We start from the raw sequence: 57671 nt of genomic DNA on the forward strand, positions 1-57671 counted from the left end.
AACCAAAACCAAAACACAAGTGCTCCGATAAAGGCTTCCCGCAAGGCCAACGCCGCCTACGCTTCCCTTCCTTCAAAATCAAATTGTCAATGAACCATTCACTTGTCGCGAATGCGGCACAAAGGCCTCCGACCAAAGACGTCAAACTTGCTTCCTGTTGCCAGGTCCGAGCGACGAAGATGTCCGGTAGAACCGACAGCAAGGCACGCCGAGATGGCAGCGCCGCCGTCGATGGAGGGCGTTATACGCAGGGCCCGAACCGGAGTCAACTGACTTTGTCAAAAAAGATTCACAGAGAAAATCCGGCTCAAAATAGCGCAATTGAATCATCATTCTAAGGATGCGCCCCCAAGCACGCCCCCGGAATTCCGGCCGAACCGGATCGGCCATGCGCCCTTACAAGCCACGCACTTATGCTGCCTTTACTATAAAGACCTTGTCCAAAAGGATTTTTACCACAGAACCGACAAATTCTGGGGCTACCGACGCCCGATACCGGGACCGGCGCCCTGCCGGCGGTGCGGAAACAATTGACGTTTTTAATCAAACACTGCATTTAGCAGGATCTGATTATGTTTGGCGGACAGGATCCCCCGGCCCTTGTTGACGGGCTGACGGTTATGATCCACCCGCAGGCTGTATGAAGGACCGGACAGGAATTAATGCAATTTGGCCCTTTCCATAGCGCGCAGACCATCCGCATAGAGCTCGGCGACGAGCCGCCGCTGCGCGGCTATGAGGGCCGCAGCGGCCTGTCCGACCGGCGGCAGGTCTCCCTGCGCTGGCTGGCGGGAACCGTGCTGACCGGCGTAACGTCCCTTTTCCTGATGGGTGGCGCCCTGATGGCGGCGCTCGACGGCCAGTACAGCGTGGAGGCTGCCCCTTCCGCCGAAGCCTATCTGAACGGCTTTGCCCTGTCCGCAGGCGGCGGCAGCAAGGGTGACAGGGTCCTGCACGCCGCGGCCGAATATTCCAGCAAGCATGTGATCGACGTGAATGTCGTCGCCCGCGACGGCGACAGGGACCATATCCGCGTGCAGCCGCATGTTTTTGTCAGTGCCTCGCTGGCCACAAGAAAAGACCCCGAGCTCGCGGACCGCATCCCCCCCTTCAATCCGCTGAACATGTTCGCCGACAACCGCGAGGAAAACTTTCCGGCGGGACTGAGCGACACCGGTGCGCCCGTCCTGGCCGATTCCCTTTACGGCGCCAAGCTTGAAAGCGAGGTCAGCATCAGCCTGACACCTTTCCCTGTCTCGAGCGGCGCCATCGACCTGGAGAAAACACCATCGGAGACCGAGGTGGAACTGAGGGTTCGCGAAACCGCCCGGACCCTGTCCATCGACGCCGTTGAAATGGCGGCCAAGACCCTCGTCGATCCGGGACGTTTCGATTTCAACCTCGCCCTTCAGCCGGATCTGGAACGCTATGCGGTGCGTATCACGCCCGAGAATGTGTCCTTTGTCTCCAAGCGGGACGAAGACATCCGCTTCGCCGGCCTGGACGAAAACATCGTTCCGGTGACCGAGGGCCAGGATCTGGCCGACATCCTCATGGATTACGAGGCGACAGAAGACGAAGCCCGGACGATCGCGTCCGCCCTGAGGACCAATTTCGGCATATCGGACCTTGAGGACGGCCAAAGGCTCAGGATCGCCTTCGCGCCGTCGCCGGAAAATCTCGAACGCATGCGCCCCGAACGCATCAGCCTTTACGAAAACACAGAACATCAGGCGACGGTCGCCCGCTCCGACAGCGGCGACTATGTCAGGGCGAAGGAACCCAGCACCTTCCTGGCCGATGCTTTCGCGGAAGCCGACCGGGTTTCCTACGGCGGCCCGACACCGGCGATCTACGACAGCCTTTATCAGACGGCGCTCGAACAGGAGATGCCCGAGGAGATCATCGACGATCTGGTGCGCATGTTCTCCTTCGACGTGGATTTCAATGCGCGCGTCCAGCCCGGCGACTCCCTGGAACTGTTCTTCGCGGAAGGCGACGACAACAGCGGCCCGAAAATTCTGTACGCTTCGTTGAATACCGGTAACACGACACGGGAATTCTACCGTTACCGGACGCCCGATGACGGCGTCACCGACTTTTACGATGCCTCCGGCCAGAGCGCGAAAAAGTTCCTGGTCCGCAAGCCGCTCAACGGCGGCAAGTTCCGTTCCGGCTTCGGCATGCGCCGCCATCCGATCCACAAATATACCAAGATGCACCTGGGCGTGGACTGGTCCGCGCCGCGCGGGACGCCGATCATCGCCGCCGGCAACGGAGCCGTCCTCAAGGCGGGCTGGAGTTCCGGTTACGGGCGCCGCATCGAGCTGCGCCACACCAATGGATACACCACCACCTACAATCACATGAGCGGCTTCGGCAAGGGCATCCAGGAAGGCTCGCGCGTCACCCAGGGCCAGATCATCGGCTATGTGGGCTCGACCGGGCTCTCCACCGGCCCGCATCTTCACTACGAAGTGCTTGTGAACGGCCGCTACATGGACCCGATGCGTATCAAGCTGCCCAAGGGCCGCACCCTGGACGGGGAAATGCGTGCCTCCTTCGAGGCGGAGCGCTACCGGGTCGACACGCTTCTGGAGCGCGTCCGCAAACCCTCCCGCATCGCTTCGGTCAACTAGGGTCTGTCTCTTTAATATTGGCTCGGCGACGGCAGGATTTCCGGCGGTTCGGTCGTATGGAACGATTTCGCCGCTGTTGGCTGTACTCAAACCACAATTGGAAATTTAAGAGCTTACCGAGTGGGCCGGCATAAAGGTCCCGCGCAATCCTCCCCTCCTGCGGGTTTAATACCTTGACTTTGGGTTCGTACCCGAGAATATGGATTAAAGTTCCGGGAGAGAGGCGTCATGGCAGGGATAAGCATAAACGGAGTTTCCAAGAGCTTCGGCTCGGTAAAGGTCATCGACGACCTTTCGCTTGAAATCGGCTCCGGAGAACTGGTTGTCTTTCTCGGTCCGTCCGGCTCAGGAAAATCGACCCTGCTGCGGATGATTGCAGGCCTTGAATCCATCGACAAGGGCACGCTTCTGATTGACGGAACGCGCAGCGAACATCTTGCTCCAGGCCAGCGCGGCGTTGCCATGGTATTCCAGAACTACGCGCTTTATCCGCATATGACAGTGCGCCAGAATATGGCCTTCGGCCTGCGCAATATCGGCCTGGATTCCCGTATCATAGAAGAGCGCGTGCGGAATGCCGCCCAAATTCTCGAAATGAGCGAATTGCTCGACCGGCGGCCAGCGCAATTGTCAGGAGGACAGCGGCAGCGAGTTGCCATTGGCCGCGCCATCGTAAAGGAACCCAAAGCCTTTCTTTTCGACGAACCGCTTTCCAATCTTGACGCGGCATTGCGGGTCCGCACCCGCGTTGAATTGGCGGAACTGCATCAGCGCATGCGGGCAACAATGATCTATGTGACCCACGACCAGACGGAAGCCATGACCCTCGCTGACCGGATCGTTGTGCTGAACAATCGCAAAATCGAGCAGATCGGTACGCCGATGGAAGTTTATCTGCGGCCAAAATCCCGCTTCGTTGCGGGCTTTGTCGGCAGTCCTGGCATGAATTTCATGCGTGCCGAAGTCGACACATCCGGCGAGGCGGTTGCCCGTCTGGGCAATGGTGCAGAGCTGCCGCTTGATCTGGACGTCCCCGGTTCGGGCTCTTATGAACTTGGCATCCGGCCCGAGGGTGTTCGTGTGGTTTCATCCGGCGGCGGCACTCCAACGGCTCAGGCCAAGGCCGGCGTCGTGGAACGGTTGGGCGAGCGTACCCTTATTTATTGCACCCTGGACGACGGCACGGAATTGATCGCACAGGACGGCAGCCAGTCCGCCATCGCACCGGGCGACAAGCTCGACCTCGATTTCGACGCGTCGGCAATTCACCTCTTCGACCAGGTCGGCCAAGCCTACCACGCCCGATAAGCGTCAATCGAAATTACCCTGATTTTTGCGGGCCGTTTGTTTGGCAGAGGTCCCGCCGGCTTCATTGAATTTATCCTTTGATGCCGGCGGAGAGCGTTATGGCCTGTGTGACTTTGCGCTGAAAAACAAGATAGGCCAGCGCGACCGGCAATCCGGCCAGAACGGCGGCTGACAACTCGCGCGCGTAATAGACGCCAAAGGCATCGCTCACCTGGGTGATACCGACCGTGATTGTCATCATCTCGGTCTTGGTGACGGCAAGAAACGGCCACAGAAATGAATTCCAGGCCCAGATGAACGTGACGATGGAAAGGGCCGTGGTCACACCCCAGTTCATCGGAATGTAGATGCGGGTGAGAATGCGCCACTCCGAAGCGTTGTCCATCACGGCCGCTTCCCGGAAGTCTTTGGGCACATTATCGAAGAACTGCTTGTAAACGATGATGACGACAGGGTGAATCAGCTGGGGCAAAATGATCCCCGTCCAGCTGTTGAGCAGGCCCATGCCCGCAATCAGTTCAAAGTGATTGATGATCAGGGTCTGGATGGGCACCATGAAACTGGCAAGGATCAACCACCACAAGGCGCGGCGGAACGGAAATTCGAGCTGGGATATCGCGTAGCCGCAGAAAAGCGAGGACGCGACGGTCACAAACGTCACCCCGACCGCGGTTGCGACGGAGTTGAGATACCAGATGCCGATCTGTGTCTGGGTCAGGGCATGGACATAATGGGAAAAAGTAAGTGTTTGCGGCCATAACTCGACATAGGGCCGCACAACTTCGTCCTCGGGCTTGAGCGACGACACCACGCCCCAGTAGAGCGGGAAGGCCCAAAGGACCGCGGCAATCACCGTGATCAGGGTTATCGCCAATCCTGCCATGTTGATGCGATGAATACGTGTCGGGTTCATTTCCGGCGTCCCCCGGACAATCGCGTCAGCTGGAAGTTCAGCACCGACACGACAATGACGATCACGAACAGAACGACAGCCACCGCGGCGGCACGCCCGCCCTGGTTCGACTGGAACGCGCGCTGAAACACATAGTAGACAAGGACGAGATTGTCGTTCGGCCGTCCTCCTTGTGAAAACAGGTACACCTGGTCGAAAATCTTCAATTGCAGGATCAGCTGGATCGTCGATACCAGCGCAGTCACCGGCCACATCAGCGGCCAGGTGACCCGTGAGAATGTCGACCAGCTTCCCGAATTGTCGAGAGAAGCCGCTTCATAGATTTCTTCGGGAATGGCGCGCCGTCCGGCTAGGAAAAGCAAAATCGAAAATCCCGCTGTCCACCAGATCGTCACGAATCCAACGGCAGGCATGAACCATGCCGTCGACTTGAAAACGGGGATTCTGTCGGCACCCGCCCAGTCGAACAGGTGCATCGCGATGCCGAACTGAAAATTGAGTGTCCAGTCCCAGATCAGGTAAACGACCGAAACAGGCAGAATGTAGGGCAGAAAGAACAGGGCGAGCACCAGCGATTGCAACCGTCCCTTGAGACGGTTGATGCCAAGCGAAATCACCAGGGCAACCAGGGTGCCGGGAATGACGGTGAGGGCAACAAAATAGAAGGTGTTCCACAAGGCCGTGTGGAAACGGCGGTCCCGCGGAAGCCTTTCATAATTTTCCAGACCGACCCAGTCACCCGCTCCGATGAGCGGGGCATCGGTGAAGCTCAAAATGAACATCTTGATGGTAGGATAGATGAACACCAGGCCATAGATCGCCACAAAGGGCAAGATCAGCAGGACTGCCATAAACGCTTCGTCGCGCCTGTTTCTGAGCAAAGCTTGTTCCCCGGATCACCTTGTTGCGCTCATCGGAACCGGGCCATCCGCAAAGGAATGGCCCGGTCCACCGATCACAGGTCGTTGAGTTCGTACTTGATCTCTTCAACAGCTTTGGCAGGCTCCATTTCGCCGTTCAGCGTCGGCACGAAATAGCTCGACATAACATCGAAGATCGGGCCCGCAATGCCGGCCTTTGGCGATTTCGGGTCAAAGATCATGTTCGCTGTCAGGCTGGAATACGTGGCATTCGGCTCCATTGCCTTGTATTCGGCGGAGTTGGTCACGGGACCGTAGGCGGGGATGTGACCGGCTGTTGCCCAGAACAGCGAGTTCCTGGAAATCCAGCTCATCACCTCCAGCACGGCATCATGCCTAGCCTTGCTCATTTCCTTGCCCTTGTTGGCCGGAATGGCGAAGGTATGACTGTCCGCATAGGTTGACGGGTGATCGAAGATCACCGGCAATTCGACAGCACCCCACTCGAACAACTTACCCTTCGCGTGCGCGTCCGTCATCGTGGGGACTTCCCACACACCGTTGATCATCATTGCCGCTTCACCGGAAGTGAACAGGGCGACGGTTGCCGGATAGTCGGTATAGGTCGACTGCAGGCCTTCATTCGTCCAATCCTGCAGGACCGCAAGCGCGTTCTGAAGCTTTTCAGCGTTATCGCCGGCGAGGAATTCATCGCCGGACATCAGCACGCCGTCCTGCTGTCCCATCAGCGAATAGATCGTCCGGAACATGAAATTGCCGTCCGCGGTTACACTGCCGAGCGGGTACTTCACGCCGGCCGCTTTCAGCGCCTGCAATGTAGCGGTGAACCCGTCACGGGAATCCATGCCCTTGGGCACTCCGTTCTCCGTCAAAAGACCCGCTTTTCCAAGAATGTCCTTGTTGTAGTAGAGGACGACCGGATGGGTATCCAGCGGCACGGCATATTGCTTTCCGTCAATCGTTACCGCGTCCCAGGTCGCGTCGGCGTAATCGTTTTTGCCGAGCCCCATCTGCTGCCAGTCGGCCGAAGTGACTTCCGTCAGGATGCCCTGCTCCACCGCCAGCGGGATACGGCTGGCATGATAGGTCATGATATCGGGCGCCTCGCCTACCGCGGCGGATGTCTGCACTTTCGAGTAAAACGGAACGCCCCACTCCAGCGTCGTCGCATCGATCGTGATCTGGCCTTCATGCTCCTTGTTGAAGTCTTGGATCATCTGCTTCATGCGCACGCCGTCGCCGCCGCTGAGAAAATCCCACCAGACGACTGTTTCACTGGCGGCGGCTGAAGAAACAAGTGCTGTTGCCACGCATATGCCCGCGGCCAGGCCTTTCAGATTTAACATTTACTCTCCTCCCTTGGTGAAGCGGCCTCCCAGCCGCTCTAAAGCTGAACCGTGATCATCGAGTAGGAATATGCCGGCACGCTCACATGAATCGAATTTCCGGCGATCTTCGCCCCGGTTTGCGCTTCCGGTTTCACGTTGTCGGGATTAAGCCGGGTATTTGTTGCCTCCAGATCGTCGTGCTTGATCAGAGTGTGCTCAACGGACTTCGCACTGCCGAACCCCTCAAGTGAAAGACTGATATCCATCGGCTCCTCGCCGTTCCGGTTGACCGCGAAGAACGTCAGGGTGCCGGCGTCGCCATCGTGTACGCCGGCGATATCGAGATAGCTGACGTTGGCGGCCACGTCGGCGTTGTAGGATCCGCAGGCGACGTCGAGCTGCAAGGCCGTGCCGCGTCCGTAGCGGGATGCGAACTGGAAGGGATAGTAGATCGTTTGCTTCCAGGCCGGACCGCCGGGAGCCGTCATGATTGGCGCGATCACGTTCACGAGCTGGGCGATACAGGCGATGCGAACGAGATCCGACCGCCTGATGAACGTGTTGAGAATACACCCGACCTGAAGCACGTCTTCGAAATTGTAGATATCTTCCAGAAGCACCGGCGCATGCGGCCAGCCCCAGGTCTTCATGCGCTCGGCATCCTGCTTGCGCTCGTGATACCAGACGTTCCATTCGTCGAATGAAATCCTGACATCGTTCTTGGCGCGCTTTTTCCCCTTCACATAATCGATAACGCCGCCGACTGTGCCTATATAGCGGTCGAGCTTTTCGGGAAGCGCGAGATATTCCGCGGTGTTCTTTTCGTAATTCTCAAAATACATGTGAAGGGAAATGTAATCGACCTGCTCGTAGGTGTGCTCGAGAACCGTCGCCTCCCACTGCGGAAAGGTCGGCATGTTCGAATGGGAAGATCCGCACACCACCAACTCCAGCTTGTCATCGAAAGCACGGATTGCCTTGGCTGTCTCATTGGCCAGATGACCATATTCGTCCGCGCTTTTGTGACCAACCTGCCAGGGCCCGTCCATCTCGTTGCCAAGACACCAGAGTTTGACATCCCATGGTTCGGCCCGGCCGTTTTTGCGGCGTAGATCCGACCAGTAGCTGCCGCCGGAATGATTGACATATTCGACAAGGTTCCGCGCCGCATCGAGCCCGCGCGAGCCCAGATTGACCGCCAGCATCATCTCCGTATTGGCCGAATCCGCCCAATCGGCGAATTCATGAATACCGACATGGTTCGATTCCGATGTGTGCCAGGCGAGATCGAGGCGCGTGGGGCGCTCGTCCCGTGGCCCGATCCCGTCTTCCCAGTTATAGGCGGAAACGAAGTTGCCGCCCGGGTAGCGGCAGATAGGCGTATCGAGGTCACGCACGAGATCGATGACGTCCCGGCGCATGCCGTTTTCATCGGCGGACGGATGGTCCGGTTCGTAAATCCCGGTATAGACCGCGCGTCCCAGATGCTCCAGGAATGAGCCGTAAAGCCGCTTGTCGATATCCGAAATTGTATAGCGCGCATGCGCGGTGACGCGAGCTTCCACGCCATCCCTCCCTTTATAACGTCTTTTCCGGTTCATACCGGTTTATTCGCTACAGTAAGCGTCAGGAGGCCCGGGAGGTCAAGCCAATTTTCATGTCGGCTCAGGTAATGATGCGCAGAATGATGTCCTGATCGTAATTTCCAAAACCCCGGCCAAATATATTGATGCCGCCGGGGTGCTCCGCATCTTCCTTCACGCCGATGCGCAGCCGGATGGACCGGTGCTTGTCGACTTCAAGGTCGTCGAGCGTGATATCGGATATTTTCACACCATCGACAAAACTGCCCTCGCCATTGATGCGCCAGTTCTTGAGTTTGCCGTATTGGGATCCCCTGAGCTTCCACCAGCCGGGCGTGTAAACCCCGCGTTTGTCTCCGAAATCGCCGGGCGAGGTCCATGTGCCCACGTCAACCCCGTTAATTTGCAGGAATATATCGGACGGCCAGTTCGATGCCGTGCCGGGGACCTCGGAGCTCAGCTCCATGGAAAACTCGACACCGGTGGGTTTGGACCGGTTGAGCTTGGTATTGTTGGGAAACTGGTACTCGACATAGCCTCTGGTGAACCATAGAAGGCCCGTTTTCATCCGGTCCGGCTCCAGAAAAGTGTCCGGCACGTCGAGCAGTCCAATGACCCCGTCCACCGAACACAGACCGCATGGTCCCGTGATCTCGCACGCTGTATAGAGCCCGAGCGGCATCGCAACCTCGACCGCGTCATTACCCAGATCCGGGATATCGTCGCGAAAGCCGACCAGAATTTCCGTGAAAGCGGTGCGGCAGACCTTTTGACTGCCTTTGCGGGCCTTGCGGGTATCGGTGGTGACGAGCCCGGCGTCCTCGAGTATCTGCAGGTTTGAGGAAACCGTGGACTGCGGAAGTCCCAATTCTTCGGCGATCTGGTTGACGTTGCGCTCTTCCCCGCCGCGAAGGAGCTTGAGGATCGAAACGCGAACCTCGCTTGCAAGCCCCTTGATTATATCGGGACGCTCGGAAGGATCGACGACCAGTACTTTTGCGCTCATGCTGAAACCGTGTTTTGAGACTTGATTTTCGGTGTATATCAAAAACACTGATATGAATAAAGCCGGGCTGCCGTTTTCATTGAGTGCCGGCCGGCACCTCACGTTCCAAAACACCCGCCAACAACAGTCGCTTCGCAGCCGCGAAGGCCTCCCGGTCCCCGCCACCGGCCATCGCCTTTGCAGATCCTCCGCTCCCGAATTACACGGCGGATCACATTACCGGGCGAACCTGGATCAACAGACCTCCAGCCGATTCCGACTGGAGGTCCGTATCTGGCAATACCGCCCGTATCGGGCCGGGCATGGCCTCTTGCCCGGGTCTAATTCATCAACGGCAATCAGGCGCTTTGCGCTGCGACGACGATGATCTCAACCGTATAGTCGGGTGTTGCCAGTCTGGATTCGCCGCAGGCCCGCGCCGGTGGATTGGCCGGGTCTACCCACGCATCCCACACACTGTTCATCTCGGCGAAATCATCCATCGAGGCGAGCCAGATCGTCGCCTGAAGAAGCCGGGATTTGTCGCTGCCCGCTTCCGCCAGCAGATTGTCGATTTTTTCAAGGATCACCTTGGTCTGATCCTTGACGCTTTCGCCGGGATTACCGACCTGGCCGGCCAGCCAGACGAGCCCGCCGTGAATGACGGCCTGGCTCATGCGCGGGCCGGCGTTCAGCCTTTTGATATCGGACATGACTGATTTCCTTCTGTTTTTACAAATAATATGATCGCTCAGACGAGACGGGCCGGATTCAAAGCCTGGACAACAGGGGCCATCAAACCGGGATTCCTGCCCAGGCAAAGATCCGCTGTGAGTTGTGACAGCGCCGGAGCCGTCTGTACGCCATAGCCCCCCTGTCCCGCCAGCCAGAAAAAGCCGTCCGCATCGGAGGCGAAACCCACAACCGGTGTCCGGTCCGCAACGAAGTTGCGCAGGCCTGCCCAGTTCCGCTCCACACGGGTCACCGGCATGGTGACCGCCTGTTCGAAGCGATGAAGTCCCTCGGCAAGCACCATGTCATCCGCCCACACGTCATGGGGCGCGACCGGGTCCTCATCCGCTGGAGAGACCATCAGCTTGCCCGCGTCGGGCTTGGCGTACCAGCTTTCCGAAGCGCTTGCGACAAGCGGCCAACCGGTGACATCGACGCCTTCCGGCGGCGGTATGATGGCGGCTGAGCGGCGCATAGCGACGAGACCTACTTTTTTGACACCGGCCAGGGCCGCGATCTCGTCCGCCCAGGCTCCGGCGGCATTGATCAGAACCGGTGCCTCGAAAACGCCCCTTGGCGTTTCCACCCGCCACTGTCCTGAAATCCGGGTTATGCGCCGCGCCGGCGCGGACATGACGAATTGCGCGCCATGCCTTCTGGCAAGCCGTGCAGCGCCCTGCAAAAACCGGTCGACATCGATGTCCTTCGCATCGCGCTCGATGGCCGCAGCAGCGATTCTGTCTTTGCGCAACAGCGGAAAAAGGGAAACGGCCTCATCCGAAGTCAGCATTTCCATGCCCTCGGCGCCCTTCAGATAGTCCGCGAAGACACCAAGCTCTTCTTCGCTGGCTATCAGCATCTCGCCGCGCGGAGACAGAAGGCTGTGGTCCGATATACCTTCCGGGTTTTCCAGGACCGGTTCGGACATCGCGTTCAATGCCCTCAGGGTCCGATTGCCGTAGTTGCGGATATAAATAGCCGCCGAACGGCCTGTGGAATGCCGGCCGAGTGCGTCTTCCATTTCCAGAACAATGACCGAAGCGTCCGGGCCAAGGCGCGCTGCCGCTCCCGCACCCGCAATTCCGCCGCCGATAATAAGAAAATCGGAAGTTTCGGTCATGCGTCCTGAAATCCTGTCAGGAAACCGGTGAGGTTCTGGCCAAGTTCGTCAGACAGATAACCGCCTTCCTGGACAAGTAGCGTCGGCAGGGAGAGCCGGGCAATCGCGGCACCGATCCGGCTGAAGCCCGGCGTCGTGACGGCAAGACCCTTCAGGGGATCCTTTTCATAGGCATCCAGACCGAGCGCGACAATCAGGACATCGGCTCCGAAAGCACGGATATGATCAAGGGCGGTTTCCAGTGTCTTCAGATAGTCGTCGTCTCCCGTGCCGCGCACCAGTGGCAGGTTCAGATTGAATCCTCTGCCGGCACCCTCGCCGCGCTCGTGACCATGCCCCCAGAAGAAGGGATAGAACCGGACAGGGTCGGCATGAATGGAAACAGTCAGAACATCGCCGCGCTCATAGAAAATGCCTTGCGTGCCGTTGCCGTGGTGAACATCCACATCGAGAATGGCGGGCCGCTTTCCGGCCCTCATCAACCGTTCGGCGGCGATAGCGGCATTGTTCAAAAAACAGAACCCGCCGGCGAGATCGCCAAAGGCGTGATGCCCCGGCGGGCGCGACAGCACATAGGCGCCCCCTTCCCCGGCCGCGATCAGGTCCGCCCCCTGCACGGCACTCTGGGCAGACCAATAGGCCGCCTCCCATGTGCCCGAAGCGATCGGGCAGCTGGTATCGGCCTGGTGGAATCCGGCCTGTCCGACAGCGGAGCGCGGGTAACTCGCCGTGCGCCGGTCGGGATGGATATTCGGGATCACTTCGTCCGCCGCTCCTTCAATGCGTTGCCAGCGCTCATGAATTGTCTGCAGAAAAACCAGATATTCAGCCGAATGCAGAGCTGCGATCGGACCCATACCATGATCCTCCGGTGTCTCGAAACGGCAGCCGGCCGCCTCCGCGCCTTGTTTCAGGACCTCGATGCGCCGGGGCTGTTCGGGATTTGCCAGTCGTGTGCCGTTGGCCATGAAATGTTTTGGATCATGCAACCATTGACGTTCGTCAAACAAGGCTCTCATGAGCTGTTCCTCAGTTTGGTCAGCGCCGGACCACGAAGATCGAAAACCGTTTCACCGCCGCGGGGCTCAAAGCCCAGGCGCTCATAAAACCGGCTTGCATCCGGATTGTCGTGATAGACTGCGAGTTTCAGGAAGGTGACGGTCCAGTTCGCCGGAGCCTGTTCGAGCGCGGCAGCCAGAAGCCGCCTTCCAAGGCCGGAGCCACGGGTATTTTCCGCCACCCACAGGTCGGAGACATAAAGACCCGCGCCAGCGCGTGTGGTTGAAAAGAGCGGCGATGCCAGTAGTGCGCCCACCGTCTCTGTTTGCCTGGTTGCGATCAGGGCGAAAAAGGCAGGCGGTTCGCAAAATCCGTGACGCAGCAGATCGTCGCGGTCAGCGGCATGGGTGTCGCCCAGATCCTTCGACAACAGTTGCAGAGCGCCATGCAGCCTTTCGACGTCGTCACGCTCCGCCCGTTTGATTGTAATGCCGTTCATGTTCAAAAGGCCGTCCTGTCCCCGCCCTTGAGCCCGAGCATCTGCCGTGCCTCATCGGGAGACGCAACGCTGCGGCCGAGCTCTTCCGCAATCCTGCGGATCTTGCCGACCTGTTCAGCGTTCGAGCGGGCAAGCTCGCCTTTGGCGATATAAAGATTGTCCTCCAGGCCGACCCGGACATGACCACCCATGCTGGCCGCCATCGCCGCGAAGGGGATCTGCTGGCGGCCCGCCGCCAAAACGGAAAACAGATAGTCCTCACCAAACAGTTTGTCGGCGATCCGTCTCATGTGCTGGAGATTTTCAGGGTCCGCGCCGATCCCGCCGAGAACGCCGAAGACGAACTGAATGAAGAAAGGCGGCTTGACCAGACCCCGGTCGGCAAAGTGACGCAGCATGTAGAGATGACTGACATCGTAGCATTCGAACTCGAAGCGCGCGCCGCGCTCCTGCCCCATCCGCGCCAGCACATGGGCGATATCCTTGGGAGTGTTCTTGAAGACGAGGTCGTCCGAATTCAACAGAAACGGTTTTTCCCACGCATGCTGCCAGGTGTCGTAGCGGGCCGCCAGCGAATAGAGCGCGAAATTCATTGTGCCCATATTGAGCGAACACATTTCCGGTTCGGCCCGGAGCGGTCCTTCGAGACGCTCGTCCAGGCTCATGACAGCGCTGCCCCCTGTCGTCAGGTTCAGGACCGCATCGCATCCTGCTTTCAATTGCGGCAAAAACCCCATGAAATCTTCCGCGCTGGCGGAAGGTTGACCGGTTTGCGGGTTGCGGGCATGCAGATGCAGGATCGCCGCACCGGCTTCAGCCGCATCGATTGACTGCCTGGTGATTTCCGCCGCTGTTACCGGCAGGTGAGGCGACATGCTGGGCGTGTGTATGGAGCCTGTAATGGCACAGGTGATGATGATTTTTTCTGACATTTCTAAAGACTAGCTGGCCTGGGCCTGTTGTTGAGACATCCTGTCCAGGAACTGGCGCAGGGAAAGATCGAGACCCTCGATGATCTCCGCCACATGGTCCGGCGTTGAAGTCATCGGCGGCGCGATCAGGAAATGATCGCCGCGATAACCGCCGCGGGTCCGCCGGGAATAAATGATCAGACCGTTGTCATAGGCGATATCGACCAGTTGGTTGTAGGCATTCAATTCCTTTGGCAGTGGCCGCATGTCCGTCCTGTCCTCGACCAGTTCGAACGCCAGCAACAGTCCCTTGCCGCGCACGTCGCCGATAATCGGATACCGCGCCATCAGTTTCTCAAGTTCGCTTTTCAGAAGCGCTCCGGTGTTCTCAGCGTTCCGGCAAAGACCTTCTCGTTCGATTTCTTCCAGCACGGCAAGCCCGGCGGCGCATGCCAGCGGATTGCCGGCATAGGTGAAACCGTGCAGAAACCCGCCGGCGTCGAGCACATTCGTGACGATATCCTTGTGCGCGACCATCGCCCCCAGGGGAACGTAACCGGCGGCAAATCCTTTCGAAATCACCAGAATATCCGGCTCGGCGTCCCAATGGTCGGCGGCGAAAAACTTGCCCGTCCGGCCACCGCCGGACATGACTTCATCGTGGATCAGCAACACCCCGTATCGGGTGCAGATTTCCCGGATGCGCCGCATGTAGCCCCGCGGTGGAACAAGCGCACCGGTGGAGGCGCCGCCCACCGGTTCGACGATGAAGGCCAGGATGGTTTCGGGTCCTTCGTTGAGGATCTTCTCCTCCAGCATATCGGCATAATGAAAGCCAGTGGCCTCGTCGTCCGGGTCGAGGCCGTCGAGATAGGCACGCGGCGCCGGGATTTTCGGCATGGGCCGCATCATCGGTTCAAAGGGCGCGGTCAGGGGAGCGTAACCGGTCAGCGCCAGCGCGCCGAGCGTGCAGCCGTGGTAACTCGGTTCCCGGGAAATGATCCTGGTCCGCTGCGCCTCGCCAATCGCGACGGCGTTCTGGCGCGCCAGTTTTATCGCGCTTTCCACCGCCTCCGACCCGCCGGACACGAAGAACACCTTGTCCAGTCCCTCCGGTGCCAGACCTGCTGTTTTCGCCGCCAGTTTTTCCGCCGGTTCCGTTTCGAAATGCAGACGATAGCCGAAAGTCGATTTCTCCATCTGCCGGCGCATGGCTTCCAGAACGCGCGGGTTGGAATGGCCGATGTTGCAGACCATGGCTCCCGAGGACCCGTCCAGATAGCGCTTGCCGTCCACGTCCCACATGTAGACGCCCTTCGCCTGATCCAGCACCGGCCGCCTTTGACGGCTCTGATAAAACAGGTGGGATTTTTCGGGAGCGCTCATGACGGTGCTCCCGGCAGCGCGGCGCAGTCCCGAGGACGGAAACGAACGGAAACCGTTTCTCCTTCCTGGAAGGGCCGCTCGTCGATCATGTTGATTGCCTGAAGCTGCTGATCGCCGACACGGACGAAATAGCGTGCCGCCTGCCCCTGATAGTCGACAGCTTCCACGACCCCGTCGAAGGCGGCTCGCTCGTCCCTGGGTGCCGAGAGATCGGTCAGCAGCAGCTTTTCAGCCCGGATGACCAGCTTCACCGGTCCGGCTCCTTCGACATGCGGCGCCTTCTCCTTCGGGACTGTGATCTGGCCGAAAACGGGAAGTTCAAGGGACAGACCACCGGCATTCGCCCCTTTGCTCGTCGCGGAAAGGATATTGGAGATCCCGAGAAACCTGGAGACGAATTCACTGGCCGGTGTGTTGTAGACGTCTTCCGGCGTGCCAACCTGCTCGATCCGGCCATCGGACATGACAACCACCCTGTCGGACATGGCAAGCGCTTCCGACTGGTCATGGGTGACAAAGACCGTGGTGATTCCGATCCGGTGCTGAATGCGCTTCAATTCGACGCGCATATCCTCGCGCAAATTGGCATCAAGCGCTGAAAGCGGTTCGTCAAGCAGGAGAACATCCGGCTCGATGACAATCGCCCGGGCCAGCGCGATCCGCTGCTGCTGACCTCCGGACAATTGCTTCGGATACCGGTCGGCCACATGGGGAAGCTGTACGAGGTCCAGGACGTCGCGCACCTTGCGGTCCATATCGGCTTTGGAAAGGTCCCGGTATTTCAACCCGAAAGCCACATTTTGCGCGATCGTCTTGTGCGGGAACAAAGCGTAGTTCTGGAACACAAGACCAAGATTGCGCTTGTGGATCGGCACATCGTTGACCCGCTTCCCCTTGATCGTGATTTCCCCTTCCGAGGGATCGATCAGGCCGGCGATCATGCGCAGCGTTGTGGTCTTGCCGCAGCCGGACGGCCCGAGAAGCGTAACGAAACTGCCTTCCGGAATGTCCATGGACATGCGCTGGACCGCGGTAAACGATCCGAAGCGCTTGACGATATCGGTCAGGGAAACAGCGCCCACATCCGAACTCCGAAAACTTGAGGAAGACTTCCCGCCCGGCGGCTCCGGGCGGGAACAAGGGTCATGGCTGAAGGTCAGTAGCCCTTCTGGATCCGGCCGAAGGTCTTGGACCACGCCTGCTCGTGCGAATTCCAGTATTCCGGATTGGCGAAGGTCAGGCCGTCGAGCTTGCCTGTCGGGTCGAAAGCAGGCAGCGTCGGGATCTTGTCACCGAGATTGACCTTGGTCGGGTCAAGCGCCGGCGGGTAGTTCTGGCCTTCGGCCACCGCAATCGACGTTTCCGGCGCCAGCATGAAGTTGAGCAACTCCTCGCAGGCTTCCATCGGAGATCCCTTGATCACGAAGAGGCACTCCTGCCAGCCGAAGCCGTTGGGCGGATCGATATAGCCGATATCCTTGCCCTGCTCCTGCAGGGCATAGATCCGGCCGGACCAGCCTTCGGTCACATAGATTTCTTCTTCGGCGAGCAGGCTCATCAGTTCGGCGCCCGACTGCCAGTATTTGAGCAACAGGTCCCGGTTGGTGCGCACGGCTTCCCAGACAGCGTCCATGTCGGTCGCGTCATTGGGGTCCTGATCCGTCTGAAGGGAGGCGTACCAGACCCGTGTCCGCCAGTCGGACCATCCGCCGATCTTGCCCTTGTAGGCGGCGTCGATCAGAAGCTTCGCACCTTTTTCCTTGGCTTCCTCGTCGGAGATGTATTTGCGGTTATAGGCGATGCCGGTGGTGCCGTAGTCATATGGCACGCAGGACAATGTACCGTCGGTGACGCTCCGGAACACGTCCGTCAGTTTCGGGATGACGAATTTCAGGTTCGGAATATTCGCTTCGTTCAGCGTCGAATTCAGGCCGAGATTGGCGTAACGCGCGTAATCGAAGACACCCGACAGGTGGGCGATATTATATTCGCCTTCCTGGCTGGCCTTTACCCGCGAAAGATATTCATCGCCGCCGCCGAAAGTCCCGTCGACAACCTTGATCCCGGTCTTTTTCGTGTACGGATCGAAGGCGTATTTGCGGAAGGCTTCCGACACGACGCCGCCCCAGCCGTCGAACCGGACCTGTTCCGTCGCCGCCAGTGCCTGGCGGGCAAAGGGCGTGTGAACGCCGTAGGCAAGACCGGCGGCGCCGATCAGGCCGAGAAACTTGCGGCGGTCGAGGTCGCCGTTGAGATAGCGTTCGCGCATGCGCTCGTAGCGTTTTGTATTGTCCATTTGTCTATCCACTCTGGTCTTGTTTTTTCAGGTCTTGTTGCTTTGATCGCGCGGTTCTAGCCGCCGCGCTGCATGGCCATCCGCCGGGCGATTGCCAGACCCAGGAGCGGCAATCCGACGGTGAGAAAGATCATCACGGTTCCAAGCGCGTTGATTTCCGGTGAGATGGAATTGCGCAGCATGGCAAAGATCTGGGTTGGCACGGTTTCCACGCCGCCCGGCTTCCAGAAGAGTGTTCCGGTGATATCGTCGAAACTGATGGTGAAGGCGAAGAGCATACCTGCGAAAACGGCCGGAGCCAGCAGCGGCAGGGTGATCTGAAAAAAGGTCTGCACGGGGCTCGCCCCCAGACTGAGCGCGGCTTCCTCGTAGTCCCGCCTGATACCGACGAGACGGGCCTGAACCACCAGAATGACGAAGGGCAGCGTGAAGATGACGTGCCCCATCAAAAGCAGGAAAAAGCTCTTGTTGATGGAAAGGAAATTCAGGAAAAGCAGGAGGGCGACCGCCAGCACGACTTCCGGCACCAGGATGGGCGCGATCAGCAGCGTCGAAATCAGGTTGCGGCCGGCGATGTTGTAGCGGACCAGAGCCAGGCTCGCCAGAACGCCCAGTGTCGTGGAGATCAGCGCTGTCAGCGCTCCCAGAACAAGCGACGTGCGGAAGGCCCTCAGGATCGCCTCGTTCTGCGCCAGTTCGACAAACCACCGGAAAGACAGCCCGGTCATCGGAAAGCTGCCGAACTGGCTGGCGTTGAAACTCAACAGCACCACGACGGCCACCGGCAGGAACATGAAAAGATATACCAGCAGCGTATAAACGCGGATCAGCGGCCAGCCCATCAGCCCAGCCCCTTCATCAGTTGTCCCATGCCGAGATAGTGGTTGTAGACCAGCACCAGAGCGCCCAGAACACCAAGCAGCATCAGCGACAACGCCGAGCCGAGCGGCCAGTTGAGCTGGGTGATGATGGCCTCGAAAACCAGATTGGCGTACATCGCATCGGTCGGTCCGCCAAGGACCAGCGGGGTGATGTAGGTTCCCGCGCTGAGAACGAAACAGAGCAGGCCGCCTGCCGCAAGGCCCGGGAGGGAAAGCGGCAATGTCACTTCACGGAAAGCCTGCCAGCGGGTCGAACCGAGCGAACAGGCGGCATCCTCCAGTGAAACGTCGACCCCTTCCAGGGCGACATAGACGTTCAGCACCATGAATGGCAGCAGGAAGTGCACAAGCCCTAGGATGACGGTCGGCTCGTTGTAAAGCATCTGGATCGGTTCGGAGGTGATACCGAGATTGAGCAACACCCAGTTGACCGCGCCGGAGACACCCAGAATGTTGATCCACGACATGGTGCGAATGATGTAGCTGATCCAGAAGGGCAGCATCAGCAGCAGAAGCAACAGGGCCTTGTTGCCCTTCGAACGGGCAATGAAATAGGCCGCCGGATATCCCAGCACGGCGCAGGCGACTGTCGTGATCGCCGCGATACGCAACGTGCTGAAAAGAATGTCCCGATAGAACGGATCGGTGAGCGCCTCATTCCAGTTGTCGAGATAAAAACCGGCCTGATCGGCGCCCGTTGCGGTGCGCAGCCAGAAGGAATAGACGACGATGAAGAAGAGCGGAACAAAAAGCAGCAGTCCGATCGCTGTCAGGGCGGGAGACAGGAGGATCCAGGGTTGTCGTCTTTCCCGTGCTTCGACGCTCATGCGGCCGTTCCTGCAAAATCTCAATGTCGGAAGTACTTGACTTGAGGGTCGCAGCCACGCCTTCATAGATCAAATAGATAATCAGAATTTCAGGTATTGATCAGATCTATGACCAAGGGATTGCAACCGATCCACGCCGAGCGCCTGGCGCGTGAGCTGGACTGGAACCTGCTGAGAACCTTTATCGTGCTCGCGCAATCCAGCAGCGTGACATCCGCCGCGGACAAGCTCCGGCTCAAGCAGCCGACCGTCTCCAGCGCCTTGAAGCGGCTCGAAGACCGGCTCGGCCGCAAACTGATCAACCGCAAACCCGGACTGTTCGAACTCACCGAGGCCGGGACCCTGCTTTTCAGGGAGGCTATCGAGATTCAGGGCTCTGTCCTGCGGCTCGGCACATTGATGCGCGAAGTGACCGATGAAGTCCGCGGCCACGTCGAGATCGCCATGGCCAGCCATGTTGTCTGCCCGATTTTCGATGACACGCTTCGCGAATTTCATGAAAAACATCCGGCCGCGACACTTTCCATCAATGTCTCGGCCAGCAAGGACGCCCTGGAAGCCGTCACCTCCCGGCGCGCATCGCTGGCTGTCTGCCTTGTCCGGGACCGCAATCCGAAACTGGAATATCTGCGCCTCTTCAGGGAATTTTTCGGCCTGTTCTGTGGTCCGCCTCACGCGCTTTTCGGGCGGGAGAACCTGACCAAGGCGGACCTGGCCGGCCAGTTCGCGGTGAGCTTTGTCACCGACCGTATGGAGGATGCGTTGAGGCCGGTGACATTGATGCGCGCCGAAGCGGATCTCGAGGACCGAATTGTCGGAACCTCGGCCAATCTGGAAGAAGTCCGGCGCATGATCATTGCCGGCCTGGGTATCGGCCCGCTACCTGTTCACGTCGCGCGGCGCGACGTGAGGGACAGTCTTCTGTGGCGCCTCCCGCCTTACGACAGACTGCCGGAGATCGACGTGCATGTCGTTTGGAACCCGAAGGCAAAACTCAACCGGGCTGAAAGAGCAATGCTGGACATGCTGCTCGAAAAAATCCGTCAAACGCCGATTGGCGAGAGAACGTACGGCTAAGGCGTGTCGCGGTTGAGCGGATTCATGGATTTAGGAGGACGCCCGAGGCAGCGTTTGCATTGCAAATGCGTTCGGGCGATTTCCTGAATTCAATTTGACGCGACACGCTTTAGGACACGGCCTCCGCAGTCCATCCGGGTCACGCGATGACGCTTCGCGTCACACTACCCGGAATGACGAAATTCGGTTTATCAGCATTCAGCCCTCCAATCGTTTCCGACTGGAGGGCTGTCCGTTTAGATCGGCTATCAGGCGGCAGCGCTTTCGGCACCGCTGACCTGAAAGAGCAGCCGCTCGCCGCCTGCCGTGACATCCACCGTCTGACCGTCGAGAATATCGCCGGACAGCAGCTTTTCCGCCAGCGGGTCCTGCACGTCCTTCTGGATCACGCGTTTCAGCGGACGCGCGCCATAGGCCGGGTCGTAGCCTTTCTGGGCCAGCCAGCCGATCGCGCTGTCGTCAAGGTTCAGCGTGATCTTGCGATCGCCGAGCAGCACCCGGAGGCGTTCGAGCTGGATCTTGACGATATCGGCCATCTGCGAGCGCTGCAGGCGGTGAAACAGTACGATCTCGTCGAGCCGGTTGAGGAATTCCGGACGGAAATGGCCCTGCACGGTACTCATCACCTCGGTCCTGACTGCATCCGTATCCTGGCCTTCCGGCTGGTTGACCAGATACTCCGAGCCTAGGTTCGAGGTCATAATGATCAGCGTATTGCGGAAATCCACGGTCCGGCCCTGACCGTCGGTCAGCCTGCCATCGTCGAGCACCTGCAGCAGCACGTTGAACACATCCGAATGGGCCTTCTCGATCTCGTCGAAGAGAACAACCTGATAGGGCCTCCGGCGGACGGCTTCCGTCAGCGCGCCACCCTCTTCGTAACCGACATAACCGGGAGGAGCGCCGATCAGACGGGAGACGGAATGCTTTTCCATATATTCCGACATGTCGATCCGCACCATCGCGCTGTCGTCATCGAACAGGAAGCTGGCGAGCGCCTTGGTCAGTTCGGTCTTGCCGACACCGGTCGGGCCGAGGAACATGAACGAGCCGATCGGCCTGCTGGGATCCTGAAGCCCGGCCCGCGAGCGGCGGACCGCGGTTGCCACCGCACGGATCGCTTCGGCCTGACCGATCACCCGGCCCGCCAGAGCATCTTCCATGCTCAGCAGCTTCTCGCGTTCGCCTTCCAGCATCTTGTCGACCGGAATGCCCGTCCATTTCGAGACGACCTGAGCGATATGAGCCGGTGTGACCGCCTCATCCACCATGGTATCCGTCCCCTCGGAGGCTTCGGCCTCGGCCAGCTTGCGCTCCAGGTCCGGGATGACGCCATAGGCGAGTTCGCCGGCCTTGGTGAGGTCGCCGCGGCGCTGCGCGATTTCCAGGTCGGTGCGGGACTGCTCGAGCTGTTCCTTGATTTTCTGTTCGAGGTTCAGCTTGTCCTTCTCGCTCAGCCAGCGTCCCGTCAGGGCCTGCGACTGTTCTTCCAGATCCGTCAGTTCCTTTTCAAGCCGCTCGAGCCTGTCCTTGGAGGCTGCATCGTCCTCCACCTTCAGTGCCTCGCGCTCGATTTTCAGCTGGATGATTCGGCGGTCGAGTTCGTCCAGTTCTTCCGGTTTGGAATCCACCTGCATCCTCAGCCGGCTGCCGGCTTCGTCCATAAGGTCGATGGCCTTGTCCGGCAGGAACCGGTCGGTGATATAGCGGTTGGAGAGTGTCGCTGCCGAGACGATGGCCGAATCCGTTATGCGCACACCGTGATGGAGTTCGTATTTCTCCTTGATCCCGCGCAGGATCGAAATCGTGTCCTCGACCGTCGGCTCGCTGACGAAGACCGGCTGGAACCTGCGTGCCAGCGCAGCATCCTTTTCCACGTGCTTTCTGAATTCGTCGAGCGTCGTTGCCCCGACACAATGCAGCTGCCCTCGGGCAAGCGCCGGTTTGAGAAGGTTGGAGGCATCCATCGCCCCGTCCGCCTTGCCGGCGCCGACAAGCGTATGCATCTCGTCGATGAACAGGATGACCTTGCCCGCGGCCGCTTCGACCTCGGACAGGACCGCCTTCAGCCGTTCCTCGAATTCACCACGGTATTTCGCCCCGGCTATAAGGGAACCCATGTCGAGCGCCAAAAGCTGCTTGTCCTTGAGGGATTCGGGCACATCCCCGTTGATGATCCGCAGCGCCAGACCCTCGGCAATCGCGGTCTTGCCCACGCCCGGTTCCCCGATAAGCACGGGATTGTTCTTCGTGCGGCGGGACAGGACCTGAATCGTCCGGCGGATTTCCTCGTCCCGGCCGATCACCGGATCGAGCTTGCCTTCGCGGGCGGCCTGGGTCAGATCGCGTGAGTATTTCTTGAGAGCCTCATACTGGCTTTCCGCCGTGGCGCTGTCGGCCGTGCGGCCCTGACGCAACTGGTTGATCGCCTCGTTCAGCCCGTTCGGCGTGACACCGTGGCGCTTCATCAGTTTGCCGGCCTCGCTGTCGCCATCCATGGCGAGCGCAAGCAGCAACCGTTCTACAGTGACATAGCTGTCTCCCGCCTTCTCGGCGATTTTCTCCGCCTGTTCGAACAGCCGCGCGGTGGCCTGGCCCATATAGATCTGGCCCGCACCGCCGGAAACCTTGGGCATCTTGTCGAGGACACCTTCCAGATCGCCCTTGAGCAACTTCGACTGGCCGCCCGCCCTGTCGATCAGACCGCTGGCCATGCCTTCCGGATCGTCCAGAAGCACTTTCAGAATATGTTCGGGAGTGAATTGCTGATGGCCCCGCCCCAGCGCGAAAGTCTGCGCGGACTGGACGAACCCGCGGGCCCGCTCGGTGTATTTCTCAAAGTTCATAAACTACCTCCTGACCGTCCGCACCACCCGAAGCGTGGGGAACGTTATGGGATACGGACCCCTGCTGCGGGCATCCGCGCAACGCTTGTGATCCCGGACGGGATCGCGAGCCTTGCTCCCATAATATAGTGTTGCATATTCATCACAAAAGCCCCCTGAATCAACAGATCTCCATTCCCGATCGGTTGGAGGTCGATAAGGTGACCGGTTTTGGAACTTTAAGGCATGTCGCGTTAAATTGAATTCAGGAAATCGCCCGAACGCATTTGCAATGCAAACGCTGCCTCGGGCGTCTTCCTGAATCCATGAATCCGCTTAAACGCAACACGCTGTGGAGCATTTTATCCGCGCCCTGCTGAACGCGGATTGATTCAAATCACGAACTCATGCGGAATTTCCCGACCCAAACGAAAACGGCGTCCTTTCGGACGCCGCTTTCATAAGTAGGACTATTGCCGGCCGGACTATTCGCCCGGGGTCAATTCGCCCGCAGTTGAAGCCTCGCCTGACGCCTCGTCCGGAGCCTTGGCCCGGCGGGCCCGAGCAGGACGGCGCTGCGGTTTTGCCTGTTCTTCCACAGCCGGCGCTTCCGCGGACTGGGAGGAAGAGGTAGCCGGTTCGGCGGCGCTTTCAGGGGACGACGCTGCCGGCCGGCGCGGCATGCGCGTGCGGGGCGTCCGTGCCCGGCGGCGCGGCTTTTCCTCGGCCCCGGCTTCATCCCCGTCGGCCATCTGCCCGGCGCCATTGACCTGGCCTTCCGGATTGATCAGCGGCATGTCTTCAATGAAGGGCTGCGGGCTGTCGGCATCGACGAGATCCTCGTCGGCGGCGGACGCGCGATCACGATCACGATCCGCCGTCGGGCGCTCCGTGCCGTTCGTTGTCCCCGAGCCGTGCACGGGCGTGTTGTCAAACCCTTCTTCGGACTCGCCGCGGTTAGCCGGGTGAGCCATTTGCGGCTGCGGCTGTGCTGCGGCCACGATGCGGAGATAGTGCTCTGCATGCTGGTTGTAATTCTCGGACATCACCCGGTCGCCGGATGCATGCGCATCGCGGGAAAGCTGTTGATACTTCTCCGCGATATGCATCGCTGTGCCACGGATTTTCACATCAGGACCGTTCGATTCGAATGTCCGGGTTAACGGATTAGGACCCTTGCGGCCCCTTCCGCGCATGCGCTTATTGCTTTGATTTCCTGGTCTCATCCTGCCGTTTTCTCTTGCGGAACGGCGGTCAGCATTCACTGACCCAACATCGGAATTGTGTAAAACCGATACGAAAAAATTACCGAAACCAACAGTGCTGGTTAGCGGCTGTCACTGAGAACTCACACAGGCGCTATAGGCCACCGGCCAACGCTTTGTCTTTTTCCTCGACAGTCCGAAACACCGGATAGTCCGATATGCAACGACTACCAAAACGCTGAAACTGCGTTTGGTCTCACGCTGCCGGATGCGTATGCCCCGCTGATCGCTGATCACATCTCCGGTCTCGGCGAGATGAACCTAACCGTTTCCGCCACGATTTCCAAGCGCTTTTTCACCTTGGATACAAAACGATGAAATCAAGGCTTCCGGGCAAGGGCAACACGGTCGTTTCCGGAAAGATCCCTAATGATTTCAATTGCTACAAAGCCATGATGCCGCAACTGTTTTTTCAGTTCGTCCGCCTGATCGTAGCCGATCTCCAGGGCGATACCGCCACCCGGCCTCAACAGAAGAGCCGCGTCCGCAACGATACGCAGATAGGCCTCAAGTCCGCTGTCTCCGCCGTCGAGCGCGAGGATCGGATCGTGCTGATTCACTTCCTTGTCCAGCCCGGCAAGGACGGAAGAACGGATATAGGGCGGATTGCTGACCACCCAGTCGAGCCCCGATCCCAGGCTCGACATGTAATCGGCGCACACGGGATGGAACCGGTCACCGACACCGTGCAGAACGGCATTGCGGAGCGCACATTGCAGCGCCTCTTCGGACAGGTCGACGGCGATTACCCGGTATCGGCGGCGTTCGGCGAGGAGAGACACGGCAATGGCGCCTGTGCCTGTGCCGATATCGCACATGACCCCCGTCTCCTCCGGGTCCGTGCGCGCCAATACGGCGTCGACCAGGGTCTCGGTATCCGGCCGGGGCTCCAGGGTCGCGGCATTCAGGAGAAATCTGCGGCCGTAGAAGTCCCGCTCACCGAGAATCCGACCGACGGGCATGCCTTCCAGGCGCAGGTTTTCGTAAATCCTTGCGCGGACGGCATTTTCCTCCGCGACATCCGCGTCCTCCCGCAGGACGAGATCGGCAACCGGAAGGCTCAGCGCTGCGCTCACGAGCAGCCTTGCATCCAGATCCGGCGTCGCCATCCCTGCCTGCCTGAACCGGTCCCGGACCTGCCGGTAAAGCTGGCCGATCCGCATCGCTCAGGCGTCTTCGGAGGCCAGCAGATTGGCCTGATGATCGACGATAAGAGCATCGATCACCTCGCCAAGCGCCTCGCCGGCAACGATCTGCTCAAGTTTGTAGAGCGTCAGGCCGATCCGGTGATCGGTCACCCGCCCTTGAGGGAAATTGTAGGTCCGTATCCGTTCCGACCGGTCGCCGGAACCGACCTGGAGCCGCCGGGCTTCGGTTCGCTCGCTCGCCGCGCGCGCGCGTTCCTCGTCATAGATGCGGGCCCGCAGAAGCTGCATGGCGCGCGCCTTGTTCTTGTGCTGGGAGCGCTCGTCCTGCACGGCGACCACGATGCCGGTGGGAATATGGGTGATACGGACGGCGGAGTCGGTCGTATTGACGTGCTGCCCGCCTGCGCCGGAGGCGCGGTACGTATCGATGCGAAGGTCGCTTTCCTGGACATCGATATCGACGTCCTCGGCTTGCGGCAGCACCGCGACGGTGGCCGCCGAAGTGTGAATGCGCCCGCCCGATTCGGTTGCCGGCACGCGCTGAACCCGGTGCACCCCGGATTCGAACTTCAGCCGGGCAAAGACATTCTCGCCGGAAACCGAGGCGATCACTTCCTTGTAGCCGCCGACCTCGCCTTCGCTGGCGGACAGGAGTTCCACCTTCCAGCCCTGAAGTTCGGCATAGCGCTGATACATGCGGAAGAGGTCGCCCGCGAAAAGGGCCGCTTCATCGCCCCCTGTTCCGGCGCGCACTTCCAGGATCGCATCGTTGGCATCCGCCTCGTCCTTCGGCAGCAGGCCTATGCTCACGTCCCGGTTGAGGTGTTCCACACGTTCGGCAAGCTCGTCGCGCTCCAGTTCCGCAAGTTCGCGCATCTCCGCGTCGGACTCCGGGTCCGACATCAGCGACTTCGCCCCGGCTAGATCCTTTTCAGCCTTGATGAGTTCGCGGATCTTGGCGATCAGCGGCTCCAGCCCGGCATATTCGCGGGAGAGTTTCACGTAAGCGGCAGGGTCCGGATTCGACGACATCATGTGTTCGATTTCGGCGAAGCGGTCCAGCAGATTATCAAGTCTATGACGCGCCAGCATACGCGCAAGGTCTCCCAGGGTTGACGTTAAGAAGGGGGCGTTACGCCCGTTTTGGCTAAAGAGCAACATCCATGTCTGTGGCGAACCGCTTCAGGACGTCCCGGATGTTGCTGTCCCCATGTCCGGGTTCCAGCCGTGGCAGGAGACGCGCGGACAACCGGCCGGCATCAAGTGTGCGAAGCATCGCCTTCACAGGCCCGAGGGACGCCGGCGACATCGACAGATCCCGGTATCCCAACCCGATCAGCGCCATCGCCTCCAGCGGCCGGCCGGCCAGTTCGCCACACAATGTTACCGGAACATGAGCCTTATTTGCGGCATCGGCGATGGATTTCAAGGCCCGCAGGAAACCGACGCTCAACGTATCGAACCGGTCGGCGACCCGCGTGTTGCCCCGATCGACCGCACAGAAGAACTGGAACAGATCGTTCGAGCCTACGGAAACGAAGTCGACATAGGACATCAGTTCCTCGAGCTGGAACAGGAGCGACGGCACCTCGATCATGACACCGAGCCGGATGGTGTCCGGGGTCCCGTGGCCATGGCGGCGCAGATGCTTGAGTTCCTTGTCCACCAGCTCCTTGGCCTGCAGGAATTCCCTGACCTCCGACACCATGGGGAACATCAGCTTCAGCTCCCGTCCTGCGGCCGCATGCAGCAATGCCCGGATCTGGGTACGCAGCAGTCCGGGCCGGTCAAGCCCGAGCCGCAGCGCGCGCCAGCCCATGGCAGGGTTTTCCTCCTGGATGGAGCGCAGATAGGGAAGAACCTTGTCGCCGCCGATATCGAGGGAGCGGAAGGTCACCGGCTTTCCGTCCGCCGCATCCAGAACCTGGGTGTATTGCGCCTGCTGCTCGCGCATGCGCGGAAAGGAAGACGCGACCATGAACTGCAGCTCGGTCCTGAACAGACCGACACCGGCGGCTCCCGATTCCGCCAGATGCGGCAGATCGACCAGCAGACCGGCGTTCATCTGCAGGGAAAACTCGACCCCGTCCCGCGTCACCGACGGCTTGTTGCGCAAGCGCCGGTATTGCGCCTGGCGCCGCGCCCGGAACCGGACCTTTTCGGCATAGGCGTTTTCCAGATCGGTCGCGGGGCGAAGATGAACCTCGCCCGTATCGCCATCCACGATGATCGCGTCGCCGCCATCTGCCAGGCCGACGATGTCATGCACCAGTCCGACCATGGGAATGCCCAGAGCCCGCGCGACGATTGTCACGTGACTGGTCGGCCCGCCTTCCTCCAGCACCAGCCCGCGGATCCGGTCGCGCCCGTAATCCAGCAGTTCCGCGGCGCCCATGTTGCGGCCCACGATAATGGCATCCTGGGGCAGTTCATCGTGGCTGGGCCCGTGTTCGCGGCCCATCAGCTCGCGGATGAGCCGGTGGGCAAGGTCGTCCAGGTCGTGCAGGCGTTCGCGCAGATAAGGATCGGTCTGACGCAGCATACGCGCACGCGTATCGCTTTGAACCTTCTCGACCGCGGCCTCCGCGGTCAGGCCGTTACGGATCGCTTCCTCGATCTTCCGGATCCAGCCCCGGTCGTAGGCGAACATGCGGTAGGCTTCGAGCACCTCGCGATGTTCACCGGTCGCCGCGATCTCGCCGCTGGCCAGAAGATCGTCTATGGACAGGCGGAGCCGGTTGATGGCCCCGTCGAGACGCAAGTTCTCGCGGTCCGTGTCCTCGGCGATCAGATTTGTGATGACGACGCGCGGCTCGTGAAGAACCACATGGCCGAGTCCCACGCCCTCGGAAAGTCCGGTGCCGGTGGAGGTGATCGGCCGGGAGAGATCCAGCCCGGTCGCCTTCTGGGAAATCGCCTCCAACTCACCCGCGGCCACCATTTCCGCGATCACCATCGCCGTCGTCTGCAGGGCTTCGACTTCGTCTTCCAGGTAGGTGCGGTGGGACTGATTCTGCACGACCAGAACGCCGAGCGTGCGGCCTGCCCGCAGAATCGGCACGCCCAGGAAGGAATTATAGGCTTCTTCACCCGTCTCCGGCAGATAGGTGAAGCCTGGATGGGCGCTGGCGTTCGGCAGGTTCAAGGGACGCGCCTCGGCGGCGATGAGACCGACAAGGCCCTGGCCGACGCGCAGGGACGCGTTGTGAACCGCCTCGCGATTCAGACCTTCCGTCGCATAGAGCTCCAGAACGCCGTCCGCCCGCAGAATATAGACCGAGCACACTTCGGCGACCACATTCGACGCAATGAGCACGACGATCTTGTCGAGTCGCTCCTGCGCCAAGATCGGCTCCGCCATGACTTCCCGAAGCCGTCGGAGCAGCAGGCGCGGTCCGGCTAGGTTGCTGCGCATGGCGCCCCCGTTTGATCCCGCTTCACACCAGAGCATCCTGCGTTCGTTCGAACGCGGACAGGTTGCTCCAACACTTTACAATAGATCGACTTATGAACATCCGGTCGTTTCCGATTGGATGCCCGTTGATCCGGCTCCCGGCCCCAATCCCTGCTGGCGCCAGCTTGCCGGATGAGTTATCCGTCCAACCCGTATAGCGAATGGAGAGTCCGCACTGCAAGTTCCGCGTATGCTGAATCAATGAGCACGGAGATTTTGATTTCCGATGTGGTGATGGCCCGGATGTTGATACCCTTGGAGGCCAGTCCCCTGAAGCACTGGGCCGCGATCCCCGCATGGGAGCGCATTCCGATGCCGATGACGGAGACCTTCACGACGTCGGTAGCCCCTTCCAGATTCTGGAATCCGATCTCCGCGCGGTTGTCCTCCAGAACCTTAATGGCCCGCTCGTAGTCGCCTTCGGGAACGGTGAAAGTGATATCCGTTGTCTTGCCGTCCGGTGAAATATTCTGGACGATCATGTCAACATTGATATGGCCATCGGCCAGCGGACCGAACACGGATTCGGCAACGCCTGGCTTGTCCGCCACGTCACGGAGTGAGATCTGGGCTTCGTCCTTGGCATAGGCGATGCCGGTGACAACCTGCTGTTCCACGAGTTCGTCCTCGTCGCAAATAAGAGTACCAATCGGAAGGCCGTCATTGCCGACCTGCGGTGCATTCGGATCATCGAAGCTGGAGCGTACGAAGGTCCTCACACCGTGAATCATCGCCATTTCGACAGAACGGACCTGAAGAACCTTCGCTCCGAGAGACGCCATTTCGAGCATTTCCTCGAAGGACACCCGTTTCAGTCGTTTCGCCTTGGGCACGATCCGGGGATCTGTCGTGTAAACACCGTCGACATCCGTATAGATATCACATCGGTCGGCCTTGATGGCAGCGGCGATGGCAACCGCGCTGGTGTCGGATCCGCCGCGGCCCAGCGTCGCGATCCGGTTGTCCGGCGACAGGCCCTGGAAACCGGCGAGCACCGCGACCTGCCCCTGTTCCAGCCGATCCGACAGCAAACTGCCGTCGATTTCGCGAATCCGCGCCGCGCCGTGATTCTCATCCGTCTTGATCGGCACCTGCCACCCCTGCCAGGAGCGCGCGTTGACACCCATGTCCTGCAGGACGATCGCCAGCAGGCCGGAGGTCACCTGCTCACCGGACGCAACCACGGCATCGTATTCCCGGGCGTCGTGAAGCGGCGACGCCTCGCGGCAATATTGCACCAGCTGGTTGGTCTGCCCGGCCATTGCCGAAACGACGACCGCGACCTGATGGCCGGCATCCACTTCCCGTTTGACATGGCGGGCGACATTGCGGATGCGATCGAGATCGGCAACCGAAGTCCCGCCAAATTTTAAAACCAGTCGGGCCATACCACTCGTATTCTTCTTGTCGGTTCATGAAGCGCCTCAAGCGCCGGATGGATCGGCGCACATGCATACAGGCTGCGTTGCTTTGCTGCAACCGGGCTCGCAAGCTATTACTGTGACCGCAATTGCTGCAGGTCCGGCTTGACAAACGGCCAGTGAGGCTGAAACGACAGCTGATGAAAGTCCAACCGGCCGCGCCCCCTTGCGGCTTGACGTCTGAAAGGATCGTCCGATGACAGACAAGGCACGAGAAAACTCCGGCACGATCGACACCGAAGAGGTCGCCCGCTTTTCCGCGATGGCCGAAGAATGGTGGGACCCGGCGGGCAAGTTCAAGCCGCTGCACAAGTTCAACCCGGTCCGCCTCGCCTATATCAAGCAGGAAGTCTGCCGCCGGTTCGACAGGGATCCGAAGGCATCCGACGCCTTCAAGGGACTGCGCTTTCTCGACATCGGCTGCGGCGGCGGGCTGCTGTGCGAACCGATGGCGCGCCTCGGCGCGGATGTCGTCGGCGCCGATCCTTCCGAAATCAATATCGAGATCGCGAAACTGCACATGCGCAGCTCCGGCCTTGCCATCGACTACAGAACCGAAACCGCTGAAGCGCTGGCGGCCGCCGGCGAAAGCTTCGACGTGGTGCTGAATATGGAGGTGGTCGAGCATGTTGCCGATGTGCCCCTGTTTCTCGAGGCGACCGGAAACATGGTCCGGCCCGGCGGGCTGATGTTTGTGGCGACCATCAACCGGACGCTCAAGGCCTATGCACTGGCCATCGTCGGCGCGGAAGTCGTGCTGCGCTGGCTGCCAAGGGGGACACATTCCTACGAGAAGCTGGTGAAGCCGGAAGAAATCGAAAACCCGCTTGGAAAGGCCGGTTTGAAGATTATCGACCGGTCCGGTGTGAGCTACAATCCGCTCACCGACAGCTGGGCCCGCTCGCGGGACATGGACGTGAACTACATGCTGCTGGCGGAAAAGACGGGTCCCTCCACATGAGCGACCCGATTGTCTTTGTTCCCGGCCTTCTGTGCACCGAAGCGCTTTTCGCCCCGCAGATCGTCGCCTTCGCGGACCGGCCGATCATGGTGGCCAACCACCGCGAACAGGACAGCATCGAGGCAATCGCCGCCAAAATACTGGAAAAGGCGCCGGAGCGGTTTTCCCTGATCGGCCTGTCCATGGGCGGCTACATCTGCATGGAAATCATGCGCGAGGCGCCGGAGCGGGTCGGAAAGCTGGCGCTTCTCGACACCAACGCCCGGCCGGATTCGCCCGACCAGTCTGAACGGCGGAAATTCCTGATCGACCTGACGCGCAAGAAGGGGTTTTCGAAGGTGCCCCACCTGCTCTACCCGGGCTTCGTCCATGAAAAGCGGGAAGAAGACGCAGCGCTCAAGCAGATCGTGGTCGATATGGCCATGGAAACCGGTCCGGAAGCCTTCATCCGCCAGCAGACCGCTTTGATCGACCGTATCGATGCCAGGCCCAGGCTTTCGGAAATTGACTGCCCGACCCTGGTTCTGGTCGGCGACGGAGACCGGCTGACGCCACCACCGGTCTCCCGGGAAATCCATGAGCGGATCTCCGGCAGTGACCTGGTGTTGATCGAAGGCAGCGGGCACCTGTCCACCCTCGAAGAGCCGGATAGAACGACAGCCACGCTCCGGGACTTTCTCAACCGGCCCTGAATACTGGGAGACACGGATAATTGCGTTTGCGTTGCGGTTTCTCCGTGTTTTGATCCCTGTCAATGATGTGCCGTAAAGACATCGTAGAGTGCAATTGAGGGGCAAGGATCAGCTGCATCAATCACGGCGGGTCGAATAACGGGCCGACTTCAACGGCTGGATATCCCGCCGTCCGGAGCTGACCGACAACAGCGGAGTATGTGACATGCCTGCCAAACGTAATACGGATGCCTTCGACTTCAGCTCGATGATGCCCAAATGGCCGATGCCGTCCTTTTCGAACTGGAACTTCGCGGAACGCGAAGACAGGATCGAGGCAAAGACCGTCGCCGGTGTCCAGAAGATGGGTCAGACGGTGTGGTCTCACACCGGAAAGGCCTTCGACGATCAGATGAATTTTGTCAGCCACCGTCTGCATGAAGACATCGAGTGCGCGAAAACTCTGAGCCAGTGCGCCGCACCGGAAGAAACGATGGCAATTCTGCAGGCCTTCTATTCGAAGATGGCGAACGAGTATCAGGAACACTTCGAAAAGCAGGCCGCACTGTTCCGCGACAGCTTCTCCGAAAATGCCGCCGCTGTTGAAGAACTCAACGAAACGGCGATCGAAAGTGTCAGCGAACTCGGCAAGGCCGCGGAGGAAAGCCTCAAGGAGGCACAGAGCAAATCCGCGACACGCCGGAAACCGGCCGCTTGACCAAACTCCTGACGGCTGAAGCACTCGGCCGCGGGATGTCCTGACAGACCGGAGCCACCCGTATTCGGATGAATGCGGGTGGCTCCGGCGTTTTGGATCTGGCGATAAACAGGGATCAGCAAACGCAAGCGGTCGGGTTCAGCCTGCCGGCACGTTTCAGTTCTTGTCTTCCGGCAGTTCGGGCAACGGCAGAACGGCAATGCCCTCGTCCAGCAGGGCTTCCGCGTCCTGCGATGTGGTTTCACCGTAAATGCTGCGCGCCTCCGCTTCGCCATAATGCATTTTTCGGGCTTCAGCAGCGAAATCCGCACCGACATTTTCCGAATTTTCGATAATACGGGCACGCACCTCGCGCAGCGCCTCGACGATTTCCTTCTGGCGGACATCCACCGGCAGAAGGGCCGAGGGCTGCATGGACGCGGCGGCGGGCGACACAAGCGCGCTCGCCGGCGCCGGCCGCTCGTCCGTATTGGCCGGTATGGACACAGTTTCCTTCGTCCTGGAAGTCGAAACGGCAGGTGCCATCAGCCCCTTTTTGATATCCACTGCCCCGCAGATCGGGCACACCACCAACTGACGGTCGCACTGCGATTCAAAATCGTCTGAATTCCGGAACCAGCCTTCGAAATTGTGGGCGCTGTCGCAAACGAGCGTGTATCTGATCACGCCGGTTCCCCCTTCAAGCCTTCGGCAACCCGGCACGTGAATTCCCGTTCATTGGCAATGGCGGGGATACGCCCACGCGCCTGAGCCACTTTATCCGTGTCGATCCTGGCCAGTACATGACCCGGCTCGTCATGGTTCAATTCCGCGATCACGCTCCCCCACGGGTCGACGATGAGGCTATGCCCGTAGGTCTCCCGCCCGTCCTCATGGGTTCCCCCCTGCGCCGCGGAGATGACGAAGGCGCCATTCTCGATGGCGCGGGCACGCTGCAGCACATGCCAGTGCGCTTCACCGGTTTGCCGCGTGAAGGCGGCCGGACCGGTGAGCACCTGCGCACCGGCGCGCGCCTGTGTCCGGAATATCGCCGGAAAGCGGATGTCGTAGCAGACCGCCATGCCGATCCGCGCGAAAGGGAGGTCCGCGATCACGGTTTGCGTGCCCGGTTCATAGGTAGCCGACTCGCGCCAGCTCTCGCCGTTGGGCAGATCCACATCGAACATGTGGATCTTGTCGTAGCTGGCAAGGATCCTCCCGTCCGGCGCGATCATGAAAGCCCGGTTGGCGACCTTGCCGTTGCCCGCCAGCACCGCCAGGGATCCGATATGAAGATAAACACCGAGCTCCCCCGCCAGCGACCGCGCCATTGTCAGGAAACAATCGTCTCCAGGGTCTGAAATGCGTTTCATCAGCTCTTCGCGGCTGCGCACCAGCACATTCGACATTTCCGGCGTCTGAATGTATTGCGCCCCGTCCTTTGCGGCCGCCCGGATCAGACTTTCGGCCGCATTGGCATTTTCAGACAGGGTCTTTCCGCTGCGAAGCTGGATACATGCTGCGATAAACGAGGGCATCGGGCGCCTTCCGTCCGGTAGATGCTAATCAATCAGGTTGCTGCCACATCAACCTGCATTCATACGAGATCATTTGAAAGCAGAAAAGTCGATCAATCTTAAAGTGTTAGATTGGTTTCCGCATTTTTCCGGACTCTTGTGCCCGGTCAGGACGCAAGCAGGGTGTCAAGTTTTCCGGCCCGTTCCAGGGCATGCAACTCGTCACAGCCGCCCACATGCGTGGAACCGACAAAGATTTGCGGAAACGTGGAACGGCCATTGGCCTTCTGCACCATTTCCTTGCGCAGACCCGGATCGAAGCTGGCGTCGAATTCCGTGTAGGTAGCGCCTTTCTGGTCCAGCAGCCGTTTGGCGGCCGTGCAAAACCCGCAAAGCTGGCGCGTGTATATGACCACTTCAGCCATTCATTTTCTTCCTTTTGCTTGCCGGAACGGCGCATTCGCGTTCCCGGACTCGGCGGGATCATCCGGCCAGGCCCGAACCGTTCGTTAAGAAATCCCGGCGTTATATGCGGTCGCCGCCTGGAAACTCAAGGGACAGCGTCAGACCGACAGGGATCCGTCTCCAGACCGGATCGAGGGATCGGCAAGCGCGAATGTGAGCACATTCACGGAAGCCGCCCCCGAGGCCAGAAGAACCTTGCTGCAGGCCGAGACCGTCGATCCGGTCGTCATGACATCGTCGATCAGGACAACGTGGCGGCCCTGCACCTCACCCATCCGCGCCGTGTCGATCGCGAAGGCGGAACGGACGTTTTTCAGCCGGTCCTTCGCCGACAGCCCAACCTGTTGGCGTGTCCGCTTCCTTCGTTTCAAGAGTTCCGGTTCGAACTGCCCGCCGCAATGCCCCGCAACCGCCTTTGCCAGATCCGCCGACTGGTTGAAACGGCGGGACAACAGGCGCAGCCAGTGCAGCGGAACCGGGATGACGAGGCTATCCCGGCTGAGAAACTCGCTCCCGCTCCGGCTCATCCAGCGTCCCATGGATCTGGCGAGCTCGCGGCGCCTTGAAAACTTGAGGGCCAGAACCAGCTCCCGGGCCGGGCCGTCGTAAAAGGCCACCGACCGCAACCGGTCGAAAACAGGCGGCGAGGCAATCGCCCTCGGGCTCCAGGCGCCCTCCCCCACATCGTAGGTGAAGGGTATTCCCAGCCGGTGGCACCACGGCTTTTCGATAAAATGCATGTTCTGCCAGCACCGCGGACACAGGCCGTCTTCCGATGCGACCTTCGTCTCGCAGCAAAGACACCGCAGCGGCAGCAGAAAATCCAGAACCAGCCCCTCTGCCGCTCCTGGCGCGGAAATCAGGTTTTTACCGATCATGGCGAGTGCCTCACCTGTGTGGACCTTTCCCATTGCGAACCCTGGCTCAACAGGGGCAAGTCTTTGACCTTCCGGTCCGGATACCATATGTGAGCGCCCATGCTCTGACAAAGGCCGAGTTCACGTGACCGCACAACCAGACCTGTTTGACCGCCCGCTTTTTCGAAGCCGGCGCGAGCGCGCCCTGAGGGCCGCGAAACCCGGGGCCGATTTTCTCCTGCGGGCCGTGGCGGAAGACCTGGAAGACCGCCTCCTGATGGTCAACCGGACCTTCCACACAGCGGTTGACCTCGGCGGGCACACCGGCCTGCTATCGCAGGCGGTTTCAAGGTCCGGCAAGGCGGAAAACCTCATCAGGGCGGATCTGTTCCGCGCCGACCCGAACCTGCCTGCCCCCGATCTCGTCTGCGACGATGCGATACTCCCTTTCCGGGACCAGTCGGTCGATCTGATCGTCTCAGCGCTGAACCTGCAATTCGTCAACGATCTGCCGGGAAGTCTTGTACAGATCCGCAGGGCGCTGATACCGGACGGACTGTTTCTTGGGACGTTGCCAGGCGCAGGCACGCTCACGGAATTGCGCGACAGCCTCACAAGGGCGGAACTGGAAATAAAGGGAGGGGCCGCGGCCCGTGTCCTGCCGTTCGCGGACACACGCGATCTCGGCGGCCTGCTGCAACGGGCGGGCTTTGCACTCCCGGTGACGGATCTGGACACGTTCACGGTCCGCTACGATACGATGTTCGCGCTGCTCGCCGACCTGCGCGCCATGGGTGCGACCTCGGTGCTGAAGGACCGCAGCCGCACGCCTCTTGCCGGAAAGATCCTGCTGCGTGCGGCGGAACTTTACGCTCAGAACCACAGCGATCCGGACGGGCGGATCAGGGCGACATTCGCCCTTGTGACGCTTTCGGGCTGGGCACCCCATGAAAGCCAGCAGAAACCGCTGTCTCCGGGTTCCGCCAAATCAAGGCTGGCCGATGCGCTTGGCGCTCAGGAACGCAAGATCGGCGAATAGCACCAGCGGCAGGTGACTGTCACCTGTCCGATGGGTCCGGCATACAGGCCGCGGTCAGGTGGCGTCCTCGCCACCGGCCTCTTCCCCGCCGCCGCCCAGAACCCCGTTCAGGGCTTCCACAACCGCGCCGAAGACATCGTCCCTCAAAGTTTCGCCAATCGCTCCGAAACTGACAATGATGACGGTTCCGATAATTGCGGCGATCAGGGTATATTCAATGGCGGTTGCCCCGGTTTCATCCCGCATAAAACGGTTCAGAAGGTGTCTTGCACCCCGGTAACAAGCTGACATCCTGAACACTGCGAACACTCCCCACTAGCAACGAGATAAACAAATGTGGCCTGCGTTCTGGCCGAAGCGTTCTGCGTCGGCCAGAACGCAGGCCACAATTCTAGACCGCCTCCAGCAGATGCGGAATGAGAGGTTCATCGGCAGCCGGCATCGGATAATCCCTCAACCGCGCCGCCCGCACCCATTTCAGCGCCTGGTTTTCCAGTCCCCGAGGCACACCGTCCCATCTGCGGCAGATAAAAAGTGGCATAAGTAGATGAAAATCTTCATAAGCGTGGCTGGCGAAGGTCAGCGGAGCGAGGCACGCTTCGTTAACCGTGATGCCGAGTTCCTCGGCAAGTTCCCGGATAAGGGTTTCCTCCGGCCGTTCGCCCTGCTCGACTTTTCCCCCTGGAAACTCCCACAATCCCGCCATGGATTTACCCTCCGGCCGCTGAGCCAGGAGAATCCGCCCGTCAACATCGACAAGGGCGCAGGCCGCGACAACTACGATCTTGGTCATGGTCGGTGTCCAATTCCGGGACGTTTGTTTAAACGCCCGCTAAGCATTTCTGATTGAAAGCCGTAAATTTACGAAAATTGTCCCGGAGCTCCCGAATCAAGGCGCTCCATGGCAATGCAACGTTGATCTAACTGCGGTAATCGCCATTGATCTCGACATATTCCTTGGTGAGGTCGCAAGTCCAGACGGTTGCCTGCCCGGCGCCAAGGCCCAGATCCACCTGGATGACGATATCTTCCTCTTTCATCACCGCCGAGGCCGCCTCTTCACTGTAATCGGGGTCGCGTTCGCCATCGACGGCCACCCGGATGTCACCGAACCAGATCGCCAGCCGGTCCCGGTCCGCCGGCTCTCCGGCCTTTCCGACGGCCATGACCACGCGGCCCCAATTCGCATCCTCGCCGGCGACGGCTGTTTTGACGAGCGGCGAATTGGCGATCGACAGCGCGATCTTCTTTGCCGAAGTGTCGCTCTCGGCGCCCTCGACACGGATTTCAACGAATTTCCGGGCCCCTTCACCATCGCGGACGATCTGGTGAGCCAGGTCGAGCATCACATCCCCGAGCGCCGCGCGCAGGGTGTCCACCCGCGGATCGTCAAGGGAGGCGACGGGCGCGATCCCTCTCGCCCCGGCGGTTCCCGTCGCGAACAACAGGACGGTGTCGGAGGTGGACGTGTCGCTGTCGACCGTCACGGCATTAAAGCTGCGGCCGGTTTCGGCGCTGAGCAATGCCTGCAGGACGTCCGGCGCAATGGCGGCATCGGTGAAGATAAAAGACAGCATGGTCGCCATATCCGGCGCGATCATGCCCGCGCCTTTGGCGATGCCGTTGATCGACACCGACTCGCCGTCCAGATCGACACTTGCGGTCGCCACTTTCGGGTAGGTGTCGGTCGTCATGATCGCCCGGGCCGCGTCCAGCCAGTCCGCGCTGCCCTGATCTTTTTTCAGATCCTCGACGACATCCGCGAATTTTTCGGCGCGAAGCGGTTCGCCGATCACACCGGTCGAGGCAAGGAAGATTTCCGCATCGCCGCAACCGAGCGCGCCGGAGACGATCTGCGCCGAAAGCTCAACGGCGGCCTTGCCTTTTTTACCGGTAAAGGCATTGGCATTGCCCGAATTCACCAGAAGCGCACGCGCCCGCCCGTCTCCGACCCGGGCCTTGCACCAGTCTACCGGCGCGGAGGAACATTTTGAGCGGGTGAACACGCCGGCGACGGACGTGCCTTCGCATACGGTGGCCAGCAGCACATCGGTACGGCCTTTGTATTTGATACCTGCCGAAGCGGTCGCGAATTGAACGCCCTCGATCTCCGGCATGTCCGGGTAGGATTTCGGGGCGAGTGGGGAAACGGTCGTCGGCATGGAAGCTTTTCCGGCGCTCTTGGTCAACTTTTGGGCTTTTCACCCGTTTCCGGAAGAAAAGCCGCTTGATCTACCCAAAAGCGCTGGAGCGGCGCAAGCCTTTTCGCCCTGCGGCCGGCCAGACGAAAAACCCGGCGGCAGGAGGCCGCCGGGTCGAATTGCCCCCGGGAAATGAGCGATCACTCGGTCTTTTGGTCGTCTTCAGCCGGCTGAGCGAGTTTTTCGTCAAGAATTTCAACTTTCGTCGCGTCCTTGAGCTCCGCCATCCGGGCCTGGTACCGCTCGCGGAAAATCTGCTGACGCAGGGAATCTCCAACTTGTTCAAGACCCGGTTTTTCCTCGCGGCGCGTCTCTTCAAGCTTGATGACATGCCAGCCGAACTGGGTTTCCACCGGTTCTTTCGTGTAGCTGCCCGGCTCAAGCGCGAGGGCGGCCTCTTCAAACGGCTTCACCATCTGGCCTTTTTTGAAGAACCCGAGATCACCGCCATTGGGACCGGAAGGGCCGGTGGATTTTTCCCGTGCCAGTTCCGCGAAATCGGCGCCGCCGTCCAGTTCCGCGACCAGCGCCTCGGCTTCCGCCTTTTCCTTCACCAGAATGTGACGGGCATGCAGCTCTTCCGCGCCTTCGAAATCGGCGAATTGCGCGTCGTAGGCCGCCTTGACGTCCTCCTCGGAAATCGTTCCACCGATTTTCTGCGCAAGATAGGCATTACGCAGTGCCTGCAGTTCGAGGAATTTCAGCTGCCTCTTGAAATCCGGATCCTGGTCCAGACCATTCTTGCGTGCGGCCTGCGCCATCAATTCCATGTCGACCATGGCGTCGAGCAGGAGCTGGCGCCATTGAGCGGGCGGAAAGCGCTGCAATTCCTGGCCGGCGTCCTGGGCAGCGAATGCCAGTTCGGCTTCGGTGATTTCGCCATCACCGACCTTGGCGACCACGTCGTCCGGCTCGGCGGCATGAAGGGTCGCGGATCCGAGCGACATGACCAGGAGTGAAACGGCAAGTGCCTGAACCGGCCTGCGCATCGAAATTCGGAGCATGAGGTGTCCTTTACCTATAGGAACAGTAATCTTTCTTGCCTCCCTTGATGAGGGCTGGGCTACATTGCGCATTCCAGCGGCGTTGACAAGCATTGAACCCCCTCTTATCTGTCGGGCGTCCGGCTTGTGGGCCGGGAAGGCATCTTTTCGGCCGCGGTCACCGGCCAGCGCGTTGCGCTTGTCGGCAACGTGGACAGCAATTGAGACGATTTCATGGGCAGGCGCCGGATTGCCATTGGCGCCGCCTTTCAGGGAAGGACCGCCACATGGCTGGCCTTGGCGCTTTAGCACGTAAGATTTTCGGTTCGGCGAACGACCGGAAGATTAAGACGTTTCAGACGAAAGTCGAGCAGATCAATGCGCTCGAGCCGGAACTTCAGGGCCTGTCGGACGACGCGCTGAAGGCCCGGACGGCCGAATTCCGGACCCAGATCCAAAACGGCGCGGATATCGAGGACCTTCTCGTTCCCGCCTTTGCGACCGTCCGCGAGGCCGCGCACCGCGCGCTCGGCCAGCGGCACTATGACGTGCAGCTCATCGGCGGCATGGTCCTGAACTCCGGTCAGATTTCGGAAATGCGGACAGGCGAGGGCAAGACCCTTGTCGCAACCGCGCCGGTCTATCTGAACGCCCTTGCGGGCAAGGGCGTTCATGTGGTCACGGTGAACGATTATCTGGCCCAGCGCGACAGCGAGTGGATGGGTCAGGTCTACACCTTCCTCGGCCTCACGGTCGGCTGCATCACCCACGGCCTGTCGGACGAGGAGCGCCGCGCGGCCTACGCCGCCGACGTCACCTACGGCACCAACAACGAGTTCGGTTTCGACTATCTTCGCGACAACATGAAGCACGACCGCAGGTCGATGGTTCAGCGCGGACATCACTATGCGATCGTTGACGAAGTCGATTCGATCCTGGTCGACGAGGCACGCACGCCGCTGATCATTTCCGGTCCGCTTGAGGACCGCTCGGAATTCTACAACTCGGTCGATACGCTGATCCCGCAACTGACCGCCGAAGACTATGAGCTGGACGAAAAACAACGCTCGGCCAGCTTCACGGAAGCCGGCAACGAGAAACTGGAAACCCTGCTGCGGGAAGCCGATCTTCTGAAGGGCAACTCCCTGTACGACGTGGAGAACGTCGCCATCGTCCACCATCTGCAGCAGGCGCTGAAGGCCCACAAGCTGTTCCAGAGGGACAAGGACTATATCGTCCGCAACAACGAAGTCGTCATCATCGACGAGTTCACCGGCCGCATGATGCCGGGACGCCGTTTTTCCGAGGGCCTGCACCAGGCGCTGGAAGCCCGGGAGAAAGTCCAGATCCAGCCGGAAAACCAGACTCTGGCCTCCATCACTTTCCAGAATTATTTCCGCATGTATGGCAAGCTTGCCGGCATGACCGGCACGGCCTCGACCGAAGCCGATGAATTCGCGGATATCTACAAACTCGAAGTCGTCGAAATCCCGACCAACATGCCGGTCAGCCGGGTGGACGACGACGACGAGGTCTACCGCACGGTAGAGGAAAAATTCCACGCCATCGCCAAGCTGATCGATGAATGCAAGGAACGCGGCCAGCCTGTCCTGGTGGGCACGACGTCGATTGAAAAGTCGGAACGCCTCGCCGAACTTCTGAAACAGCACGGCTACAAGCAGATCGACCTGAGCGATCCCGTCGCCTTTGCCGCGGCACAGAAAACCGACGACGGCAAGTCCAAGGTGTTTGCGGTCCTCAACGCGCGCTATCACGAACAGGAAGCCTTCATCGTGGCCCAGGCCGGACTGCCGGGCGCCGTGACCATCGCGACCAACATGGCCGGCCGCGGCACCGACATTCAGCTCGGCGGCAATGCCGACATGCAGATTGCCATGGAACTCGCCGACATGCCCGAGGGCACGGAGCGAACCGCCGCCGAAGCAAAGATCCGCGCCGATGTGGAAGAGCTGAAACAGAAGGCTCTGCGGGCCGGCGGTCTTTACGTGATCGGTACGGAGCGCCACGAAAGCCGGCGCATCGACAACCAGCTCCGCGGCCGTTCCGGCCGTCAGGGCGATCCCGGCCATTCGAAGTTCTTCCTGTCCCTGCAGGACGACCTGATGCGCATCTTCGGTTCCGAGCGCATGGACTCCATGCTGCAGAAGCTCGGCCTTGAGGAAGGCGAGGCGATCATCCATCCGTGGATCAACAAGGCCCTGGAAAAAGCCCAGCAGAAGGTCGAGGCGCGCAACTTCGACATCCGCAAGAACCTCCTGAAATTCGATGACGTAATGAACGACCAGCGCAAGGTGGTGTTCGATCAGCGCATCGAACTGATGGACAGCGAGGCAATTCAGGACGCGGTGGCGGAAATGCGCCGCGACGTGGTCGACGATCTGGTGGCGAACCACATTCCCGAACGCGCCTATCCCGAGCAGTGGGACACGGAAGGCCTTCAGGAGGAAGTCCGCAAGCAGCTGAACCTCGATCTGCCGGTCAAGGACTGGGCGTCCGAGGAAGGCATTGCCGAGGAAGAGGTCAGGAACCGGCTCCGCAAGGCCGCCGACGGCGCCATGGCGCAAAAGGTCGCCAAATACACCCCGGACATCATGCGCCAGGTGGAAAAGGCGATCCTGCTGCAGACCCTTGACAATCTGTGGCGCGAACATCTTGCCAATCTGGATCACCTGCGGTCCGTCGTCGGCTTCCGCGGCTATGCCCAGCGCGACCCGCTGCAGGAATACAAGACAGAAGCCTTCACCCTGTTTGAATCCATGCTGACGCAGCTCCGCCAGATAACGACGGCGCAATTGCTGCGCGTGGAACTGGTCACCGAACAGGCCCCGCAGATGCCGGCCGAACCGGAAATGCATGCTCATCACATCGACCCCCTGACCGGGGAAGATGAGATGGCGGCGGCCGATGCACGCCTGACAGCTTCACCTCAGCGTGATCCGGACGACCCCGCCTCCTGGGGCAAGGTCGGCCGCAACGAGGTCTGCCCGTGCGGATCGGGCAAAAAATTCAAGCATTGCCACGGCGCGCTTGTGTAGACCACAACCCCATCCGAAAAGAAAACAGGCCGGCCCGAATGTTCGAGGCTGGCCTTTTTCTTGATTTTCCGTCAGGTTGCGCCGACTTCCATCTCCTGAAGGTAAGGCGATCAACGGTCAGGATCCAAGAGCCTTTCATGCAAGCAGCAGAAGCTTCGAAAATCTACGTCTCAAGAAGGCAAGGTTCGCGCCCCGCCACGCCACTGCTCAGCGTCATCGTTCCGGTCTTCAACGAAGAAGACGTCATCCTTCATTTTCTTGACGCGACCCGGCCGGTGCTGGAGCGGAGCGGCCTGAAATACGAATATGTCTTCATCGACGACGGCAGCCGCGATGCGACGGCTGATATTCTCGCGGCGAGGCTGAAAGACGGCCTGCCGGGCCGCCTTCTTGGTCTGTCGCGCAATTTCGGCAAGGAAGCCGCTCTGTCCGCGGGCCTGGAAGCCGCGAAAGGGAACATCGCCGTCATCATCGATGCCGACCTTCAGGACCCCCCGGAGCTGATTCTTCAAATGCTGGAGGGTTGGCGCGCCGGCTATGATGTTGTCTACGGCCTTAGGGTCGACCGGTCTTCCGACACGCTCATGAAGCGCTCCACGGCCGGCATGTTCTACCGGCTGTTCGACCGGCTGGCCAATATCGACATGCCCGCAAATGCCGGTGATTTCCGCCTCATCGACCGCGCCGTCATCGATGCGCTCCTGAGGTTGCCCGAACGCAACCGCTTCATGAAGGGACTGTTCGCCTGGGTCGGGTTTCCGGCGATGGCACTGCCTTACGAGCGGCCACCGCGCAAGGCGGGCACCGGCAAGTTCAATTATTGGAAATTGTGGAACTTCGCCCTCGACGGCCTGACCGGATTTACCACCCTGCCGCTGCGGGTCTGGTTTTACGGCGGCGCGCTCGTTTCGCTCGCCGCCTTTGCCTATGCGCTCTATTTGACTCTGCGCGCCTTCATCTCCGGCATCGACGTACCCGGCTATACCTCGCTGATGGTCGCGCTGCTGTTTTTCTCCGGCGTGCAGCTTTTGTCCATCGGCATGATCGGCGAATATATCGCCCGCCTCTTCAACGAGGCAAAACAGCGGCCTGTCTATATCCTTCAGGATGTCATAGAGGGAGGCACGACCGATCAGGCGGAACAGGATGCGGATGAAAACTGACGCAAGGCGGATGAAGATCAGGACCGAGACGGCGGCCGTTGGAAAATTTGCCGTTGTCGGCATTCTGGCCACCCTTACCCACGCCGGTGTTGCAGCCGGCCTTCTGGAATCGGGTACACTGCCGGTCTTTCCGGCCAATATCTGCGGTTTCCTCGTCGCTTTCGGCGTATCCTTCAGCGGTCACTATTTCTGGAGCTTTTCGCATCTGCGCCGCAAGGGCGCCGCGTTTGCAAGCATGACCCGGTTCCTGGTGATCGCCTTGTCGGGATTTCTGCTCAATTCGGTTGTCCTGGCGCTCTGGCTCGAACTCACGCCCTGGCCGGATCTCATCGGCTTGCTGTTTTCCATCGCGATCGTGCCGGCGCTTTCCTTTCTGGGCGCCCGTCTTTGGGCGTTCTCCCATCGACCGGCCGAAACCTGAGCACCGCGATGGCCTTTCGTACCCCCTCCGCGATCCGCGCCGCGTTACTGTATGGCGGCCTTGTCTGCCTGCTCTACGCACTGATCCCGTCACTGACCTTCCCGGGCCCTCCGTTGGATGTGGTTGAAGGCTTCGCCTGGGGCCGGGAGCTCGCACTCGGCTACACCAAACACCCGCCCATGCAGGCCTGGCTGCTGGAATTGACCTACCGCCTCACCGGCGGCCATCATGCCGGCGGCTACTGGCTGAGCGCGCTCAGTGCCGCGCTCGCCTATCTGTTCATCTGGCAGCTCGCCCTCCGCCTCGGCCTATCTCCCTGGCAGGCGTTCTGGGCCATGGTCCTGACCAGCGTGACATTCTACTTCACCCTGCCCTTGCCGGAATTCAATCCGAATGTCCTTCAGATCCCGGTCTGGGCGGGCATGATGCTCTTCTTTCACAGGGCACTGGAAAAAGGCCGCCTGCTGGACTGGATCGTCCTCGGGGCATTCGCCGCATTCGGCCTTTACACCAAATATTTCGTGCTGCTCCTGATCGGAACGATCGGTCTTTACACACTGGTCTTTGCGGACGCGCGCCGGCACCTTCTGTCGGCCGGTCCCTGGCTCTGTGCCCTTGTCTGCGCGGCATTGCTCCTACCGCACATCAACTGGCTCCTGGAGACGGATTTTCTCACCTTTCAATACGCCGCCGACCGCAGCAAACCGGCCACCTCGTTCCTCGGCAACGTGTTCAATCCTCTGAACTTCCTTGCCGCGCAGATAGGCAATCACGCTGGACTGTTTTTGGTCGTACTGGCCGGCCTCGGCTGGAGGGGCCTCAGATCGGTCAGACCCGGCCTGAGGAGCTTTTCCCGCACCCTGCCACCTCCCGGGGACCGATTCATCATCTGGTTCGCCTTCGTGCCCCTTGCCGTCGTGCTGGCTGCCTCCGCTGTGACGGGAAACGAATTCGAACATATGTGGGGCATGCCGATGTTCCTGCTCTCCGGCATGCTCGCCGTCAGGTTTGTCGCGCTGCCGGAGCTCTGGCCCTTTCCCCGCCGCGCCTTCGCCGCCGCTGTTGCGATCCAGGCGATTTTCCTTGGTGTCCTGGTCGGACAGGCTGTCCTGGAACCGCACTGGAAACACAGGCAGACGCGCATCCATTACCCCGGGCGGGACATTGCCGGTCATCTTGCCTCGATCTGGAAGTCGCAAACGGGCACGGATCTGGCGTATGTCGCCGGCGACATGTGGTCGGCGGCGAATGTCACGATTTACGTGCCCGGCCGGCCCTCGATGTTCTACCTGCATGATGCACGCCTCAGCCCCTGGATCGACATGGAAGACGTTCAGGCCCGGGGAGTGATGATTGTCTGGCGCGGCGACAGCGAGCAGCCCGTCAGCGAGATACTGCGCTATTATCCAGACGCCGTGCGTGGTGGACGGCAATCCTTCCCCTACAGGTCCTCCGCCGGCATTCCGGAGGAAATCATCAACTGGCTGATCATCCCGCCCGGCGAAGTCGCGCTGCGGCCGGCTTCCTGTATATCTGCTGATTCAGACTGTCTGGAAACAGACGCGAAGGATAACTAACTTCACACCATGATCAGTATGACGGAAATCGACGGGATCGAGGAATGGCTGATCGGCCAGGCCCTCGGATCGCCGGACATGGCGACTATGTTCGCCGAAATGTGCGAGAGGCTCCGCCAATGCGATGTGCCGATCGACCGGGCCATGCTGGGCTGGTCGACACTCCATCCCCTGATCGAGGCGGAGACCGTCTGCTGGGAAAACGGCACCGCGGTCCAGCATGAGCAGATCGTTCATTCGCAGGAGGAAAACGAGGACTGGCTCACAAGCCCGTTCCGCTCGATCCTCATGAGCGGCGAACAGGTGATGCGGCGGCGTCTGGCAAACACCAACGCACCGGCCGAATTCCCCTTGCTTTCCAGCCTCAGCGACCGCGGTTACAGCGACTACCTGATCATGGTCACGGCTTTCGAGTTGCCGACGATTCGCGACGAAGTCTCCACCTCCGGCATCGTGGTGAGCTGGGCGACCCGGGAGGAGAACGGTTTCACCGACGAAGCCCTGGCCGCGATCACCTATATTCAAAAACGTCTTGCCCTTGCCGCCCGCGCCACCCTTCAGAGCCAGATCAGCCGCACGATTGCCGAAACCTATCTGGGTAAAATCGCGGGCGGCAAGGTTCTGGCGGGCCAGATCCGTCACGGCGACGGAGAAACCATCGACGCCGTGATTTTTTACAGCGACATGCGCAATTCGACAGCCATCGCCGAACGGCTCGGTCCCGATGCCTATCTGTCCTGGCTCAACACCTATTTCCAGGCCACCGCCGGCGCGATACTGGACAATGGCGGCGAAGTGCTCGACTTCATCGGCGACGCTGTTCTCGGGGTCTTCCCGATCGGTGAGCAGAGCCTTGAAACCGCCGTGGGCCAGGCAATTGCCGCCGTGGACGCAACCCGCGCACGGCTGAAATCCGTCAATGCGGTACCGCCATCCACCCAGCCGTTGAGAGCGGGTATCGCTCTTTCCGTCGGCACCGTCATGTTCGGCAATATCGGCGTTCCGCACAGAATGACCTTTTCCGTCATCGGCCAGACCGTACACGCCGCGGCACGGATAGAAAGCCTGACGAAAACCGTCGGTGTCGATGTGCTGATGACGGCGGATGTCGCCAGGCGCACCGGTGCAAGAGCGCGTCCCGTTGGCGATTTCGCGCTGAGCGGCTTCGCCGCCCCGCAGCCTCTTTTTGCCTTGGCATAAACCGTCCGCCTCCCTAAAAAGCAATTCTCATCCCGCGCGGTGCCGTGGCCAAACACACCCGCCAACCCAAGAAATCCCGGAAAGACATGACCGACCTTCGAGCAGCCGCCCCAACTCATCTGCCCTTCCGGGACCAGGAAGCCAACGGAAACGACACAGGTGCTCCCGTTGTCCTGCTGCACGGCTTCGGCGGTGACCGCCAGACTTGGCTGAACATCCAGACCGGTCTGGCCCCGAAAAAACGATCCATCGCCTTCGACCTGCCCGGCCACGGAGAGGCGCTGGACTGGCCGAGGATCGGCAATGCCGGTGTCGCGGCGAAGGCCGTGTCGCAATCCCTGGAGGCGCTCGGACTGACGAGGGTCCATCTGGTCGGTCATTCCATGGGCGGCGCGGTCGCCGCGCTTGTCGCCCTGAGGACGCCGGACATCGCCGCGAGCCTCACGCTGCTGGCTCCGGGCGGCTTCGGTCCGGAAATCAACCACCGGCTCCTGCGCCGCTACGCCGCGGCAACGGATGCGGCTGAAATGGAAACCCTGCTGGAGCAGTTTTTCGGCTGGGAATTCAAACTGCCGAAATTCCTGGCAAAAACCGCCGCTGAAAGCCGCGCCCGGCCGGGCGCCGCCGCGACGCTGCAGGCCGTCGCCGACGAGATCATCGACGTCAATGTGCAAAAGACCCTGCCGAGGGACGAACTTGCGGCCCTGCCCCTGCCGATCAAGGTTATCTGGGGCACCCAGGACCGGGTTCTGCCCACCCGTCAGGCCCACAAATTGCCCGGCATCGTGGCCACGCATATCTTCGAACGTGTCGGCCACATGGCGCACCTGGAAATTCCGAAGGAAGTCACCCGGCTCATACTGCAAAATAGCGGCGTACGGTAACAACCGCTCCTCTACTGGGACAGGTACGGATCCCAGCCAGTTTCGACTGACATGTTTCGGCGGCGGCAGGGCCGCCTGCAATTTTCCGGAGTAACAATGTCGCTCAATATCGCTTCACCTCGCGATGTGATCATCACCGCCGTATCGGGTTATGAACCAAAGCACCTGGCGGTCTGGTACAACTCCCTGAAGGCGGTGGGTTTCAAGGGACGCACGCTCGTTGTCGCCTATGATGTCAGTGAGGCCCTCGTGGAATACATGACCCACATGGGGTCAATTGTTATTACGTTTGATCACGACGAGAAGAAGCGGCGCTACTCCTATTCGCAGCTGAAGGAAGAAATTGAGGATCGCACCGAAGAGGGCAGGATTTACACCGACAGACGCTGGACATGGAACAAGCGCATCCTCAGGTTCAAGGACAAGATCTATGACCGGCGTTTCTTTCACGCCGGTCATCTGGTCAGGAAACGCCTGGAGGCTCTCGGCGAGCCCATTCGCTTCGTTGCCTTCTCCGACAGCAGGGATGTGGTTTTCCAGGGGGAACCGTTCAGCTGGATGGCGGAAAATCTAGCCTCGGACAGGGACCTGCTTGTAGGCGAGGAAAGCATCACGCATCAAGATCCGTGGAATCGCCGCAATGTCCTGAAAACCTACGGTCATCACGCACTCGAACGTGTCGAGAACCAACCCGTGTGCTGCGCCGGATATTTTGCCGGCCGCTATGACGCGATGATGGATTTCATGCTCGCCGTCTACTACTTCGACCAAACCAAACGAAGCGGCGATCAGGCCGCCTTCAACCAGCTTCTAACATTCGCCGGATGGAAAGAAAAAACGGCCAGAGTGAACTGGCAGGTTCCCTGGCTGCTGCATGCGGTCAGCGCGAATGTCAGCCCTCAGGTGAAAAGCTTTTGCATGCCCGCGGACTCCGTTCCGGTATTTGAAGACGGTGTGGTGATGACATCGGACAAACAGCCCTATGCGATTGTCCATCAGTATGACCGCAACAAGGAAATGACGGCCCACTTCCTGGAAAAATTCGGCGAAGTGGAATAGCACCGGCCGTCGTTGATTGCCGCGGGACATCACGCCTCCGGCAGCAGCCCTTCGCGCCAGGTTTCACCGATTACCCGGCGGGCCATCATGTGCGAGCGCGGCGCGTTGATGCTGTCGACGGCGATGAGCTGTCCCGCCTTCAGATACGCGACATAGAATTTATGGTCTTCCGGCGAGCCGACGACGACCGTGTCGTCATAGCCGTCCGAAAGCCCCGCGATCTGCAGCTTGATGTCATACTGGTCGGACCAGAACCAGGGCAGAGGATCGTAATCGACGTCCTGGCCAACCAGCGCCTGCGCCACGATCTTGGCCTGATCGATCGCGTTCTGGACACTCTCCATCCGCACGGAACGCTTGTAGCGGTTGGAATAGAACCGGGTGCAATCGCCCGCCGCGTAAATGTCCGGATCGCTGGTCTGGCCCGAACCGTCCACCAGGATACCGTTGTCGACCTCGACGCCGGCCTCGGCCGCGAGCCCGTCGTTCGGTTCCGCGCCGACGGCAATCAGCACAAGCCCGGCCGGAACCGTCTCTCCGGAGGCCAGCCTGACACCGGTGACTTCGCCGTTGCCCTCAATCGCCTCGATACCCGTGTTGAGGCGCAGGTCTATGCCCTTCGAACGGTGCAGGGTGGTGAAAAAGGCGGACATGGTCTCGCTCACCACGCGTTTCATCGGGCGGTCCTGGGCTTCGATGACGCTCACTTCCTTGCCAAGTCCCCTGGCGACGGCTGCCACTTCCAGACCGATATATCCGGCGCCGATGATCGCAACCCGCGTGCTGTTCGCCAGTCTTTCGCGGATGCTGTCGACATCGGCGATCGAGCGCAGTGTAAGGACGCCCTGTTTGTCGGCACCCTCTATCCGCAGCGAGCGCGCATGGGTGCCCGTTGCCAGAACAAGCTTGCCATAGGGAAGTGTGTCGCCGTTTTCCAGCCGCAGGCGTTTGGTTCCCCGGTCGATCGAAACGACGCGGTTGCCCGGAACAAGATCGATGTCATTGGCGGAGAAAAACGCCGGTGGACGCAGCAAGAGGCTGTCCGCCTCGATTTCTCCGGCCAGATATTTTTTTGAAAGCGGCGGTCTTTGATAGGGAAGATGCGGTTCGTCGCCAATCAGGCGCAGCGGTCCTTCGAACCCGCCCTGACGCAGGGATTGGGCAACTTGCGCACCGGCCTGTCCCGCGCCGATGATGACGATTTCTTCCTGCATTGCGTCCGCCCTCTTCATGCCTGGCTTTCAGCACCGAATAAGTGCGTATGGCCTAACACGAAGTCCGGCGGCCCGCCAGAAGGGCGAATTGCCGCGATGGGACCGCAGGAGAGAATGTTCGCGGCGCGCAGGGGCAGACCGGTCAGGCGCTGCGAACGTCCTGAAGGAACCGGGCGACCTCCTCGCGGATCAGAACGCCCTGCTGGCCGAGGGACTCGGCAAGCTGCTCCACTTCCGAGCTGTTGCTGCGCGCCAGGCTGGCGGCGGAACCGACGGCTTCCATGCGTTCGGCCCCCTCTTCGGAGCGGGCGGAGGCGCTGGAAACGTTGTGGGAGATCGCCTGAACGGCTTCGTCCTGCTGCTCCACAGCTGCCGCAACGGCGGATGCCAGTCCTTCCATATCCGAGATGATCCGGTTCACATCTTCGATTGCCTGAACCGCCTCACCGGAAGATCCCTGGATCGCATCGATCTGCGTTGCGATATCCTCGGTCGCCTTTGAAGTCTGTTCCGCAAGCTGCTTCACTTCCGCGGCCACCACCGCGAAACCCTTGCCGGCCTCACCCGCGCGGGCCGCTTCGATGGTCGCGTTCAACGCCAGGAGATTGGTCTGGTTGGCGATGTCCCGGATGAGACCCATCACTTCGCCGATCCGGTCCGCCGCGCCGGAAAGCTCCTGCATGGTGGTGACGGTCGAGGAGGCGCTCATGACGGCCTGTTTGGCAACTTCCGTCGACCTGTTTGCCTGTCCGGCGATTTCCGCGATGGACGCGGCAAGTTCTTCCGCCGACTGCGCCGCTGATGTCACGTTTTGCGCGGCGGTCTTCACGGCACTCGCTGCCTCGTCTGACTGATCCGCGACGTCATCCGCGGATTGTTCCATGGATTTCGAGGTTTGCCGCAATTCGCCATTCGCCCTGTCCAGACTGTCGAGCGCCTGGGAGACGGTTCCCTCGAAGCGGCCGATCAGGTCGTTGAGCAGGGTAACGCGTTCCTCACGCTGACGGTTTTCAAATGTCTGGGCATCCGCGAGTTGGACGCGTTCAAGCGCGTTGTCGCGGAAGACCTGAACCGTCCGGCTCATGGAAGCCAGTTCCGTATTGCCGGCCACCTCGGGAAGATCGAGATCGGTGTGCCCATCGGCCAGCGCCTCCATCGCGGCCTGCAGCCGGGTCAGCGGGCGGGCGATCGACTGTCCGATCAGCAAGGCGATGGCGGGAAGCAGGACCAGCAGGCCGAGAATCGTACCGCCGATCGCGAAAGCAGCGATAGAGCGGGCTGTTTCCAGCTGCTGGTCCGCCTGTGTCATGATCGTATGCGCCGCCTCGTTCAGGGTGGCGATATGCGGGGGGACCAGTTCGAACAAGTTCTCCAGCAGGTCGGCATATTCGGCTTTTTGGGTCATCGCGGTGGTGTATTCGTCGAACGTGGCCTTGTACGCGGCCATGTTGTCGGCCAGCTCTTTCTTGATCGCGTCGGAGATATAAACCTTTTTCAGCAGCTTCTCGAAAGCGGCGAACTCGGAGCCGAAAATCTCCACCGAATGCGGCGTGTTGTTCAAGGTGAACTCTTTTTCCGCGAGCTGCACGGCGAGGATTGCACGCGCCAGTTTCTCGAAATCCGGCCCGCCACCGAATTTCATTTCTTCCTGTAGACGAATTTTCACCGCCCCGGCGGTTTCGTTCAGGACGGCCAGGTAGCCCTGGGTGCCGTCGTAACCGATCTTCTTCTGGACCGCGTCGAGCAGATCGAACGCACCTCCCGTTCCCTCCAGCGTGTCCTTCACATCCGCGACCTGGGTCGAATGGGCGGCGGCAACCGGGTTGGCGGAAATGCTTTCCAGAATCTTGTTCGCCAGAGCGAGTTTTGTCCCGAAGGCTTCAACCTCGCCGGGTGAGGGCGCGATAAGATAGCGTTCCTCGACAGACAGAAGGGAACCCCCGGCATCGGACAGGCTCGCGACCTGTTCGGCGAGAGTTGCGCTTGCTCCCATGCGGGCGAAAGCGGTGTTCACCTCATTCTGGCTCCAGAAAAACACGGCCCCTATTGCCAGAAGGCCGACAATGGTGAATAGGCTGAGCGAGAGAATTCTGACTTTGACCGATAGTCTGGACAAAATTTGAAATGATGGTTGCGTACCTATGGTCACCAGCGTATGCCCCTAAACACCTGAGTATCAGCCTCCAGAGTCGAGGAAAATCACCAATTTCCGGTTAATGACTCACCGCCGTCCCATCCGGAAAACTGCCCAATTTTCCGGCATTTATCCTCCTTTTGAGGCAAATTTTGAAATTCCTTGCCAAATCCGCTCCGGCAATCTTCGTACTGTTGTGGTCCACCGGCTTCATCGGTTCGAAACTTGGCGCACCCTATGTCGAACCGATGGTGTTTCTGACCGTGCGATTCGCCGCGGTCGTGCCGGTCCTGATTTTCCTGGCCCTGACGCTTTCAAAGTCCTGGCCGAAATCGCCCGCCGCCATTTTCCACTGCATTGTCGCCGGAATGCTGGTTCACGGGATTTATCTCGGCGGTGTTTTCTGGGCGATCAAACAGGGTATGCCGGCCGGCTTGTCCTCGATCGTTGTCGGCTTGCAGCCGGTCCTGACGGCCATGATGGCGGTTCTGGTTCTTGGGGAAACCGTTTCGAAAAGACACTGGCTTGCCATGGCTATCGGCGCTGCCGGTCTGGCTCTGGTTCTCGGCCCGAAATTCGACCTGAGCGGAACCGGCATCACCATCGCGACCGTCACCGTCGTCCTTGGCGGTGTCTTCGCGATCAGTTTCGGCACGGTCTACCAGAAACGCTTTGTCGTAAAGACGGATCTTCTCGCGGCAACCGTCTGGCAATATGTCGGCGCCCTGCTGGTGACGGCACCGCTCAGCCTCCTCGAAACCTGGCGGATCACCTGGTCGGGCGAATTCATTTTCGCCCTGGTCTGGCTGATTCTGGTTCTGTCCGTGGGCGCCATCCTGCTTCTGATGCTGCTCATTCGCCAGGGCGCCGTTTCAAGGGTCGCCAGCCTGTTCTATCTGGTTCCTGTCGCAACGGCGGTCGAGAGTTATTTTCTCTTCGGGGAAACGCTGACCCTGGTGCAGATTGCCGGCATGGCCCTCGTCGTCAGTGCTGTCCTGACGATCCGGCGGCCGTCCGCAAGGTCCTGATTCGCCCGGACCAAGCCGAGCCGTCAGCCTTCGGATGCCCCGCGTGAGACCACCCGCATCTGCTTGCGCAGGACAAGCTGCCGCTGGCGGGAGATCGCCGCGTTCAGCTCGCCGCCGAGGATGAAGACCAGTGCGCAGATATAGAGAAAAATCATCGCGGTCATGATGCCCGCAAGCCCGCCATAGGTGGAGACGTAGTTGGCGAAACTCGCCAGGTAGGCGCCAAAGACGCTGCCCGCGACAATCCACATGACCAGGGTTGCGACCACCCCCGGCCAGAGGTCCCTAAAGGTCCTGTGTCCAGAGGGAAGCTGCCAGTGTGTGATAAACAGGCCGATAATCAGCAGGGAACCCGCCAGCGTGTATCTGGCCACATTGATCGAGAGCAGAAAGGGGTCGATCGCCGGCACGTAAGTCTTCAGCGCTTCCAGTGCCAGCGGCGCCAGAACCACAAGAAACGTGTAGGCAAGCAAAATGCCCGCGCCCAGCAGAACCAGTCCCAGGGATTGCAGCCTTAAAAGAACGATCGAGCGGTGTTCCTGTTGCCGGTAGGCGCGGTTCAGCGCGGTACGAAGCGCCTCCACACCGTTTGAGGAGAACCACAGGGCGGCAACGGCGCCCAGGGTCAAAAGGTCTCCGCGCCGGACCGTCAGGACATTCTGGACTTCGCGCGCAAGCGGTGCGGCGACGCTTTCCGGCCAGGTATCGAAAATGAGTTGGGAAACCGTATCGGCAGCCCCGGTCAGTCCGAGAAAGGCCGCGAGCGACGCTATGAAAATCAGCAGTGGAAAAATGGCGAGAAGGCCGGAGAGGGCAACATGGCTGGCCATGGCGAACCCGTCATCGCGGGCGAAATGGCCGATGGCGTCTTTCAGGACGGCGTAAATCACCAGGGCTGCAAGGCGGAGACTCATGCTCCGATGTGGCCTTGCTCCAGCGGACTAGTCAAGAGCCTACGGCGAAATCCGCCCCCTCCAAAAGGTGGAGAAATTCCGCCTCGACAAATCCGGGTGTGCGACGCAACATAGCTTCAACAACAAGCGCCAGGGCGCAATAAATGAAAACGGAGAACGCCAATGTCCCCTGCAGCCATCAAGGAGGCGGAAACGCCGGAGAACCTGTCGGAACACACGGCTGCCGCCGTCGCCACCCTCGACCGCCTGCTTGACCTTGCAGCGCAGCGTGTGCGCGCGGAAGTGACCAAAGACGGCCGCATCTCCTCGCAACGGATGGAAGAGGAACAGCGGGCCACACATGGGCTCGCCTGGCTGGCAACCTATGTGCACTCCCTGCGCCAGCTCGACGCCTATGCCAGGCGCCTCAAGGAGGAAAGCCGCTACGGCGCGCTGGAGGACAGGATTGTCCGGCTTGGATTCGCCGAATTTCTGGCACAGATTTTCGGTGGCATCCCGATGAACCAGGGAGAAATGGTCCGTCTTGCGGACCTGGGCATCGCCCACGACGAGGCCGGATCCTTCCGCACGGCCGAAGTGGAAACCCTGATCCGGGAAGGCAACACACCGGAAATCCGCCGCGAAATCACGCAGCTTATCCGCGATCAGGCAGGCCACTCGACATTCGGCGACCCCGGCCTGGACGAGACGATGGAGCAGATCCGCAACGAGATGCGGCGCTTCGCGCAGGACACCGTCGTTCCTCATGCCCATGAGTGGCACCTGAAAAACGAATATATCCCATTCGAAGTGGTGGATCAGATGTCCGAAATGGGTGTTTTCGGCCTGACCATACCGGAGGAATATGGCGGACTCGGTCTCGGCAAGGAAGCCATGTGCGTCGTCTCCGAAGAACTGTCTCGCGCCTATATCGGCGTCGGGTCCCTCGGCACCCGGTCGGAAATCGCCGCCGAACTGATCCTGTGCGGCGGCACGGAAGACCAGAAACAGCACTGGCTGCCGAAAATCGCCTCCGGCGAAATCCTGCCGACGGCGGTGTTTACCGAGCCGAATACCGGCTCCGACCTCGCCTCGCTCAAGACCCGGGCCGTGAAGGACGGCGAGGTCTGGAAAATTTCCGGCAACAAGACCTGGATCACCCATCCGGTGCGCGCCGACATCATGACGCTGCTGGCCCGCACCAACCCGGAAGAACCCGGCTACAAGGGACTTTCCATGTTCATCGCGGAAAAACCGCGCGGCACGGATGAGGACCCTTTTCCGGCCGATGGCATGAGCGGCGGCGAAATCGAGGTGCTCGGCTATCGCGGCATGAAGGAATACGAGATCGCCTTTGACGGATTTGAGGTGAAGGGAGAAAATCTCCTCGGTCAGGTGGAGGGAGAGGGCTTCAAGCAGCTCATGCAGACCTTCGAGGGTGCCCGCATCCAGACCGCCGCCAGAGCCCTGGGCGTCGCCCAGTCGGCGCTCGATCTCGGCCTGCGCTATGCGGAAGAACGCATCCAGTTCGGCAAGCCGCTGATCGAATTTCCGCGTGTCGCCGACAAGCTGGCGATGATGACCACCGAACTGATGATCGCCCGCCAGCTCACCTATTTTTCCTCCTGGCAGAAGGATTCCGGCAAACGCTGCGACCTGGAGGCGGGCATGGCCAAACTGCTGGGCGCGCGCGTTGCATGGGCAGCCGCAGACAATGCCCTGCAGATCCATGGCGGCAACGGCTTCGCGCTGGAATATCCCATTTCCCGGGTCCTGTGCGATGCCCGTATCCTGAATATTTTCGAGGGCGCGGCCGAGATCCAGGCCCAGGTGATCGCCCGCCGGCTTCTGGAGACCCGGGGCAACGCCTGAAACTCAGGGGCCTGAAACGCACGGGCATGAAACGCACGGGGAGGCGCGTGCCGCCTCTCCCCGATGTATGATCGGGCGCGGATCATTTCGGCGGTTTCGTCTTTTCGGTAACTCGCCTTTCCGGTAAACCGGCGAGCGCCACAACGATTGCCGCTGTCGTGCCCATGATCACGATGGAGACAGGCAAGCCAGGAAGTTGAGGTCGGACTCGGGCTGGATCCGGTCAAGCATGACAGGTCCACGGATCTCCACACCGTTCATTCCCTCTGACAGGCCAACTGTCCGGCGGCTGAGCGGTTCCTGATTGACAATACTTTCAATCCTCCGAAGATTATCCGGCGATCTGATCGACACCGGCAAGAGCGGACATCCCTGGAACGGATTGGCTCTTCCCCCGTTGATCAGTCAAGCTGGTCTGAAATACGAGGAGATTGGATATGAGCGGAACCATCCGGTTGAAACACGGCGGTTGGGTTGTTGTCGCGGACGGCGCCAAGGCGCTATTCCTGCGCAACGAAGGTGACGAGAAATTCCCGAACCTCGAGATCTTCAAAAAGGAAGAGCAGGACAACCCGCCCAACCGCGACCAGGCCTCCGACCGGCCCGGCCGCAAGAGCGACGGGCCGCAGGGTCACCGGAGCGCCGTGAGCGAAACCGACTGGCATCAGCTGGCGGAGGACAACTTCGCCGCCGATCTCGCGGACATTCTCTACAAGCGCGCCCACAAGGGCGACTTCGAGGAAATGGTGCTTGTCGCCGCTCCCTCCGTTCTCGGCCAGATCCGAAAGGAACTGCACAAGGAGGTCAATGACCGGATCATTGCCGAAATTGACAAGGATTTGACGAACCACCCGGTGGACAAGATTGAAAAACTCGCCCTGGGCGGCTCCTGAGTCCGGTCAGGCGGGAACGTTCACAACATCGAAGGGGACCGGAGGCAACAAGCTTGAGCGAGACGAACGACGATCAGGAAAGTTACCGGTCCCTGACCCGGATCATCGACCGCACGACGGACGTGGCCCGGCGCGAAGAGGTTTCGGTCGCAAATCTCCTGTCCGCCTTCGGCCAGGCTGGATTTGCGCCGCTGCTGTTCATTCCGGCGCTTGCGGTCGTCACCCCTCTCAGCGGCATTCCGGCTTTCTCGTCTCTTTGCGGCATCATGATTTTCCTGATCGCCACTCAATGGCTGACCGGCCGGGAAGATATCTGGATGCCCTCCTGGCTGACCCGCCGCTGCATCAGCGGCGGGAAGCTGAAGGTGGCAATGAGCAAAATGCGTCCGCTCGCAGCCTGGTTGGACG

General features: G+C 60.3%; 51 protein-coding genes (1 of these 51 running past the window's edge). 19 read left to right on the top strand and 32 right to left on the bottom strand.

From position 1 onward, the window contains the following. The 3 genes from CLV41_RS27970 to CLV41_RS14410 form a co-directional block, all read left to right on the top strand. Positions 1 to 338 (top strand): hypothetical protein (locus tag CLV41_RS27970; RefSeq protein ID WP_208987517.1); only part of this gene is annotated, 338 nt, incomplete at its 5' end. Between the two features lie 324 nt (positions 339 to 662). After that, a complete protein-coding gene (locus CLV41_RS14405) occupies positions 663 to 2639 on the top strand; it encodes a M23 family metallopeptidase (RefSeq protein ID WP_103223124.1) in 1977 nt (658 codons plus the stop codon). A 228-nt stretch (positions 2640 to 2867) separates the two neighbouring features. Then, positions 2868 to 3947, top strand: a complete 1080-nt coding sequence (locus CLV41_RS14410; RefSeq protein WP_103223125.1) for an ABC transporter ATP-binding protein — start codon at positions 2868 to 2870, stop codon at positions 3945 to 3947. A 70-nt stretch (positions 3948 to 4017) separates the two neighbouring features. Here the strand turns inward: CLV41_RS14410 and CLV41_RS14415 are convergent, their stop codons facing one another. The 15 genes from CLV41_RS14415 to CLV41_RS14485 all read right to left on the bottom strand — a co-directional run bounded on the left by CLV41_RS14415 (position 4018) and on the right by CLV41_RS14485 (position 19288). Beyond that, entirely contained in the window at positions 4018 to 4860 is an 843-nt protein-coding gene (locus CLV41_RS14415; RefSeq protein WP_103223126.1) for a carbohydrate ABC transporter permease, read from the bottom strand. After that, positions 4857 to 5741: a carbohydrate ABC transporter permease gene (locus CLV41_RS14420; protein WP_170107199.1), complete on the bottom strand. Its 885-nt coding sequence runs from the start codon at positions 5739 to 5741 to the stop codon at positions 4857 to 4859. The genes CLV41_RS14415 and CLV41_RS14420 overlap by 4 nt, the downstream gene beginning before the upstream one ends. Positions 5742 to 5815: 74 nt before the next feature. Beyond that, positions 5816 to 7087: an extracellular solute-binding protein gene (locus CLV41_RS14425; RefSeq protein ID WP_103223128.1), complete on the bottom strand. Its 1272-nt coding sequence runs from the start codon at positions 7085 to 7087 to the stop codon at positions 5816 to 5818. A 38-nt stretch (positions 7088 to 7125) separates the two neighbouring features. After that, positions 7126 to 8634: an arabinosylfuranosidase ArfA gene (gene arfA, locus CLV41_RS14430; protein ID WP_103223129.1), complete on the bottom strand. Its 1509-nt coding sequence runs from the start codon at positions 8632 to 8634 to the stop codon at positions 7126 to 7128. A 100-nt stretch (positions 8635 to 8734) separates the two neighbouring features. Further along, positions 8735 to 9658, bottom strand: coding sequence for an ArsR/SmtB family transcription factor (locus tag CLV41_RS14435; protein WP_103223346.1), 924 nt, complete (start codon positions 9656 to 9658; stop codon positions 8735 to 8737). A 338-nt stretch (positions 9659 to 9996) separates the two neighbouring features. Beyond that, the gene (locus CLV41_RS14440) at positions 9997 to 10350 is read right to left on the bottom strand and encodes a RidA family protein (protein WP_103223130.1); all 354 of its coding nucleotides are present in this window, start codon (positions 10348 to 10350) and stop codon (positions 9997 to 9999) included. A 38-nt stretch (positions 10351 to 10388) separates the two neighbouring features. Then, complete coding sequence (locus CLV41_RS14445) at positions 10389 to 11489, bottom strand: NAD(P)/FAD-dependent oxidoreductase (RefSeq protein ID WP_103223131.1); 1101 nt, start codon at positions 11487 to 11489, stop codon at positions 10389 to 10391. Further along, positions 11486 to 12508: a histone deacetylase family protein gene (locus CLV41_RS14450; RefSeq protein ID WP_103223132.1), complete on the bottom strand. Its 1023-nt coding sequence runs from the start codon at positions 12506 to 12508 to the stop codon at positions 11486 to 11488. The genes CLV41_RS14445 and CLV41_RS14450 overlap by 4 nt, the downstream gene beginning before the upstream one ends. Further along, positions 12505 to 12987 carry a GNAT family N-acetyltransferase gene (locus CLV41_RS14455; RefSeq protein ID WP_103223133.1) on the bottom strand — a complete coding sequence of 161 codons (483 nt, stop codon included), beginning with the start codon at positions 12985 to 12987 and terminating at the stop codon, positions 12505 to 12507. Before CLV41_RS14455 ends, CLV41_RS14450 begins: the two co-directional genes overlap by 4 nt. 2 nt (positions 12988 to 12989) lie before the next feature. Continuing rightward, complete coding sequence (locus tag CLV41_RS14460) at positions 12990 to 13919, bottom strand: BKACE family enzyme (RefSeq protein WP_103223134.1); 930 nt, start codon at positions 13917 to 13919, stop codon at positions 12990 to 12992. A 9-nt stretch (positions 13920 to 13928) separates the two neighbouring features. Further along, positions 13929 to 15284, bottom strand: a complete 1356-nt coding sequence (locus CLV41_RS14465) for an aminotransferase family protein (RefSeq protein WP_103223135.1) — start codon at positions 15282 to 15284, stop codon at positions 13929 to 13931. After that, entirely contained in the window at positions 15281 to 16366 is a 1086-nt protein-coding gene (locus tag CLV41_RS14470; RefSeq protein WP_103223136.1) for an ABC transporter ATP-binding protein, read from the bottom strand. The genes CLV41_RS14465 and CLV41_RS14470 overlap by 4 nt, the downstream gene beginning before the upstream one ends. Positions 16367 to 16440: 74 nt before the next feature. Next, positions 16441 to 17580 (bottom strand): extracellular solute-binding protein, encoded by a 1140-nt coding sequence (locus CLV41_RS14475; protein ID WP_103223137.1) that lies wholly within the window; start codon positions 17578 to 17580, stop codon positions 16441 to 16443. A 56-nt stretch (positions 17581 to 17636) separates the two neighbouring features. Further along, complete coding sequence (locus CLV41_RS14480; protein WP_103223138.1) at positions 17637 to 18422, bottom strand: ABC transporter permease; 786 nt, start codon at positions 18420 to 18422, stop codon at positions 17637 to 17639. After that, positions 18422 to 19288, bottom strand: coding sequence for an ABC transporter permease (locus CLV41_RS14485; RefSeq protein ID WP_103223139.1), 867 nt, complete (start codon positions 19286 to 19288; stop codon positions 18422 to 18424). Before CLV41_RS14485 ends, CLV41_RS14480 begins: the two co-directional genes overlap by 1 nt. Positions 19289 to 19396: 108 nt before the next feature. Between CLV41_RS14485 and CLV41_RS14490 the strand changes: the two genes are divergently transcribed. After that, positions 19397 to 20365 carry a LysR family transcriptional regulator gene (locus CLV41_RS14490; RefSeq protein WP_103223140.1) on the top strand — a complete coding sequence of 323 codons (969 nt, stop codon included), beginning with the start codon at positions 19397 to 19399 and terminating at the stop codon, positions 20363 to 20365. Positions 20366 to 20613: 248 nt separating this feature from the next. Here CLV41_RS14490 and clpB read toward each other — a convergent pair whose 3' ends face one another. From clpB to CLV41_RS14520, 6 genes are all read right to left on the bottom strand, one after another. Then, positions 20614 to 23211: an ATP-dependent chaperone ClpB gene (gene clpB / locus CLV41_RS14495; RefSeq protein WP_103223141.1), complete on the bottom strand. Its 2598-nt coding sequence runs from the start codon at positions 23209 to 23211 to the stop codon at positions 20614 to 20616. Between the two features lie 464 nt (positions 23212 to 23675). Beyond that, positions 23676 to 24416, bottom strand: a complete 741-nt coding sequence (locus tag CLV41_RS14500) for a DUF4167 domain-containing protein (RefSeq protein ID WP_103223142.1) — start codon at positions 24414 to 24416, stop codon at positions 23676 to 23678. A gap of 359 nt (positions 24417 to 24775) precedes the next feature. Next, entirely contained in the window at positions 24776 to 25618 is an 843-nt protein-coding gene (gene prmC / locus CLV41_RS14505) for a peptide chain release factor N(5)-glutamine methyltransferase (RefSeq protein WP_103223143.1), read from the bottom strand. 3 nt (positions 25619 to 25621) lie between these two features. Further along, positions 25622 to 26695: a peptide chain release factor 1 gene (gene prfA, locus CLV41_RS14510; RefSeq protein WP_103223144.1), complete on the bottom strand. Its 1074-nt coding sequence runs from the start codon at positions 26693 to 26695 to the stop codon at positions 25622 to 25624. Positions 26696 to 26750: 55 nt separating this feature from the next. After that, positions 26751 to 29018 carry a phosphoenolpyruvate--protein phosphotransferase gene (gene ptsP, locus CLV41_RS14515; RefSeq protein ID WP_103223145.1) on the bottom strand — a complete coding sequence of 756 codons (2268 nt, stop codon included), beginning with the start codon at positions 29016 to 29018 and terminating at the stop codon, positions 26751 to 26753. Positions 29019 to 29194: 176 nt separating this feature from the next. Then, the gene (locus tag CLV41_RS14520) at positions 29195 to 30445 is read right to left on the bottom strand and encodes an aspartate kinase (RefSeq protein WP_103223146.1); all 1251 of its coding nucleotides are present in this window, start codon (positions 30443 to 30445) and stop codon (positions 29195 to 29197) included. Positions 30446 to 30674: 229 nt separating this feature from the next. Between CLV41_RS14520 and ubiG the strand changes: the two genes are divergently transcribed. The 3 genes from ubiG (at position 30675) to CLV41_RS14535 (ending at position 32828) form a co-directional block, all read left to right on the top strand. Next, the gene (gene ubiG, locus CLV41_RS14525; protein WP_103223147.1) at positions 30675 to 31439 is read left to right on the top strand and encodes a bifunctional 2-polyprenyl-6-hydroxyphenol methylase/3-demethylubiquinol 3-O-methyltransferase UbiG; all 765 of its coding nucleotides are present in this window, start codon (positions 30675 to 30677) and stop codon (positions 31437 to 31439) included. After that, positions 31436 to 32131 carry an alpha/beta fold hydrolase gene (locus CLV41_RS14530; RefSeq protein WP_103223148.1) on the top strand — a complete coding sequence of 232 codons (696 nt, stop codon included), beginning with the start codon at positions 31436 to 31438 and terminating at the stop codon, positions 32129 to 32131. Before ubiG ends, CLV41_RS14530 begins: the two co-directional genes overlap by 4 nt. Before the next feature lie 205 nt (positions 32132 to 32336). Beyond that, positions 32337 to 32828, top strand: a complete 492-nt coding sequence (locus CLV41_RS14535) for a hypothetical protein (RefSeq protein ID WP_103223149.1) — start codon at positions 32337 to 32339, stop codon at positions 32826 to 32828. A gap of 156 nt (positions 32829 to 32984) precedes the next feature. Here the strand turns inward: CLV41_RS14535 and CLV41_RS14540 are convergent, their stop codons facing one another. From CLV41_RS14540 to CLV41_RS14555, 4 genes are all read right to left on the bottom strand, one after another. After that, complete coding sequence (locus CLV41_RS14540; protein ID WP_103223150.1) at positions 32985 to 33494, bottom strand: DUF1178 family protein; 510 nt, start codon at positions 33492 to 33494, stop codon at positions 32985 to 32987. Continuing rightward, positions 33491 to 34345 carry a carbon-nitrogen hydrolase family protein gene (locus CLV41_RS14545; protein WP_103223151.1) on the bottom strand — a complete coding sequence of 285 codons (855 nt, stop codon included), beginning with the start codon at positions 34343 to 34345 and terminating at the stop codon, positions 33491 to 33493. The genes CLV41_RS14540 and CLV41_RS14545 overlap by 4 nt, the downstream gene beginning before the upstream one ends. A 146-nt stretch (positions 34346 to 34491) precedes the next feature. After that, positions 34492 to 34749: a glutaredoxin 3 gene (gene grxC, locus CLV41_RS14550; protein ID WP_103223152.1), complete on the bottom strand. Its 258-nt coding sequence runs from the start codon at positions 34747 to 34749 to the stop codon at positions 34492 to 34494. 138 nt (positions 34750 to 34887) lie between these two features. Further along, the gene (locus CLV41_RS14555) at positions 34888 to 35700 is read right to left on the bottom strand and encodes a ComF family protein (RefSeq protein ID WP_208987518.1); all 813 of its coding nucleotides are present in this window, start codon (positions 35698 to 35700) and stop codon (positions 34888 to 34890) included. 91 nt (positions 35701 to 35791) lie between these two features. Here CLV41_RS14555 and CLV41_RS14560 point away from each other — a divergent pair, with 91 nt between their 5' ends. Continuing rightward, complete coding sequence (locus tag CLV41_RS14560) at positions 35792 to 36685, top strand: class I SAM-dependent methyltransferase (RefSeq protein WP_103223153.1); 894 nt, start codon at positions 35792 to 35794, stop codon at positions 36683 to 36685. A 54-nt stretch (positions 36686 to 36739) separates the two neighbouring features. Here the strand turns inward: CLV41_RS14560 and CLV41_RS14565 are convergent, their stop codons facing one another. From CLV41_RS14565 to CLV41_RS14580, 4 genes are all read right to left on the bottom strand, one after another. Next, positions 36740 to 36931, bottom strand: coding sequence for a Flp family type IVb pilin (locus CLV41_RS14565; protein ID WP_328590041.1), 192 nt, complete (start codon positions 36929 to 36931; stop codon positions 36740 to 36742). A gap of 145 nt (positions 36932 to 37076) precedes the next feature. Continuing rightward, complete coding sequence (locus tag CLV41_RS14570) at positions 37077 to 37478, bottom strand: (deoxy)nucleoside triphosphate pyrophosphohydrolase (RefSeq protein WP_103223155.1); 402 nt, start codon at positions 37476 to 37478, stop codon at positions 37077 to 37079. A gap of 127 nt (positions 37479 to 37605) precedes the next feature. After that, entirely contained in the window at positions 37606 to 38847 is a 1242-nt protein-coding gene (argJ, locus tag CLV41_RS14575) for a bifunctional glutamate N-acetyltransferase/amino-acid acetyltransferase ArgJ (protein ID WP_103223156.1), read from the bottom strand. A gap of 179 nt (positions 38848 to 39026) precedes the next feature. Then, positions 39027 to 39890 (bottom strand): peptidylprolyl isomerase, encoded by an 864-nt coding sequence (locus CLV41_RS14580; protein ID WP_208987519.1) that lies wholly within the window; start codon positions 39888 to 39890, stop codon positions 39027 to 39029. 266 nt (positions 39891 to 40156) lie between these two features. Here CLV41_RS14580 and secA point away from each other — a divergent pair, with 266 nt between their 5' ends. From secA to CLV41_RS14615, 7 genes are all read left to right on the top strand, one after another. Beyond that, positions 40157 to 42925, top strand: coding sequence for a preprotein translocase subunit SecA (gene secA, locus CLV41_RS14585; protein ID WP_103223157.1), 2769 nt, complete (start codon positions 40157 to 40159; stop codon positions 42923 to 42925). Positions 42926 to 43062: 137 nt separating this feature from the next. Further along, positions 43063 to 44088 (top strand): glycosyltransferase family 2 protein, encoded by a 1026-nt coding sequence (locus CLV41_RS14590; protein ID WP_103223349.1) that lies wholly within the window; start codon positions 43063 to 43065, stop codon positions 44086 to 44088. After that, complete coding sequence (locus CLV41_RS14595) at positions 44078 to 44509, top strand: GtrA family protein (protein ID WP_103223158.1); 432 nt, start codon at positions 44078 to 44080, stop codon at positions 44507 to 44509. The genes CLV41_RS14590 and CLV41_RS14595 overlap by 11 nt, the downstream gene beginning before the upstream one ends. A gap of 8 nt (positions 44510 to 44517) precedes the next feature. After that, positions 44518 to 46086, top strand: coding sequence for a glycosyltransferase family 39 protein (locus CLV41_RS14600; protein WP_103223159.1), 1569 nt, complete (start codon positions 44518 to 44520; stop codon positions 46084 to 46086). Between the two features lie 9 nt (positions 46087 to 46095). After that, positions 46096 to 47286, top strand: a complete 1191-nt coding sequence (locus tag CLV41_RS14605; protein ID WP_103223160.1) for an adenylate/guanylate cyclase domain-containing protein — start codon at positions 46096 to 46098, stop codon at positions 47284 to 47286. Between the two features lie 86 nt (positions 47287 to 47372). After that, complete coding sequence (locus tag CLV41_RS14610; protein WP_103223161.1) at positions 47373 to 48170, top strand: alpha/beta fold hydrolase; 798 nt, start codon at positions 47373 to 47375, stop codon at positions 48168 to 48170. Between the two features lie 96 nt (positions 48171 to 48266). Further along, positions 48267 to 49229, top strand: a complete 963-nt coding sequence (locus CLV41_RS14615) for a hypothetical protein (RefSeq protein ID WP_103223162.1) — start codon at positions 48267 to 48269, stop codon at positions 49227 to 49229. A 29-nt stretch (positions 49230 to 49258) separates the two neighbouring features. Here the strand turns inward: CLV41_RS14615 and CLV41_RS14620 are convergent, their stop codons facing one another. Further along, positions 49259 to 50443 carry an NAD(P)/FAD-dependent oxidoreductase gene (locus tag CLV41_RS14620; RefSeq protein ID WP_103223350.1) on the bottom strand — a complete coding sequence of 395 codons (1185 nt, stop codon included), beginning with the start codon at positions 50441 to 50443 and terminating at the stop codon, positions 49259 to 49261. 142 nt (positions 50444 to 50585) lie between these two features. Continuing rightward, entirely contained in the window at positions 50586 to 52457 is a 1872-nt protein-coding gene (locus CLV41_RS27775; protein ID WP_208987520.1) for a methyl-accepting chemotaxis protein, read from the bottom strand. A gap of 272 nt (positions 52458 to 52729) precedes the next feature. On the opposite strand from CLV41_RS27775, the gene CLV41_RS14630 reads away from it, so the two are divergent. Beyond that, positions 52730 to 53605, top strand: a complete 876-nt coding sequence (locus tag CLV41_RS14630) for a DMT family transporter (RefSeq protein WP_235867141.1) — start codon at positions 52730 to 52732, stop codon at positions 53603 to 53605. Between the two features lie 23 nt (positions 53606 to 53628). Here the strand turns inward: CLV41_RS14630 and CLV41_RS14635 are convergent, their stop codons facing one another. Beyond that, positions 53629 to 54519, bottom strand: a complete 891-nt coding sequence (locus CLV41_RS14635) for a YihY/virulence factor BrkB family protein (RefSeq protein WP_103223164.1) — start codon at positions 54517 to 54519, stop codon at positions 53629 to 53631. A gap of 162 nt (positions 54520 to 54681) precedes the next feature. Between CLV41_RS14635 and CLV41_RS14640 the strand changes: the two genes are divergently transcribed. The 3 genes from CLV41_RS14640 to CLV41_RS14650 form a co-directional block, all read left to right on the top strand. After that, entirely contained in the window at positions 54682 to 56370 is a 1689-nt protein-coding gene (locus CLV41_RS14640) for an acyl-CoA dehydrogenase family protein (protein WP_103223165.1), read from the top strand. Positions 56371 to 56807: 437 nt separating this feature from the next. After that, positions 56808 to 57263: a host attachment family protein gene (locus CLV41_RS14645; protein WP_103223166.1), complete on the top strand. Its 456-nt coding sequence runs from the start codon at positions 56808 to 56810 to the stop codon at positions 57261 to 57263. A gap of 53 nt (positions 57264 to 57316) precedes the next feature. Then, positions 57317 to 57671: the 5' portion of an exopolysaccharide biosynthesis protein gene (locus tag CLV41_RS14650; RefSeq protein ID WP_103223167.1), read on the top strand. The gene runs 242 nt beyond the window's last position; only the first 355 of its 597 coding nucleotides appear in the window; its start codon is at positions 57317 to 57319; the stop codon falls past the right edge of the window.

This window comes from Roseibium marinum, from assembly GCF_002906165.1.
GTDB classification, from domain to species: Bacteria; Pseudomonadota; Alphaproteobacteria; order Rhizobiales; family Stappiaceae; genus Roseibium; species Roseibium marinum.

Excerpts from the sequence above, each read along its gene's own strand:
- CLV41_RS14405 (WP_103223124.1), top strand. The coding sequence starts at position 663 with ATGCAATTTGGCCCTTTCCATAGCGCGCAGACCATCCGCATAGAGCTC.
- CLV41_RS14570 (WP_103223155.1), bottom strand. The coding sequence starts at position 37,478 with ATGACCAAGATCGTAGTTGTCGCGGCCTGCGCCCTTGTCGATGTTGAC.
- CLV41_RS14605 (WP_103223160.1), top strand. The coding sequence starts at position 46,096 with ATGATCAGTATGACGGAAATCGACGGGATCGAGGAATGGCTGATCGGC.
- CLV41_RS14480 (WP_103223138.1), bottom strand. The coding sequence starts at position 18,422 with ATGGGCTGGCCGCTGATCCGCGTTTATACGCTGCTGGTATATCTTTTC.
- CLV41_RS14425 (WP_103223128.1), bottom strand. The coding sequence starts at position 7,087 with ATGTTAAATCTGAAAGGCCTGGCCGCGGGCATATGCGTGGCAACAGCA.
- CLV41_RS14530 (WP_103223148.1), top strand. The coding sequence starts at position 31,436 with ATGAGCGACCCGATTGTCTTTGTTCCCGGCCTTCTGTGCACCGAAGCG.
- CLV41_RS14440 (WP_103223130.1), bottom strand. The coding sequence starts at position 10,350 with ATGTCCGATATCAAAAGGCTGAACGCCGGCCCGCGCATGAGCCAGGCC.
- CLV41_RS14455 (WP_103223133.1), bottom strand. The coding sequence starts at position 12,987 with ATGAACGGCATTACAATCAAACGGGCGGAGCGTGACGACGTCGAAAGG.
- CLV41_RS14475 (WP_103223137.1), bottom strand. The coding sequence starts at position 17,580 with ATGGACAATACAAAACGCTACGAGCGCATGCGCGAACGCTATCTCAAC.
- CLV41_RS14615 (WP_103223162.1), top strand. The coding sequence starts at position 48,267 with ATGTCGCTCAATATCGCTTCACCTCGCGATGTGATCATCACCGCCGTA.
- CLV41_RS14595 (WP_103223158.1), top strand. The coding sequence starts at position 44,078 with ATGAAAACTGACGCAAGGCGGATGAAGATCAGGACCGAGACGGCGGCC.
- CLV41_RS14590 (WP_103223349.1), top strand. The coding sequence starts at position 43,063 with ATGCAAGCAGCAGAAGCTTCGAAAATCTACGTCTCAAGAAGGCAAGGT.
- CLV41_RS14460 (WP_103223134.1), bottom strand. The coding sequence starts at position 13,919 with ATGTCAGAAAAAATCATCATCACCTGTGCCATTACAGGCTCCATACAC.
- CLV41_RS14610 (WP_103223161.1), top strand. The coding sequence starts at position 47,373 with ATGACCGACCTTCGAGCAGCCGCCCCAACTCATCTGCCCTTCCGGGAC.
- CLV41_RS14600 (WP_103223159.1), top strand. The coding sequence starts at position 44,518 with ATGGCCTTTCGTACCCCCTCCGCGATCCGCGCCGCGTTACTGTATGGC.
- ptsP (WP_103223145.1), bottom strand. The coding sequence starts at position 29,018 with ATGCGCAGCAACCTAGCCGGACCGCGCCTGCTGCTCCGACGGCTTCGG.
- CLV41_RS14635 (WP_103223164.1), bottom strand. The coding sequence starts at position 54,519 with ATGAGTCTCCGCCTTGCAGCCCTGGTGATTTACGCCGTCCTGAAAGAC.
- CLV41_RS14410 (WP_103223125.1), top strand. The coding sequence starts at position 2,868 with ATGGCAGGGATAAGCATAAACGGAGTTTCCAAGAGCTTCGGCTCGGTA.
- CLV41_RS14520 (WP_103223146.1), bottom strand. The coding sequence starts at position 30,445 with ATGGCCCGACTGGTTTTAAAATTTGGCGGGACTTCGGTTGCCGATCTC.
- clpB (WP_103223141.1), bottom strand. The coding sequence starts at position 23,211 with ATGAACTTTGAGAAATACACCGAGCGGGCCCGCGGGTTCGTCCAGTCC.
- secA (WP_103223157.1), top strand. The coding sequence starts at position 40,157 with ATGGCTGGCCTTGGCGCTTTAGCACGTAAGATTTTCGGTTCGGCGAAC.
- CLV41_RS14445 (WP_103223131.1), bottom strand. The coding sequence starts at position 11,489 with ATGACCGAAACTTCCGATTTTCTTATTATCGGCGGCGGAATTGCGGGT.
- CLV41_RS14450 (WP_103223132.1), bottom strand. The coding sequence starts at position 12,508 with ATGAGAGCCTTGTTTGACGAACGTCAATGGTTGCATGATCCAAAACAT.
- prmC (WP_103223143.1), bottom strand. The coding sequence starts at position 25,618 with ATGCGGATCGGCCAGCTTTACCGGCAGGTCCGGGACCGGTTCAGGCAG.
- CLV41_RS14555 (WP_208987518.1), bottom strand. The coding sequence starts at position 35,700 with ATGGGAAAGGTCCACACAGGTGAGGCACTCGCCATGATCGGTAAAAAC.
- ubiG (WP_103223147.1), top strand. The coding sequence starts at position 30,675 with ATGACAGACAAGGCACGAGAAAACTCCGGCACGATCGACACCGAAGAG.
- CLV41_RS14490 (WP_103223140.1), top strand. The coding sequence starts at position 19,397 with ATGACCAAGGGATTGCAACCGATCCACGCCGAGCGCCTGGCGCGTGAG.
- argJ (WP_103223156.1), bottom strand. The coding sequence starts at position 38,847 with ATGCCGACGACCGTTTCCCCACTCGCCCCGAAATCCTACCCGGACATG.
- CLV41_RS14645 (WP_103223166.1), top strand. The coding sequence starts at position 56,808 with ATGAGCGGAACCATCCGGTTGAAACACGGCGGTTGGGTTGTTGTCGCG.
- CLV41_RS14545 (WP_103223151.1), bottom strand. The coding sequence starts at position 34,345 with ATGCCCTCGTTTATCGCAGCATGTATCCAGCTTCGCAGCGGAAAGACC.
- CLV41_RS14535 (WP_103223149.1), top strand. The coding sequence starts at position 32,337 with ATGCCTGCCAAACGTAATACGGATGCCTTCGACTTCAGCTCGATGATG.
- CLV41_RS14500 (WP_103223142.1), bottom strand. The coding sequence starts at position 24,416 with ATGAGACCAGGAAATCAAAGCAATAAGCGCATGCGCGGAAGGGGCCGC.
- CLV41_RS14485 (WP_103223139.1), bottom strand. The coding sequence starts at position 19,288 with ATGAGCGTCGAAGCACGGGAAAGACGACAACCCTGGATCCTCCTGTCT.
- CLV41_RS14620 (WP_103223350.1), bottom strand. The coding sequence starts at position 50,443 with ATGCAGGAAGAAATCGTCATCATCGGCGCGGGACAGGCCGGTGCGCAA.
- CLV41_RS14580 (WP_208987519.1), bottom strand. The coding sequence starts at position 39,890 with ATGCTCCGAATTTCGATGCGCAGGCCGGTTCAGGCACTTGCCGTTTCA.
- CLV41_RS14435 (WP_103223346.1), bottom strand. The coding sequence starts at position 9,658 with ATGAGCGCAAAAGTACTGGTCGTCGATCCTTCCGAGCGTCCCGATATA.
- CLV41_RS14640 (WP_103223165.1), top strand. The coding sequence starts at position 54,682 with ATGTCCCCTGCAGCCATCAAGGAGGCGGAAACGCCGGAGAACCTGTCG.
- prfA (WP_103223144.1), bottom strand. The coding sequence starts at position 26,695 with ATGCTGGCGCGTCATAGACTTGATAATCTGCTGGACCGCTTCGCCGAA.
- CLV41_RS14465 (WP_103223135.1), bottom strand. The coding sequence starts at position 15,284 with ATGAGCGCTCCCGAAAAATCCCACCTGTTTTATCAGAGCCGTCAAAGG.
- CLV41_RS14565 (WP_328590041.1), bottom strand. The coding sequence starts at position 36,931 with ATGCGGGATGAAACCGGGGCAACCGCCATTGAATATACCCTGATCGCC.
- CLV41_RS14415 (WP_103223126.1), bottom strand. The coding sequence starts at position 4,860 with ATGAACCCGACACGTATTCATCGCATCAACATGGCAGGATTGGCGATA.
- grxC (WP_103223152.1), bottom strand. The coding sequence starts at position 34,749 with ATGGCTGAAGTGGTCATATACACGCGCCAGCTTTGCGGGTTTTGCACG.